The sequence below is a fragment of the Desulfobaculum xiamenense genome (assembly GCF_011927665.1).
Taxonomy (GTDB): domain Bacteria; phylum Desulfobacterota; class Desulfovibrionia; order Desulfovibrionales; family Desulfovibrionaceae; genus Desulfobaculum; species Desulfobaculum xiamenense.
Genome location: NZ_JAATJA010000001.1, coordinates 1,137,584 through 1,194,124, shown reverse-complemented (window position 1 = coordinate 1,194,124; position 56,541 = coordinate 1,137,584). Strand labels below are relative to the sequence as shown.

The window sequence follows — 56,541 nt, the reverse complement described above, 5'->3', positions numbered from 1 at the left end:
AGCGGTCCGCTGTTCGAATCGCTCTCCCTGTCGCTGCCGGGCGGGGCCGCGCTTGTCGTCCATGGTCCCAACGGTTCGGGCAAGACGACACTGGCTCGTCTCTTGGCCGGGCAGGTGGAGCCGACGCGGGGCGAGATTCTCGTGGACGGCATCAACATGCGCCAGCTCGCGCCGCAGTGGTGGCGGCAGCAGCTCGTTTTCGTGCCGCAGGAACCGACATTTCTGAATACGACCTTGCGCGACAACCTCGTTTCCGCCAATCCGGATCTTCCGCAGGAGCGCCTTGACCAGTTCGTGGAGCAGAGCGGACTGGGGCGTTTCGTTGCGGCCCTGCCGGACGGGTTGGAGACGCAGATCGTCGATTCTGGACGCAGATTTCCGCTCGGCATGCGGCGGCGCATGGCCCTTGTCCGGGCGTTGGCAACCGACGGGCGACTGGTCGTCATGGACGAGCCTTTCGAGGGGCTGGACGGCGACGGGGCGAAGGCCGCCGTGGCGGTCATCACCGCGCTGGCGGCGCAGGGGCGTACGCTGGTGGTTCTTTCGAGCGATCCGAACATCATTAGGGACCCTGCCTTCCGGCTGGACCTCGGCGTGAAGCCCGTGCCCGCCATTACGGCGGTGGGCGACGCTACGCGGCAGGGAACCCGAAGCGGGGTGCAGGCGCATGGGTGAGGGACGAGCGACAGGCAGGCCCGGCGAGAGCGGCGGGGCGGGGAATTCCCGGAACGCCGCGGCCCGTGGGGGCGCGGTTCTCGGACGGTTGACCGATGCCATGCGGGCTGGAAATGGCGGCCCGGGCGATGAGGCCAATCTTGCGGCGCGGATGTTTCTATGGCTGTGCGCGGCGGGGTGTGCGGCTTTCCTCGTGTGGGCCGCGCTGTTTCGCCTCGATATCGTGAGTATGGCGCAGGGCGAGGTGATTCCGAGCACCAAGCTCAAGAGCGTCCAGCATCTCGAAGGCGGCATCGTGCGCGAGATTTTGGTGCGCGAGGGCGACGCTGTGACCCCCGGTCAGTCGCTGGTCATCCTTGAGGAGACGAGCACCGGCGCGAGCGTCGAGGAATTGGCCGTGCGCACCACCTCGCTGACGGCGGAGGTTGCCCGGCTCGACGCGCAGGCCCGTATGCTCAACGCGCCAGAATTTCCCGAGGGCTTCGCTAAGGAGCACCCGGACCTTGCCGAGCAGGCGCAAAGGCTTTTCGCGGCCAGCCGCAGCCTTTTGGAAAGCGAGCTTGCCGAACAGCGCGAGAACGTGGTCCAGCGCGAGCAGGACATCAAGGAAATCCACGCCCGCAACAGGAACAACGCCGAGAGTCTGCGGCTGGTGCGCGAGCAGATTGCCCTGTCCGACGAACTCCTGCGCGACAACCTGACCACCCGCTACAAGCATCTGGCTTTTCTGCGCGAGCAGTCGCAGCTTGTGAGCAAGATCGAGCAGGACCGCGCGGCATTGCCGCGTGCGGAGTCCGCCCTTGCCGAGGCCCGCGAGAAGCTCGCCCGCATCGAACGCTCCTACCGCGAAGACGCCGCGCAGGAACTGCGCAAGGCGCGGCAGGAGCTGGAGGAATTCACCCAGCGCCTTTTGCGTTACAAGGACAGCCTGCGCAGGACGGTCATCCGTTCCCCCGTGGAAGGGGTGGTGAAGACCCTGCACATTGTGACCATCGGCGGTGTGGTCAAGCCGGGCATGACCATTGTGGACATCGTGCCGTCGAGTGACCGGCTCGTGGTGGAGGCGCATCTGCCTATTTCCGACATCGGCTACGTGCAGGAGGGGCAGTCGGCCATCGTACGGCTGGCCTCGCAGGACGCCGCGCGGTTCGGCAAGCTGCCGGGGCGGGTGGTGCAGGTCAGCCCGGACACCTTTACCACGCCAGAGGGGCAGACTTTCTATTCCGTACGTATAGAGACTGATGGCGATTCGTTCCGCCACGGGGAGTTCGAGTACAAGCTCATTCCCGGCATGCTGGTGCTGGCCTACATCCACACCGGCCAACGGACGGTTCTCGAATACCTCACCGATCCGTTCCTCGGGTCGATGGGGCAGGCCATGCAGGAACGCTGACATGCGCGTGTTGCTCATCCATCCGAATTTCCCGGCCCAGTTGCGGCACGTGGCGCGGGCGTTGGGTGCCGGGAAGGACAACGTGGTGGTGTTCGCCACGCGCAATCCGCGCCACGAGTGGGCCATCCCCGGTGTGAGTAAGGCCCTCTACGTGACGGATGACGGGGAGTTCAAGGTCCATCGCCTCGCCGAACCCGTGCAGGACGCCGTGTTGCAGGGCGAGGCCATGTACCGCCTTGGGCATCGGCTGCGGTCCGCCGGGTTCACGCCGGATGTCATCTATGCCAATTCGGGCTGGGGCAGTACGCTCTACCTCAAGGACGTCTGGCCCGATGTGCCGCTCATGTGCTACTTCGAGTGGTTCTACGATCCGCAGGGCAGCGATGCGCTCTACGACGTTCCGCCCGTCGCGGGGGACGCCGCGCCGCCGCCCAAGCTCCTGCGCACACGCAACGCCGCCATCTTCAACGACCTGTGGAACTGCGAGCAGGGGCTCTCGCCCACCCACTGGCAGAAGTCCCAGTTTCCGGCGGAATATCAGGGGAAGATTGCCGTGCTGCACGACGGCGTGGATACGACGTTCTTTTCCCCGGTGGAGGGCGCGCGCATGCGTCTGCCGAAGCTCGATCTCTCCGGCGTGGACGAGATCGTGACCTTCGCCGGGCGCGGCATGGAACCCTACCGGGGATTCCCGCAGTTCATGGTTGCTATCGAGAAGGTGCTGCGCGAGCGGCCGCAGGCCCACGCCGTCATCGTCGGCGCGGATCGCGTCTGTTACGGGTCGCCACACCCGAGCGGGCGCGGGTACAAGGACATCATGCTGGAGCGGCTCGATCTGCCCATGGAGCGGGTCCACTTCACGGGGGCGCTGCCCTACGGGGCCTACCGCGACATGCTGCGGGCCTCGTCGGTGCATGTGTACCTGACGCGGCCCTTCGTGCTGTCGTGGTCGTCCATCGAGTCCATGGCCTGTGGGTGTTGCATTGTGGGTTCGGACACCGAACCCGTGCGCGAGGCCATGACCAACGGCCATAGCGCGCTACTTGTGGATTTCCGCGACCCGTCGGCCATTGCCGAGGGCATCGTGCGCGTGCTCGAAGACCGCGAATTGGCGGCCCGCCTGCGCAAGGGCGCGCGAGAGGTGGCTCTTGAGCGCTACAGCCTTGAGCGGCTTCTGCCGCGCCATCTGGAGCTTATCGCCAATACCGCCCGCCGCGGCCCCGTGGTCGGGCGCTAGTCCATTCCCGCCAGCATTCGTCCGATTCCCTCGTGGGCTTGCCTTTGGTGACGCTCCCTGCAACAATTGGGTTCGATCGAAAACCGCCCGTTGGGGCAAGAGGTTGAACACAAGGTGAACAGACGAGATTTTCTGAAGAGCATTGGCGCGGGCGGCCTTGCCCTGACGCTGCCTGAAACGGCGCAGGCCGGGCAGCGGGGCGAGGAGCTTGCCACCCTCCTCGACATATCCAAGTGCATCGGTTGCGGGGCCTGCGTCGAGGCCTGCCGCGAGTCAAACGCGCACAAGTTCCCGGAGCCGACGAAACCCTTTCCGCGCATGTACCCCGAGCGGGTCAAGGCCGAGGACTGGTCCGAGCGGCGCGACGTGGATGACCGACTGACGCCCTACAACTGGCTGTTCATCCAGACCGCCACAGTGGAGCGTGGCGGCGAGTCCGTCGAACTCAACATCCCTCGGCGCTGCCTGCACTGTGTGAATCCGCCCTGCGCCAATCTGTGCCCGTGGGGAGCCGCCGCCAAGGAGTCCAACGGCATCGTGCGCATCAACGCGGACATCTGCCTCGGCGGAGCCAAGTGCCGCACCGTGTGCCCGTGGTCCATTCCCCAGCGGCAGACCGGGGTGGGGCTGTATCTCGACCTGCTGCCCTCCCTTGCCGGAAACGGCGTGATGTACAAGTGCGACCGCTGTCACGATCGCATTGCGCAGGGCGAGCTTCCGGCCTGCATCGAGGCCTGCCCGCAGGACGTGCAGCAGATCGGCCCGCGTTCGGTCATGCTGGAGCGTGCGCATGCGTTGGCCGAGGAGATGGGCGGATTCGTGTACGGCGAACGCGAGAACGGGGGCACCAATACTTTCTACGTGTTTCCAGTGCCCTTTGAGGAACTGAACGCCGCGCTCGACAAGGGGCCGGGACGCCCGCATCTGGCGGAGGTGGAGGACGTGATGGGGAACGACGAGCACCTCGCCCGCGCGGTGCTGGCCGCCCCGGTGGTTGGCGTTGCGGCGGGCGTGTTGACCTTCGTTAGCGCCATGCGCAAGGGGGGGCGGAGATGACCGCTAGATCGTGCCCCAAGGACGGATGCGGCTGGATGAGGTGGCTGTACCTCTTGGCGTGCTGGACGCTGGCCGTGAGCGGCATGGCCCAGATGCCGATCTTCAAGCGCTACTACATCGCGGATATTCCGGGCTTCGGCTGGACGGCGGATTTTGTGTTCACCCATGCCATGCACTATGCGGCGGCAGCCGTGTTCCTCGCGCTGGCCTTCCATTTCGCTACGCGTTTCGCGCTGGAGCGCGGTTGGCGGCTCACGGTGACGGGGTGGCTGCGCACGGCGAGCATTGCGCTACTCATCGGCACGGGCGTGGTGCGCGTGCTCAAGAATATGCCGGACGTGTCATTTTCGCCGATGACTGTTATGCTGATCGATTGGGGGCATCTGGCGGCGGCGGTGCTTCTGGGCGTGTTCGCGCTAGTGGCGCTCGTCGGCGGGCGGATAGCGTATCGTGCGGATGGTGAGCGAAATTTCTGAAATCCGTTAGAAATCGTAGGTGGATGCAATTCCTACTGCATTTGGGGAAAATGGTTGGAAAAATTCGGCTAAAGATGTACGTTCCCGGCAAGCAAAAGGGTGTCCGCTTGCGGACAGTCCTGTGAACCAAAGACCGATTTCTCTGCCGGGGGGCGTAGGCATGAAACTTTCCACTCGTAGCCGCTATGGAACCAGAATGTTGATTGATATCGCGCGCAATGGCAACGGCCAGCCCGTATCCGTGAGCGACATCTCCAGACGGCTTGGCGTTTCGGTCAAGTATCTGGAACAGCTCATTCGGCCGCTCAAGCGGGGTGGGTATCTCGATAGCGTGCGCGGACCCAAGGGCGGGCACATGCTCACCCGCGCGCCCGAGGAAATCACCGTGGGCGAGGTGGTCCGGCTGCTTGAAGGCGGTATCAATCTGACCGACTGCGTGGGCGATTCCGGGAAATGCAAGCGCGCCGCCACATGCAATGTGCGCGCGGTGTGGATCGAGGCGACCAACGCCATGAATTCCATCCTCGACTCCATCACGCTCTCGCAGATCAGCCACGAGGAAGACGGCACCTGCTGCCAGTAGCGGGCGGGATGCGCGTTCGCCTCGTCTGTCTCGATCAATTCTTCGGCGGGCCGGAAAACGGTTCCGTGCCCGCCGGAGTATCGGGAGATGTACAACAGGGGGTGACGCATGCATTCGTCCGTTTTGTCGCGTCGGATTGCGCTTTGGGCAGTCGCGTGGCTGACGCTGGCGGTGGCGCTGCCTGCGCTGGCCGTCGAGGAGGAGGCCCGGCCCGCGCCGGGACGCGCACTCGCCCGGCAGGCCACGCGGGAGCACACACTGTGGATCACGTCGGACCACTCCAAGCACGAGGTGCTCAAGCAGGCCTTCCAGACCCCGGAGGAGGTCACGGCCGCCTGCCTGACCTGCCACACCGAAGCCGCCGCACAGTTCCACAAGACCATCCACTGGACGTGGCTCGATCCGCTGGAGGACCCCGCCCTGAAGATCGGAAAGGGCGGCCTCGTCATCAACAATTTCTGAATGAACATTCAGAGCAACGAGGCTCGTTGCACATCATGCCACGCCGGGTACGGATGGAAGGACAAGTCCTTCGATTTCTCGAACCCCGTCAAGGTTGATTGTCTCGTCTGTCACGAGCAGACGGGAACCTACCGGAAATTTCCCACCATGGCGGGCTATCCCGTCAAGGAACCCACGAAGTTCGGCGGAAACGACATGTTCTATCCGCCGGATTACAATGCCGTCGCGCAGAGCGTGGGGCGTCCCTCGCGGCGCAACTGCGGCACCTGCCACTTCTACGGTGGCGGCGGCGACGGCGTGAAGCATGGCGATCTGGATTCCTCGCTGTTCACGCCGACGAAGAAGCTCGACGTGCATATGGGCGTGGACGGGCAGAATTTCACCTGCTCACGCTGCCACACCACGGCGCTTCACGACATAGCCGGTCGCATCTACAGCAACCCCGCCGCCACGGAGCGCAAGAGCCTGCTTGAGGACGACCTGCTGCCCAAGATCATGTGCGAGTCCTGCCATGGCGCAACTCCGCACCGGGCCGGGCACAAGGCTAACGACCACACGGACCGCGTGGCCTGTCAGGCCTGCCATATCCCCGAGTTCGCCCGCGAGAATCCCACCAAGATGTACTGGGATTGGTCCACGGCCGGGAAGAAGAAGGACGGCAAGCCCTACGCGGAGAAGGGACCTCTTGGCCTGCCGAGCTACGACAGCAAGAAGGGCAGTTTCCGCTGGGAGACCAACGTTCGCCCCGAATACTACTGGTACAACGGCGTGATCGAGTCTGTCCGCGCCTCGGACACCATCGACCCCTCCGGTGTGGTGCGGCTGTCGTGGCCCGAGGGCGAGTATGGCGATCCGCGTTCGCGCATCATGCCCTTCAAGGTCCATCGCGGAAAGACGCCCTACGACAAGGGGCGAAATACGATGGTCATCGCCCACCTGTTTGGTAAGGACGACGCCGCCTACTGGAAGACCTACGACTGGGCCGCCGCCATCCGCTCCGGCATGGCGTATGCGGGATTGGAGTATTCCGGCGAGTACGGTTTCGTGGAAACCGAGTGGGTGTTTCCGACCACGCACATGGTGGCACCGAAGGCAGACGCTCTGCGTTGCGGGCAGTGCCATTCGCGCAATGGACGGCTGGCGAATCTCGCCGGGTTCTACATGCCCGGACGTGACGGCAATCGGGCGCTGGACATGGCGGGCTGGGGCCTTGTGGCCGTCTGCCTGATCGGCGTGGGCATCCATGGCGCGATACGCATGGTCACCCGCCGCAGATGGTCCAACGAGCAGGCAAAGGAGTAGCGCCATGAAAGCCATGGAGAAGATGTATCTCTATACGCGGTTCGAGCGCTTCTGGCACTGGGCGCAGGCGGCGCTGATCTCGGTCCTCGCGCTTACGGGCTTCGAGCTGCACGGCTCCTTCACCTTGTTTGGCTTCGAGCGCGCCCACGACATTCATGAGTTTTGCGCGTGGAGTTGGGTGGTGCTGTGGGCCTTCATCGTGTTCTGGATCATTACCACAGGAGAATGGCGGCAGTACGTGCCCACCACGCGCAAGGTCATCGAGGTGGCACGCTATTACGCAATCGGCATCTTCCGGGGCGAGGCGCATCCCGTGCCCAAGACCACCCGCGCCAAGCACAATCCCTTGCAGCGGCTGACCTATCTGTCTCTTGCCGCGCTGCTTCTGCCGGTGCAGATGGGGTCTGGCCTGCTCTACATGTTCTTCAACGACTGGCCCGCGCTTGGGCTGACCGGAGTTCTGAGCCTCGACGGGTTGGCCTTCGTGCATACGGCGCTGGCCTTCGCGCTCGTGGCTTTCATCGTCATTCATGTCTACATGACGACCACCGGCCATAGCGTCTGGGCGCACATTACGGCCATGTTCACCGGCTGGGAGGAAGTGGAGGACGCCGACGCCGTGCAGGAATGGGAACGCAAGACGGAACGTTTCTGATGATGCGTGCGCCTGTGCGAGCAGTGCGGGCGAATCTTCCGGGCCGTGGCTGCGGTGCGAATGTCGTGGCCACGGCCGTCACGTTGTAGTGCCGGTTTCGAATGATCGCCGAACGCGGGAACGGATTGGCGTGGGGCCATCTTTTTTGAAAAGAAAATGGAAACGTCAATGACGGCGGACGCAATTGATAACTTTTTCTTCCACGCCGCCGCAGGGATGCAGAACTGCACCTCGGCGTAAAATGCGTGGATTGTCAGGCTTGGCGGCCCGTTGCGGGAAAATGCGCGCCATGTCTTGGTGGATGCCGTGTCGGCATGGATTTTGGACGGAGCTTGCCGCTGGCGAAAAATTGGTGTAGGGAATGCATCCCTCGCCGCAGAACGCCATCGCTAGCGGGCCACACCGGCCGTCGCTCAGACCGAATTCCCATCCAATGGACGCGCGTCCTGCTCGAGTCTCATTTCCCTAAAAAGGTAAGGTATTATGGAGTGCTTCAAGGCCCTTGGCCTTTCGGATGGTATTTGCGACGCTCTGGCGCGCAAAGGTTTCAGTGAGCCGACCCCCATTCAGGCGGCGGTGATTCCCAGATTGCTCGGCGGCGAGCGCGACATCGTCGGTCAGGCTGCGACCGGCACCGGCAAGACCGCGGCGTTCGGTCTGCCCATTCTCGAGAAGATTGCTGGCGGCAGCGGGCATGTGCAGGCTCTTGTTCTGGCCCCCACCCGCGAGCTGGCCATTCAGGTGGCAGAGGAACTCGAATCCCTCAAGGGCGCCCAGCGCCTGAACGTGCTGCCCATCTACGGCGGACAGGCTTTCGGCCCCCAGTTCCGGGGTCTGCGGCAGGGCGCCGACATCGTCGTCGGAACCCCCGGCCGCGTGCTCGATCACATCGAGCGCGGTAGCCTCGATCTGTCCCAGATTTCCTTCCTGGTCCTCGACGAGGCCGATGAGATGCTCAACATGGGCTTCATCGAAGACATCGAGGCCGTCATGGCGGCTGCGTCCCCCGAGCGACGCACGCTGCTCTTCTCCGCGACCATGCCGCAGGACATCCTGCGCATTGCCAAGCGCTACATGGGCGACTTCGAGCATGTGAGCGTGGCCCGCGAAAAGAGCGAGGAGCCGCTGACCGAGCAGGTCTTCCACGAAGTGGCCGAAAGTGACCGCTTCGAGGCCCTGTGCCGCGTGATCGACGCGAGTGAGAACTTCTACGGTCTCGTCTTCTGCCGCACCCGTGCCGACGTGGATCACGTGGCCGTGCGTCTGCAGGAGCGCGGATACGCCGCCGAAGGTCTGCATGGCGATGCCTCGCAGGCCCAGCGCGAGAAGGTCCTCGGCTCGTTCCGCCGCAAGCTCGTCACCGTGCTCGTGGCCACCGACGTGGCCGCCCGCGGCATCGACGTGCAGGAGCTGACCCATGTGGTCAACTTCGCCCTCCCGCAGGACCCCGAGACCTATGTCCACCGCATTGGCCGTACCGGCCGCGCCGGTTGCACCGGCCGCGCGGTGACCATCATCACGCCCAACGAATTCCGCAAGCTCACCTACATCGTGCGCAATGCCTCCGGCCGCATCGAGAAGGAAAAGCTGCCTTGCGTGGAAGAAGTCATCACCGCCCGCAAGACCCGCCTGCGCGAAGGCCTGAATGCCGCGCTGGAGCAGGGTGGCCTTGAGCCGTTCGAAGCCTTCGCTCGCGAGCTGATGGCCGAGAACAGCCCCGAGGAAGCCCTGGCCGCAGTGCTCAAGATGGCCTACCGGGACGATCTCGATCCCTCCCGCTACCGCACCATCGACGATGCGCCGCAGCGCGGCTTCAGCGCCGGCAACGGCCGCACCGAGATGTTCTTTGCGGCCGGTCGTGCGGATGGCGTGTCCCCGCGCGATCTGGTGGACCGCGTGGCCCGCGAGTCGCACATCAATCCTCGCCTCATTCAGGGCGTGAAGATTCTGGCTCGCCATTCCATCTTCACCGTTCCGGACAGCGAGGCCGAGCTGATCGAGCGGACCTTCCGTAAGCTGTCCGCCGGTGCTCCGCCGCTGGTGCGCCGTTCGCGCCAGAATGGCGGCAGCAAGCCCCGCAACTTCTCCTCCCGTGGCGGTTTCGGCAATCGTCGTGGCGAGGGTGCGTCCCGCCCCGAGGGCGGCAGGCGCTACTCCGACCGTGGCGAATCCCGCGGCCGGTCCTACGAGCAGCGTGGCTAGTCCGCACCGCTTCTGATGCCAAATGAAAGGGCGCTCCCCATGGGGAGCGCCCTTTTTTCATGTCGAGAGTGCGCGGGGTGCGGGTCAGTCCGCGGCCGCTGCCGCGCGGCGCTCTGCGCGGCGGAGCGCGCGGGTGTGGGCGTCCTCCACGAGGGAGCACAGCACCGGCACGACCACCAGAGTGAGCAGCGTGGCGAAGAGCAGGCCGAAGATGACGGCCACGGCCATCGGTCCCCACCACTGCGCGGATTCGCTGCCGACCTCCCAGCGGAAGTTTAGGAAGTCGAAGCTCACGCCCGTGGCCATGGGGATGAGACCGAGAATGGTGGTGATGGCCGTGAGCAGCACCGGGCGGAAGCGTGTGCGCCCCGTCTCCATGAGTGCCTCGCGCGCGGCCATACCCCGGGCCTTGAGTTGCTGGAAGTAGTCGATGAGCACGATGGCGTTGTTGACCACCACGCCCGCCAGCGAAATCACGCCGACGCCGGTCATGATCACGCCGAATGGCATGCGAGTGACCAGAAGCCCCACGAAGACGCCGACGAGGGACAGCACCACCGAGGTCAGGATGACCAGCGGCATGGCCAGCGAGTCGAACTGCGTGACCAGTACGAGGAAGATGATGAACAGCGCGGCTACAAAGGCCTTGCCCAGAAAGGCCGAAGCCTTGGCCTGCTCTTCCTGCTCGCCGGTGAAGGCGTGGCTGTAGCCGCGCGGCCACTGGTAGTCCTTCAGCCGGGCGGAGATGTCGGCGATGATGTCGTTGGCCAGCCGTCCTGAGACGTCGGCGGAGATGGTCACCACGCGTTGCTGGTCGATGTGCTGTATGCCGCCGAGACCGCTGGCGAGGCGCACGCTGGCCACGCTGGTCAGCGGGATGGGCTTGCCGTCCGGGCCGGACACGGTGAGGCGGCGGATGCTCTCCACGCTGGTGCGATCCTTTTCTGGGAGCTTGGCAACGATGTCGTATTCGTCCTTGCCCTCGCGGTAGCTGCCGGCTTTCACGCCGCCGATGGCCGCCTTGACGGTATTGGCGATGACGGCGGTGGAAAGGCCCATGATGGCGGCCTTTTCCTTGTCCACGTCCACGCGGATCTCCGGCTTGCCCTCCACGAAGTTGTCCTTCAGGTCCACCAGACCCGGAACGGTGCGGATGCGCTCGCGGATGTCGGTCACGATGCGGCCCAGCTCGTGGATGTCGCGGCCCGTGATTTCGAGGTTGATGGGCGCTCCGGTGGGCGGGCCGTCCTGCTCCTTTTCCGCCCGGATTTCCGCGCCGGTGATGGCGGCGAGGAGCTTGCCGCGCACTTCGTCCACAATGCCCGCCGAGGTGCGCGAGCGTTCGTGGAAGTCCTTGAATTCCATGGTTACCGTGCTGACGTGCGTGCCCGAGCCATCGGACGAGAACGGATCGCCGCCCTCGGAGCCGACCTGCTCGATGGTGTGGACCACGTCCGGATAGGCGGAGACGACCTGCTCCACCTGCGTGACGATGGCGTCCGAGGCGTCGAGGTTGGTCCCCACCGGGGCCTTGATGTTGACGAAGGCGCGTCTGGGGTCCGCGTCCGGGAAGAACTCGACGCCCTTGCCGAACATGCCGAAGGCCATGGCCGAGGTGACGAGTGAGGCCAGTGCCACACCGAGGACGACGAGGCGATGGTCGAGGCTCCAGTCCAGTAGCCGTGCGTAGGTGTTCTGCACGTGGTCCAGTGCCCGCTGGGCCATGGGGCGGCGCTTGCCGTTCTCCTTGCGGATGGTCTGGAAGCGGGCCGAGAGCACGGGGTTGATCACCAGCGCCACGAACAGCGAGCCGGACAGGGCCATGATGACCGTCAGCGGCAGGTAGCTCATGAATTCGCCCATGATGCCGGGCCAGAAGAGCATGGGTGCGAATGCGCCGACGGTGGTCAGCGTGGAGGCGATGACCGGCCACGCCACCTCGTCGGTGGCGGCCAGCGCGGCCTGTTGCCGAGTCGAGCCGTTCTGCATGTGGCGGTAGATGTTCTCCACGACGACGATGCCGTTGTCCACCAGCATGCCGAGCGCGAGGATGAGCGAGAAGAGCACCACCATGTTGAGCGTGACGCCCGAGGCCTGAAGCAGGATGAAGGTGATGAGCATGGACAGCGGAATGGCCAGCGAGACGAACAGCGCCGAGCGGCCGCCGATGAATACGAACACCACCGCCAGCACGAGTACGAGGCCGGAGATGATGTTGTTCTGGAGGTCCGCCACCATGAGCCGGATGTCCTTGGACTGGTCGGAGGTGATGTCGATGCGCAGGGCGGGCGGCATTTCCGTTTCCATCTCGCGCACGATGCGCTTCACCTCGTCGGCGATGTCGATGATGTTTTCGCCGCTACGTTTCTTGATGGCGATGGTCACGCTCTTTTCGCCGTCGAAGCGGCTACGTGAGAGCGGATCGCGCGAGGCATCGGCGATGACGGCGACGTCGCGCAGGTACACGGGCTTGCCCCCGCGCACGAAGGCCACCACGGAATCGATCTCCGATGGGTGGTGGAAGTCTTCCGGCACGCGCACGAGGTACTTGGACGTGCCGATGTCCATGGAGCCGCCGGGGACGTTGACGTTGGCGCTTTCCACCGAGGTCACCAGTTCCGAGAACGGCATGCGGTAGAAGGCCACGCGGTCCAGATCGAAAAGCACGTGGATTTCGCGCTCCAGTCCGCCGATGAGTTCGGCGTCCAGCACGCCGGGGATGGACTCGAAGCGGTCCTCCATGTCGTCGGCGAAGCTCTTGAGGCGCTTGAGCGAGAACGGCCCGGAGAGCACCACGTTGATGATGGGCATGTCCGAGAAGTTCATCTCGATGATGACGGGATCGTCCGGCAGGTCGGGCGGCAGGTCCGGCTTGGCCTGATCGACCTTGTCGCGCACCTTCTGGAGTGCGTCGTCGATGTCCACGCGGGGCAGGAACTTGATGGAGATGACGGACGAGCCATCGACCGACGTGGACTTGATCTCCTCCACATCCTTGAGGCCGCGTAGCTTGCGCTCGATGGGGATGGTGATCAGCTTCTCCATGTCCTCCGGCGCAACGCCCTCGTACTCCGTGGAGACGAAGATGTAGGGGATGGTGATGTCCGGATTGGATTCCAGCGGCAGGGCCTCGTAGGCCGAAAGCCCCGCCGTGACGATGAACGCCAGCAGCACCAGCACGGTGGACTGTCGCTTGAGTGCGGAACGGTTGACGATCATTGCACGTTCACCCGCGTTCCTTCTTCGACCATGGCCTGACCGCTGACGATGAGTCTGTCGCCCGCGTCAAGGCCTTCGAGAATCTGGACCGTTCCGCCGTCGAGCACGCCGGGGGTGATGATGCGGGCGTGCGCCACGCCGTCCTTCTCGACGTAGAGGATGCGCTCGCCGTTGCGGTCCAGAAGCACGGAGAGCGGCGCGGTGATGGCGTCTGGAATCTCGCGGCGGACCATGGAGACGCGGGCCATCATGCCGGGGCGGATGGCGGCGTCGGCATTGGCCACCACCACGCGCACGCGGAAGGTGCGGGTGTCGGCGTCGGCCTTGCTGGCGATGAAGTCGATGCGGCCGTCCCACGTGCGGTCCGGCCATGCGTCCACGCGCACGCGGGCGCTGTCGCCGCTGTGCAGGAAGCGCACGTCCAGTTCCGGCACGTCCACGATGATGCGGATGACGGAGACGTCCACGATGTCGGCCACGGGTTCGCCCTCGTTGACGTATTCGCCCGCATCCACGTGCAGCTCGTCGATGACGCCGGAAATGGGCGCGGAGACTTCTCCCTTGGCGTATTCGGCCTCGGCCTCGCGCAGGGTGGCGCGGGCGAGGGTCAGTTCGGTCTGGGCGTTGTCGAGTTCCTCGCGGGCGAGGACCTTGCTCTCGAAGAGTTCCCGCCGCCGTTCGGCCTTGGCGGTGGCGAGGCGCAGGTCCGCACGGGCGCGGTCACGCGCGGCGGCAAGTGTTGTCGCGTCGATGCGGGCCAGCGGCTGGCCCTTGGTCACGGCGTCGCCGCGTTCCACGCCCATCCATTCCACCGCGCCCGCCCGCTCGGCGGCCACGCGTACGTCGGCCACGGGTTCCGTCTGGCCGGGCAGGGTCAGGATGTCGAGGAGCGGTTGCGGCTCCACGGTGATCACTCGGACGTTGACCGCCTGCGGGGTCTCGGGCGTGTCGGTGGGCTGTTCGTTGCCGTTGTCGCCGCATGCGACGAGGGAGAGAAGCGCCATGCAGAGAAGCGCGTATGTCGTCAGTCTGTTCATGAAGGGATTGTCCTCGAAGCGTCGATGCCGCAGCGCGCGTGGGGCACGGCATGCGGCTGTTGGTCTTGATTTCGGTATTCGTCGGCTGCGTCATCCGTTCTCGTGCTGGTGGTGACGAAAAAAAATGACGCCGTGGAATCGTTGCACGAACATGGTGGGCGAAGTCAATGACCGTTTTTGCTTTTTCTACACCATGTCGGCGGCGTGACGATGCAAAGGGGGCGCGTTTCCCTGTGGGGAACGAGCCTGCGCCGTCTGGATGGTGTGGCGCTGCGGGCCGCTAGCGTCAACTGAGGGCGCGGCTGCACGCCGAGCCGATGCCCGCGGTGCACGCAAAGCAGTGCGGCCCCGTGACGATGGAACGCCCTCGGAGGAGTTCCGCGTCGAACTGGCTGATGTGGCAGGGTGCTCCGTGGTTCGTGGGCAGGCCGAGGGCCTGATTGAAGTCACAATCGTAGAGGGTGCCGTCCCAACCCACGTTCACCTGATGGCGGCACATGAGCCCCGGCAGATTCGTCGCGTTGAAGGACGATTCCGCGAGCTGCATGTATTCGTCCTCCATGTCGTGGACGCGAAGCAGTTCGAGATAGCGGTTCAGGGGAACGTTGGTGATGGTGAACAGCCTGTTCACCGTGATGCCGAAGCGTTCGTCGAGTTCGCGTTTGCAGGCCTCGGCCAGAGCGCGCTGGCCTGGCTGGTGGTAGGGGCCGAGGGGATGGTTGAACACGATGTCCAGCCCGAGGGCTTCGTCGTGCCCGTAGCCGAGCTGGTTGAGGCGCTTGAGCACGTCGATGCTGCTTCTGTACAGGCCGTTGCCGTGTTCGCGCACGGCGGCCTCGTCGAGCGAGCAGGGCAGCGAGGCTACGAGGCGGACCTTGTGCAGCGCGAAGAAGTCCGGGAGGTCGTCGAGCCCGTCGATGGTCATGCCCATGAGGTTCGTGCGGACCTGTACGGGGTGCGTGCCGCGCAGGATGCGGATGAAGCGCTTGATGTTTGGGTTGAGCTCCGGTGCGCCGCCGGTGATGTCCACCAGCGCCGGGCGCAGTGCGTCCGCCGCGGCGATGACGCTTTCGAGCACGCTCCAGCCCATGATCTCCCTGCGCCCCGGTGAGCATTCGAGATGGCAGGTGTGGCAGGCGAGGTTGCAGCGAAGGCCCATGTTGACTTGCAGGACTTCGATGTCCTGTGCCGTGAGACGCTGGTCGAGGTGCCTGGCGAACGGTGTCATCTGGTCCTCCGATGGCCCGCACGCGCCGCGTGCGGGCCTGTGGGTGACTAAACCTGTCGAGACGTGGCCACTGCGATGACGGCCTTCATGAAGGCGGGAAGGTCACCGGGCTTGCGGCTCGATATCTGGTTGCGGTCCACAACCACTTCCTCATCGACCCACGTTGCCCCGGCGTTGACGAGGTCGTCCTTGATGCCGGGGGTGGACGTGCAGGTGAAGCCCTTCATGATGCCTGCGGAGATGGGAATCCAGCCGCCGTGGCAGATGTGGGCCACCGGCTTGCCCGCTTCGTGGATTTCGCGGGTCAGGCGCTTGACGCTGTCGAGGCGGCGCAGCTTGTCCGGGGCGAAGCCGCCGGGAATGACCAGCATGTCGAAGTCCTCTGCGCGCACTTCGTCGAGGGACGCGGTGGCCGTGCAGGGGTAGCCGTGCTTGGAGACGTAGGTCTTGCCCTTGTGCGGTCCTGCCACGACGACGCGAGCGCCTTCTTCCTCAAGCCTGTATCTGGGGTACCAAAGTTCCTGATCCTCGTAGACGTCCTCAACGAACATGAGGACGGTCTTTCCTTGCAAAACGCCCATATCGAACCTCCGTGGCGTGATTGTGCTGCGTGAAGGATTGTCGCGGTGCGGCAAACACACAGTTTACGCAAGCGGCGTGGTTGCGGCAAGGGGGGTGCGCAAAACGACGCGGTGATGCAGTGCATGCGCTTGTGGTTGCCTAAAGCAACGATGTGAAATAATGATTGAATCAGATGATGGAATCGCCGGCCGGAGTGCGGCGCGGATGGAGAGGCATCCCAACAGTGCAAGGAGTGGACATATGCTGATGCGCAAGCGTGCCTGGGACATACTGCGGGATGATTTCACCCGCGTCGAGGAAGGGGCGAGCCTTTTCGAGGTCATGCGCCTTATGCGCGAAGCGGTGAAGAAGGACTCGGACAATCACGTCGCGCTGGTTTTCGCGAAGGATGGGTCTTTTCTGGGCGTCATCACCATGTGGGACATCCTGAAGAGCCTTGAGGGCTGCGTGTTCCGGCAGGACGATCTGGCCCGCTTCGACGAGGCCGACTGGGATCAGGCCTTCGGGCGGGCCTGCCGTAGTTGCTGCGACCTGAACATCGACGCCATCGTGCAGAAGAAGGACGACATGCCCGAGGTGCAGCCCAACGACCCCATGATCATCGTGCTTGAGGCGTTCATGGACCATCGCAGGGGCTGGGCCGTGGTACGCGAGGGCGGCAAGGTGCTCGGCGTCATCTTTAAGGGCGACGTGTTCCGCGAGATCAGCCGCGACGTGCTCGACCACGCGCATTAGGCATTATTTTCGACGCGCAGTCCGTGGAGGCCGCCCGCTCGCGGGTGGCCTTTCTTGTGGACTTCGGCTTGCCGGGGGCGTTCGCGGGGCCGGGGCGTGGGGTTTTCAGTGTGGCACCGGCATGGTACAAGGCCGACCCAACAGGAGAAGACGCCCCATGCGAACCCTTGTGAACGTGTTGATATTTCCCATAGCCTGTCTTGTTGGCACGGCCGTGGTGGTGGCGATGCATCCGCCGCTCCCGTCCGGCGTGCTCGCCGTTGCTCCATACGTGCTGGCGGGCATTGGCGCTCTGCTGTGTGGGCGTTTCAAGCGCAGCCGTGGCGTGTTTGCCCTCGCTTTTCTCGTTTGCGGATTCGCGATGATGCAGGCGTTCTTTGCGGCGGGCATAGGGGCAGGGGCACTCGGCCAGATCGCCTATCCCGCCTACGCCATATCCTTTCCGCTCATGCTCGTGCTGCTGGGGGTGCTTGGCGACCGGGGTGTATTCACGGCGTGGGGCGCGGTGGTGCTTGCCATGGTGAGCATCGTCGGTACGGTCACGTGTTTCGCCGTCGATGGCGGATTCGGCATCCCCTCGGCCGAGGGTGCGCAGGCCATGCGCGTGGCCGTGGCTGAGACGCTGCATGCGCGGCTTTTGCCGCAATGGGCGGATGCGTGGACGTGGCTGCCGCAGCCTGCGCTGCTGGCGGTGGCCGTGGCGGCGGCGTTCTTCATCGTGCGCGGCGTTGTGCGCGACGAGCCGCTGGATGCGGGATTCGCTGGGTGCGTCGTCGGCGTCGCGGCGGGGATGCATGTCGCGGGACGCCCGGACTTCGTGGCGCTCTTCTTCTGCGCGGCGGCGGGGTGCATCGTCGTTCCGCTGTTTCAGGATTCCTACCGCATGGCCTTTCTCGACGAACTGACGGGGTTGCCGTCGCGCCGGGCGTTGGTGGCGGACTTCCGCAAGCTTGGCGGGCGCTACGCCGTGGCCATGGGAGACGTGGACCATTTCAAGAAGTTCAACGACACCTACGGGCATGACGTTGGCGACGAAGTGCTACGCATGGTCGCCAGCCGCCTTGCCCGCGTGACCGGGGGCGGTGCGGCCTACCGCTACGGCGGCGAGGAGTTTACTATCCTTTTCCCGCGCGGCAACGCGCAGGAGGCCCTGCCGCATCTGGACGCCGTGCGCGCGGCCATCGAGGGCTCGCCCTTTGCCGTGCGCTCCAAGGATCGCCCCGCGAAGAAGCCTAAGGATGCCGATGCCAAGGGGAAACCATCCCGTGGCAAGGGCGCTGGCGCGTCGGCGGGTAAGACGGTGTCCGTGACGATTTCCATAGGTCTCGCCGAACGGACCGATGCCCGCCAGAATCCGGAGGACGTGCTCAAGGAGGCGGACAAGGCACTGTACAAGGCCAAGAAGAAGGGACGCAATCAGGTCTGCGCCGGGTAGCGCTGGGCTGGTGGAGACCACAGGAGCGAAAGGCCCCGGATGCGTGTGCATTCGGGGCCTTTCGCGTGGGAATTCGTTTCGTGGGCGTTATTTGTGCCCGATGAGCACGTGCACGGCGTCGTCAGTGGCGCGGACGTCGAAGTGCGCCAGACCTTCCGCCGTGGTTTCGATGACGGTGCGCACCACGCCGCGCGCGGGGTGGAAGCCCGTGCGGATGCGGTTGGCCCGCGCACAGTCCACCAGCAGCTCTTGTTGCGCGTCGGGCAGGGCACTCTGGGCGAAGACGTCCACAACGATGCGCGGCGGCGAATCGAGGGGGAATGCCGTGAAGCGCGGTATCCCGCCGTCCGTGCGGATGGTCACGTCGAGGACGTCCTCTGCGGCCGCGTAGTGTACGCCGGTCACGGTGGGTGCCGTGGCGGGCGAGGCCTTTACGGTCGTAAGCGTCTGGCCCTGCGTCGGAGCCGGGGCGGGTGCCTCGTCTGTCGCTTTGCCGGATTCCGCCTGTGCGGCGGGAGCCGGAAGCTGCGCCGGAATCGCGACCTGTGCGGGCGCCTTGCCGGGTGCGAGCGTCGAGTCAGGCGCAAGCACGTCGTGGGACACGGGGCGGCGGACCTCCCAGCAGGGAGTCTCGCTCGCGGTGAGCGGCATCCGCCATAGCGCAAGGGCCACCAGCGCAAGCGGTGCGATCAGTACGAATGTGTTCCGGATGGCGTCACGCATGGCGTCTCCGCTGGCCGCTGCCCATGGGCGTGGGCCGGTTTCAGATGGCGATGCCCGTGGGGGCGTCGGTTGCCGGGGTCACGTCAGCGCCGTCGCCCGGTGCGGCGGGCGTCGAATCTGCGGGGGCCGTGCCGTTGGTGGCGTCTTGCGCCGGAGCCGCTTCGGGCTGCAGTGCCTCGGGAGCTGTGGCGTCCGGGTCAATGGCGCCCGGTGCGGCAGTTCCCGGAGCGGCGGCTTCAGGAGTGGTGACTTCAGGGCCGACAGGGGTCGCTCCGGATTCCTGTATCGTCTCGGGCAGGATGGGCTGATCCATGTCCGGCTCGTCCACATCGCCACGGGTCACGTCCGAAAGCCACTGCATGGTTTTCATGAACAGGCCGGTGCCCTCGTTCTGCTCGTGCACGTCGCCCTTGGGGGCCGTCCACGAGGTCCAGAAGTCCGCCAGCGCGGCGGTCAGCGAATGCCATGCGTCGGCTGCGAATCCGCCGAGGGCGTCGAGAATCTTCGAGAAGAGGCCCGGTTCGGCGGGCGCGGCAGGTGCGGCGTCCGCCGCAGGGGCGACGGCTTCCGGCTGTGCTGCGGGAGTCGGGATCGGGGCGATAGGAGCGGTCTCCATGACGGGCGCGGGGACCGGGGTTGGAGCCGCTTCCGGCACGACGGGAGCCGGGACCGTTTCAGGCATCACGGGTAGCGCGGGAACGACCGGTGCGGGCGTCGCGGCGGGTACCTCGGGCGCGGCTGTCGGCGCGGGTGCTTCTGCCGCTTCTCCGACGGGAAGCGCAGGTGCTGTAACGGTCACATCGGCCGCGACAGGCGCGTCGCCGGGGGTGTTGACCGCGAGCACGTAGGGGCGGTCCGCGATCCATTGCTCGTGGATGACGTGCAGGTTTTCCGGGCGGTTTTCCCACGAATCCCAGTAGCGCTTCTGCATGCCGAGGACGAGGCGTTCGCCGCCGGTTGCCATGCCAGTGATGAGGTTGAGATCCTGCGTTTCGAGGACGTTCGCGCCGCAGTAGTAGGTGTAGACGCCGGAGTAGATTTTGTATGCGGCGGGCGTGTAGCCTGCCTCGATGAATTCGCCCATCACCTCGGCCTGCTCGCGCGGGCTCATGACGGAGTCGAGCTCCGGCACGGCCACGAGAGCCAGCGGCTGCACCCACAGGGTGACCAGCGCGGCCAGCGTGATGAGCGCGGCGCGGATGTCGAAGCGGGTGGCGTAGCGCCACAGAACGAGGGCGACCACGCCGCAGGCGACGGCCAGAAGCCACAGGCCGCTGAGGTATTCGGGCCACTGCGTGAAGATGTTGACCAGTGGCGTGGCCACGGCCAGAAGCGCGAACAGCCCGGCTACGGCCAGCATCAGCCTGCGGGTGCGCACGGCGTCGAAGGCCAGCACGGCCTGCGCAGTGAGCAGAACCAGCGGCGGGAAGAGCGGCAGCAGATAGACGACGATCTTGGTGCTCAGGCAGGTCAGCAGGACGAAGCCTGAGACGAGGGCGCACCACAGGTAGCTTTTGCCGGAGCCTTCGCTGTCCACGTCGGCGTGACGGGCGTACCACAGGGATTTCCAGAATTCGCCCTTCACGAGCTTGCCGAAGGGCAGCAGGAACGCGACGAAGGTCCACGGCAGGAAGGCCGCCGGGAACGTGGCGAAGTAGTGCCAGAAAGGCTGCTCGTGGTGCGAGGCGTTCACCGCGCGGCGGTAGATCTGCTTGTAAAAGATGTTGTTGACCAGATCATGCTCGCCGCCGATCCACGCCGCGCCGATCCACGCGAGGAGGATGCCGAGCGCCGCGCCGATGCCCACGGCCACGTCGCGCCGGAACAGGCGGTAGAGGCGTCCGCTCCATGCGAGATAGACCACCGAGGCCAGAAGCGGAAACACGAGGCCGAGCGGGCCTTTGGTCAGCGTGGCCACTGCGGCGAGCACGAAGCCCGCCACGGTCAGTCCCATGGCCTTTTCGCGCTGCCATGCGCCAAACAGGCAGACGTGCGCGGCGGTGATGATGGCCGCGAAGAGCAGGTCCATGCGCGAGTAGTGGGTCAGCGCCACGAAGTAGAAGCAGGTGAGCAGGATGATGCCGGCGGCGAGTCCCGTTTCGCGTCCGCCGCGCAGCACAAGGCGGTTCATGGTCAGCATGGCGGCGATGAACAGGAGCGCGCTGGCCGCCGCTCCGGCGAAGAACAGCGTGGGGTTCGACGAGCCGAAGAAGGGAATGAACGCCGTGAGGAACCAGAAGTAGACCGGAGGCTTGTCCGGGTAGGGCACACCGTTTAAGTACATCACCAGCCACTTCTTGGCATGAACGACATGCTCGAAGACGTTGGCGTAGCGGATTTCGTCCGAGAACCACAGGGCCCGGCTGTCGAGGGCGGGCAGCGTCTGCGCCGCGAGCACGAGGCCAAGAACCACGAGCGGCAGAAGCGCCGCCACGGTCCACAGTCGCGAAAGGAACTTATTCATGGGCTGGGGTGTCCTTTTTGAGTCCGAAGGTGAAGATGGCCCATGCGGAGACGGCTCCGTAGGCCCAGCCGAAGAAGACATCCGAGGGATAGTGCTGCAACAGGTAGATCCGCGTGAAGCCCATGAGCGCCAAAAGGACGCCGAGGGAGATTGTCAGCCCCATGTTGCGCCGCCACAGGGCCAGCGCCAGCGCGGAACCCGTGGCGTCGGCGGTGTGGCCGGACGGCAGCGAGTGGAAGTGCGGGTCGAGCGTCAGCAGGTGGTACACGGTTTCGCCGGTCAGCGGGCGCGGACGGCCAAGCGCCATCTTGGTCAGATTGACGAGGCAGAGGCAGATGGCCAACTGGCAGGCGGCGTAGGTCAGCGCGAATTTCGTGAGGTTTTCATTTTTCGTGCGCACCCCGTGAACGAGGATGCCCAGAAATGTCAGGTAGAATGCGGGGTTGCCCCAGTCCGTGAAGAAGAAGGCTATTTCACGGAGCAGGTCGTGCGCGTTCTTGTGTTGGCGCATGGCCTCGGCGAGGGCGAATTCTCCGCCGAAGGCCAGCGGAAGCACCGCGACCAGCGCGATGAGCGGCAACGATCCCAGCACGAAGTGCAGGGCAGGATTTTCAGTACGCATGCGGCGCTTATAGGGCATGGCGTGTTCCGTGGCAAGGCCGCAGGGAGGGGGCAGGTGCAGTCCTGATTCGCGGAAGTAGGGTTTGCGCAATTTGTTGATGCAATGATGTGACGCTTTACTTATAGTGAGCTTCAATCATGGCCCGAGTTGAGGGTTCATCGTTCCAATGCCTTGGAATGATGGAGCATGTCAGATTTTCTGGAGTTCAGGATGTACAGGATATTTTCATTTCTTGCAATCGTGGCGCTGTCCGTGGCGCTGTTCGTGGAGCATTGGCAGCTCGTTGCGCTGTCGGAAAGACTCGATGATGGGCTGGACCGGATAGAATCCATGGAAATGACCATGGCTCGGGACAGCGACGCGACGGGGCTGTTCTATCGGTTTATCGTCAATAATCACCGGAGCATTCAGGAGCTTCGGCGTTCGCGCGTGCTGACGGTGACCGCCTACAGCCCGCGCGAGGCCGAAACCGACGACTCGCCTTTCCACACGGCTTCCAACCGGCCTGTGCGGCAGGGAATCGTCGCCGTGTCGCGCGATCTGTTCGATGCGGGGTGGGTGTTCGGCAAGAAGGTCTACATCAAGAACTACGGCGTGTTCACCATCGACGACCTCATGGCCGTGGACAAGCGCAATCAGATGGACATCTTCATGTTCGACACGCGGGCTGCCCTCGATTTCGGCCGCAAGCAGCTTGAAGTGCACCTCATCGATCTTTGACGCCAAGAGCTTGGCGCAGCGTGCGGAAATACTCGCGCTCCTTGATGCGCTCGCCGATCCACACGCCAAGGACGACGCCTGCCGTGTTGGCCGCCATGTCCGCCCAGGAGGTGAAGCGGCCCGGCACGAAATGCTGGGCGATCTCGATGCCTGCGCCGAGGAAGACCATGGAGCCTGCGGCCACGATGGCCGCCTGCCGGGTGCGGAAGGCCCGCATGGGAAGAAGCGCCAGCCATGTGTAGGCCAGCAGGTGCTCCACGAGGTCGATGTGCTTGATGTCCACTGGCTGGGGCATATTGGGCGTGAGCGACAGCCAGCAGACGACGAGGATGGACGCCCCCCATAGGGCGATGAGGGGCGTGGAATGCTTCTGGGGCATGGTATTTCGTTCCGGTCAGGGTTGAAGATGCGCTTCGGGTATACCCTCGGGACAGCCGGTGCGCAACTCCGGGTGAGCTTCGCAGATTGCGTCAGGCGGCCTGCGTGCCTTCCGCTGCGGCGAGCGCCGCGTCCATCTCCTTCACCTTCGCCAGTGCGCGGGCGATGACGTCCCTGTAGCGGCGCATGTCCGCTGGGACCGGGTTCTGCGTGAACCGCGCCAATCCGGCGAGATCCATACTCTCATTATACAGGTAGGGCAGGTACAGCGGGTCCTGCCGCAGGAAGAACAGGGTCTGTTCCATGAGCCTGCGGATTTCCGCGCGGTTGCGTACGGGCTTGCGGAACAGCTTTTCCATGCGCTTCGTCGCCGCGCGAAGCGACTGGGTCCATGTGGCGGCGCGGGCCTCGAAGACGGGGCGCGGGCGCGACTGGCGGGCCGAGGCGAGGATAGCGAGGAAGCGGTCCACGCGGTCTTGGCCGCTGGCGAGCGCGTCTGCCGCCTCGCCCATGCCGATGGCCTTCGTCCCCGCGATGTCCAGACCGCCGCCGTAGAGATTCAGGACGTCGAGGGATAGCCCTTCGATGTCGTGCTCCATGTCTCGCTTGGCGGTGACGTAGGCGAGGGTGGAATACACGGTTTCGCCGCGCATGTTTTCGAGCTTCATGTGCCGCGCGGGATCGTAGGTTCGCGTCGGGCGTGCGGCGTGGTGTCCGGCTGCATGGCTGCGCTCTGCGCTCCACGAGAAATCCTGCCCGGCAAGCAGCAGCTTCTTCACTCCGCACCACGATAGGAAGCGCAGAATGGTCACGTTGACGTTGCCGCCCGCGTCGAACACGGGTTCGGTCTTGTTGAGCACGAAGGTCGCCAGACCGCCCACGGTCCACAGCGGCAGGGTGGGGCCGGGGTAGCGCGAGACGACGTCCGGCGAGACCTTGGTGGAGTAGATAAGCGGGATGTCGGCGGCCCATTCGGCATCGAGGCGATTGAAGACCTTTTTCATGCCGTCGCTGTAGTCGATGGCCATGCACAGGTGCGGCTTGATGCCTGCGGCCTGGAGGGCTGGGAGCGTCTGGAGCGAGGTGATGACCAGCGCGTTGCCCTGCATGGTCGCCAGTTCGGGGCCGAAGTCGTTGAGTGATGGGCCTGCGCCCACGATGAGCGCGGTCAGTCCCTGTCCTGCTCCGGCAAGCGGCGTGAGGGAACCGTCGCGAAAGGCGCGGACGTAGTTGCCAAGCTCGTTGCCGACCATCACGTTTTGGCTCAGCCTCAGTGTGTTGAGTTCCACGGTGATGCCTTCGAGCATGTTGCGCACCACGCGAATCCAGCGGGCATATTCCGGCCCAAGTTGCTGACTCGGGAAGTCGGCGAGGAGCTTGACGCGCCCGTGCAGGAACTGGAGGTCCAGCCGGATGGCCGCGTTGTAGACCTCGGATTCGACCGGGGAGAGGAAGGCGAGTTGCCCGGATTCGATGAATGGCGTGTAGTCGCTCAGCCCGAGGCATGCCGTAAGCATCTCCGGGCGCGGCTCCACGACGAGAATGCGGTGTGTGGCCGGGGCGTTTTGCAGAACCTGCACGAGGCCGTAGCCCAGATTCAGGCCCACGATGATGGAGGCGTTGCGGTGGGCCTCTTCGCCCGGAGTCCATGACTGATAGTAGTGCTGGGGCGGGAAGGCCTCGAACAGGGAGCCGCCGTGATCGAGCGGAACGTCCATGAGGCCGAAGCGGTTCACGATCAGTTGCTTTTCGAGAGCAATGGGGTCAGAATCCACCCCTTCGAGCCAGGACGCAACCGGAGCGTTCTGCCGTTTCAGGGCCTTCAGGTTCTTTTCGAGAAACCTATAGAGTTCCATGCCGTCTCCCTGCCTTGGTCTGGTGTCTATGCGTCGGACATGTGTTCGCGCGGTGAATCATGGACCAGTTTGCAAGGACCCTGCCATGCCAAGGCGTTTTCCTCGGCATTCAGGATTGCGGTAGCGACCATCCGGACATACCAGACACTTCCATGCACTACGACAACATCCTCGAATGCGCCGGCAACACGCCGCTGGTCCGGATCAGGCGACTCAACCCCCACAAGGGTGTCAATATTTTGGCCAAGGTCGAGTACTTCAACCCCGGCGGCTCCATCAAGGACCGCGTGGCGCTAGCCATGCTCGAAGCCGCCGAGCGTTCGGGAGAACTCGTGCCGGGGCGGACGGTCATCGAGCCGACCTCCGGCAACACGGGCATCGGGCTGGCCATGGCCTGCGCGGTCAAGGGCTACCGTCTGCGTCTCATTATGGCCGACAACGTCTCCGAGGAGCGAAAGCGCATCCTGCGGGCCTACGGCGCGGAGATCGAGCTGACCGAAGGTCGGCTGGGCACCGATGGAGCCATTGAATTGGCCTATCGCATGGCGCGCGAGCACCCCGACGAGTACGTGCTCATGGACCAGTACAACAACCCCGCCAGCATTCAGGCCCATTTTGAGGGCACTGCCCGCGAGATTTGGGAGCAGACCGACGGGCGGGTGACCCACGTGGTGGCCGCGCTTGGCACCTCCGGCACGGCCATGGGACTGGTCAAGCGGCTCAAGCGCGAGAATCCCGACATCTGCGTGGCCGCCGTGGAACCTTACGCCCGCCATCATATTCAGGGCCTCAAGAACATGCAGGAGTCCTATCCTCCGGGCATTTTCAACAAGCACTTGCTCGATCGCATCATCCGCGTCGAGGACGAGGAGGCCTTCGAATACTGCCGTCGCCTCGCGCGTGAGGAAGGCCTGCTGGTGGGGATGAGCTCCGGCGCGGCGCTTGCCGGTGCGGTGCACCTTGCCGCCGAACTGGAGCAGGGCACCGTGGTGGTCATCTTTCCGGACAGCGGCGAGCGCTACCTGTCCACTTCGCTTTTCGCCACGCCCGACGAACAGGGCGTGCACCTCGCCAGCGCGACCGGTGACGACGTGGTACTGCCCTGTACCGGGAGCGTCCGCCTGTATACCGTCGGTCCCAGCCTCGACCGCTGGGACGACCCAGATTTCTGGCGACGGCTCGCCTTCCTCGACGTCATGCGGCGTTACCTCGGCCTGCGCGGCGCTGATGCCACGCTCGCCGCAGGACTGCCGGACATGGACGACCGCGCCATGGCTGCCTCGCGCGATGCGCACCTTTCCCGTTCGGACTTCGCCCGCGAAGTGCGGGACATGGTGGCCGCGCGCGCGGCGCAGCTCGACATGGGCGACGTGGCGCTTTCCCTCGCCGGGGACGGGCGCGAGGACATCCTCGCCCTGTGTGGTGGTCTGCTCGGCAGCGGGCTGGCCTACGAGAAGCTGCGGTCCGTCTATTTCGACGTGAGCCGCGACGGCGACTACGGCAGGCTCGGGCAGGCCGATCTGGACAAGCTGTCCCTCGGCAAGACCGTGGACCTCGCCGACTACGTGAAGGGCAATCCGCAGGATTTCACGCTGCTCAAGCGCGCCTCGCTACGTGACCTCAAGGACGGCGAGTGCTGGCAAACCTGCTGGGGCAACGTGCGGCCGAGTTGGTTCGTGCAGATGGCCGCTGCGGCCCGCGCCGCGGGCGGCGTGCCCACCGTGTTCATGGGCGGCGAGTCCCACCGCTTCCCGCATCTGGAGAATCTGCGCTCCATCTGGACAGCTTCGGACGGGGCGAGCCCGCGCGCGTGGCTTCTGGCCTCGCCCGTGGTTGCCGCGGATCGGGATTCGCACTCCCGCATGAGCGTCGGCGCGCTTCTCGACGAAGGCTTTTGCCCGCAGACGCTACGCATGTGGCTGCTCTCCGCCGCCTACCGCAAGACGCTCGATTTCTCCACGCAGACCTTGTCCATGTGGGACTCCAACCGTCGCCGCGTGCAGGAGCTTGCCGCCGCGCTGTCGGCCCGTGCGGGGCGCGAGGGCGCGGCCGAGGGCGGCGTGGCCGAGATGAAGGTCAATCTTCGTGCAGCCTTCCGCGAGGCCATTGAGCGCGATCTGGCGCTGTATTCCTTCTGGCCGGAGCTGTTCGGCTTTTGCCGGGGCATTCGGCGGCATGCGCTGGATGGCGCGCTGGCTCCGGGCGAGGCTCGGGCCTGCCTCGACCAGCTTATGGCCGTGGATGATGTGCTGCGGATTCTGGACCGCGAGGCGTTGCCCGTGCCGCCATGCGAGTGGCCAGCCGAGGTCGCTTCGTTGGTGGAGGCGCGTAGCGCCGCCCGTGCCGCACGGGATTTTGCCCGTGCCGACGCCCTGCGCGACGAGATGCATGCCGCAGGATACGTCGTGGAGGACGACCGCGAGGGCGCGCGGCTCCTGCGGGTGCGGCGCGATTGAGCGTCGTGTGCTGGATGTGATGATTATGTGGGCGGAGCCGGGAGGTTCCGCCCTTTTTCATGGTTGGCGAGGACGGAATTTCTAAGGCAGGTGGCGCGCGGTGAGGGTGGATTCGCGGTGTGCGCCGTGCGCAGTGGCCACGGGGCTGGTTCTGCGAAAGGCTTGCTCCCGGTCGTTGTGCTCCTGTGCCATGCCAAAGGTGCCGATGGCACCGGAGACGCCGAGGCCGATGAACGCGCCGAGGGCGAGCGGACTGCCGAGGGCCGCCGTGCCGTATGCGCAGGCCGTGGCCGCGATGAAATAGGCGATGCCGAGGGGCGCGTGGCCGACGTAGAAATGCCCGCTCCCAGGAATGATGAGCGAGAGGAGCGCTGCCGCGTGGGGGCTTTTCTGCGATGCGAAGGACTGGGAGGCCCAGCCTGCCAGCCGTTCGCGATCGGCAGTTTCGCCGTCCGTAGTGTCTGGCGTGTCACAGGCCGGATTGGGGCCGAACATGGTGCAGGCGAACATGTCGAGGCCGTCGGCTTCCGGGTTGCCCATGAACATGGCGGGGGAACTGGCGGGCTGTTCCCAGTCCGCGTTGCCGGTGACGATGACCCGTCGCGTCGGGCGCTGCGGCGGGCATGGCGCTTCGGCATATGTCTGCGCTTGAGGCTCCTCCCGCGCAGTGTCGCGCATCGCGAAGGGATCGAGCGTTGGGAGTCCTGGTTCCTCCTCAAGGGCGAAGTCCTCTTCGGGTTCATCGTCCGCGAGGGGCGCGGCGGGAAATTCGGAGGTCGCAGGCTGCAACTGTGCCTGTTGTTCCTGCGTCGCGACGGTCGGTGCAGGATGGGCGATGTCCGCCGCGCGCTGCGCTGGGGCATCCTGTGGGATGATCTGCGCGTCGGCGATGACGTGTGCCACCACCCGCATGAATTCCCCCAACTCGCCTGCGAGGTCCGCGCCGGAAAGCTCGCCGGACGCGAGGCGCTCTTCGAGCCGTTTTGCGGCGTCCGTCAGGCCGTAGGGGTTGGGACGTGGCAGCATGCGGTGCTCCTCGCGTCTGCGGATGGTCACGGATGGGACGCGACCACTTTAGCACGCTTTGCGCAGGCGTGTGAATGCATGCCCGCAGCGGGGACGCGCAAAAGGAAAAGGCTCCCGCCGAAGCGGAAGCCTTTCGCATGGAATTCCCGAACCGGAGGCTGCTAGCGCTTGCGCGAGCGGCCCACGGCGAATTTCTTGGGGTCCAGCCGGTACTTCTTCACCTTGTAATTGATGATGCGGTAGCTGGCCTTGAGGTCCCGTGCGGCCTGAAGCATGTTGCCGCGCGCTTTTTTCAGCGCATCCACCAGAAGTTCCTGCTCGAAGCGCGACACGGCCTCGCCGAAGGAGAGGCTGGTGTCCGTGGCCGAGGATTCGGCCGTCTGCAGGCTCGGCGGCAGATGGTAGGTGCGGATGACCTCCTCGTCGCAGATGAGCACGGCGCGTTCCATGCAGTTGGCCAGTTCGCGCACGTTTCCGGGCCAGTGGTACTGCTGGAGCAGATCAATGGCCGGGGTGGAGATGCGTTTGACGTTCTTGCCGTACTCCTCGGCGTAGCGCTGCATGAAGTGTTCGGACAGCGGCAGGATGTCGAGCCTGCGTTCGCGCAGCGGCGGAATGAAGATGGGAAAGACGTTGATGCGGTAGAAGAGGTCCTCGCGCAGGGTGCCTTCCTCCAGCATCTTTTCCAGCGGGCGGTTGGTCGCCGTGATGAGCCTGGCGTCCACGCGGATGGTCTGTTCGCTGCCGATGCGCTGGATTTCGCGCTCCTGAATGGCGCGCAGCACCTTGGCCTGCGCTTCGAGGGACAGCTCGCCGATCTCGTCGAGGAACAGCGTGCCGCCGTCGGCGAGTTCGAAGAGGCCCTTCTTGTTGGCCACCGCGCCGGTGAATGCGCCCTTGGTGTGGCCGAAGAGTTCGGATTCAACAAGTTCGGCGGGCAGGGCCGCGCAGTTGAGCTTAATCAGCGGCTTGGTCTTGCGCGGGCTGACGCTGTGCAGCGCCTCGGCCAGCAATTCCTTGCCGGTGCCGGATTCGCCGCGCAGAAGCACCGTCGCGCGGCTGGGGCCGACCTGCGACACCTGCTGGAGCACCATGCGCATGGGCTTGGACGCAGCCACGATGTTCGGATGCGCGTAGCCCTCGGTTCCGGCCTGCACGGGCGGAAGGCCCTGCGCCATCAGGTGGCGCTGCATGGCCAGTTCCTCCTGCAACGTCGCCACCTGACGGGCGACGAGGGAGGCTACCACCTGCAGAAACATGCAATCGGTCTCAAGCTCGGACGGGTCGGCGGCGGGCACGTCCACGGACAGGGTGCCGAGGATTTCCGCGGCCTCGCCGGGGTCGGCGTAGCGCACGGGCACGCAAATGAAGCCCAGATGCGCCATCTCCTCCTTGGTCCGGCCGAAGGCGAGGTTCAGGAAGGACGGGTGGTCCTTCTGAACCGGCACGATGACCGGCTTGCCGGAGTTCATGACCTCGCCAGTCACGCCTTGTCCCGGTTGGTAGGAAACCTCCGCATACCGCTGGGAACCGACGGTCACGCTGAGTTTGAGGGTATTTGTTTCGGGGTCGAAGATGGTCAGCAGGGCGCGCTTGTACCCGTGCTCGTCGCACAGGGTGCGCAGGATGGTCTTCAGGCCAGACTGCATGGCACCATGCGGACCGATTTCCTCAACGATCCGTATCAGCGTATCGAAGTACGCGGACTGTCGTTCCGGCGAGATGGCTTGGCGTGGCATCGCTTTGTTGGGTTGTGCGGGGAGCCGTGGCTCCCCGCGTGTGAGTCGTAATCAGGAAACCGCGGCAACCCCAAGGTCGATGGCCTTGAGGTTCATGTCCACGACCTTGGGCTTCAGACGTGCCTTCACGGCGGCGATGAGATCGTCGGGCGTGAGGGGCAGCGCGCCGGTGGCGCAGGCCGCGCCCAGAAGGGCGAGGTTGCCGCACTGCAATGCGCCCACCTCGGCGCCGATGCTCTGGCAGGGCAGGAAGACCACGCGGCTGGCGCAGGCTTCGGCCCTTTTGCGGATGTCATCGAGGCTGGGGTAGGTTTCGCGGCCCATGGTCACGCCAAGCGGCATGATCGGCTCGGCGTTGGAGACGATGGTGCCGCCTTCGGCCACGAGGTAGGGCAGGGCGCGCAGGGTTTCGAGCGGCTCGAAGCCGAGTAGCACATGCGCTTCGCCGTGGCTGATGCGGGGGCTGCGGTAGCCGCCGAGCAGCAGGGTGGATTCCACCACGCCGCCGCGCTGGGCCATGCCGTGCACTTCGCCGGCGGTGACGTCGATGCCCTTGTCCATGGCTGCCTGGCCGAGAATGATGGTGGCGGTGAGAGTGCCCTGTCCGCCTACGCCGGTGAGGAATACGCGAGTTCCGGTCATGACTGGCTCCTCTTTCGCGCCTTGATGTCGGGGCAGATCTGCATGCAGAACATGCAGCCCGCACACTGGTGCTCGCTGATGGCGACCTCGTCCCCGTCCTTGCGGAAGGCCGGGCAGGCGAGTTCGGTCAGGCAGCGGGTCACGGCCTCGGTCTGTTCGGCCACGTAGGCCACGTTGGGACGTGCCTTGCGCAGGGTGCGGCGGGCGAACAGGACGCATGGTTCCTCGGCGATGAGGACGCGCACGCCGGGCAGGGCTTTCAGCTCTTCCACGGCGGCCATGGTCTTCTTGAAGTTGTAGGGCGATACGCGACGGATGTGCTCCACGCCGCAGCCGCGCACGATGGTCTCGATGTCCACCTTGCTCGGGTTCTCGCCGTGGATGGTCGTGTCCACGCCGGGATTGGGCTGATGGCCGGTCATTGCCGTGGTGCGGTTGTCGAGGATCACCAGCAGGATGTCGTGGCGGTTGTACACGGCATTGACCAGCCCGGTGATGCCGGAGTGGAAGAAGGTCGAGTCGCCGATGAAGCCGACCACGGGCTTGTCCTGTGCCTTGGCGAAGCCGCAACCAGCGCTGACGGAGGAACCCATGCACAGCAGGAAATCCGCAGCGGAGAGCGGGGGCAGCAGGCCGAGGGTGTAGCAGCCGATGTCCGAGGAGTACACGGCGTTGTCGCCGTATGCCTGACGGATGGTGTAGTACAGGGCGCGGTGCGAACAGCCGGCGCAGAGGTTCGGCGGACGCATGGGCAGCTTCTCGGGGGCGGGGCAGGACGCCGTGGCGTCCGTCTCACCCACGAAATCGGCCACGGCAAGGCGGACCTGCCGCGTGCAGTATTCGCCGAGGCGGGTCAGGTGCTTGCCCTTGCCCACGATCTCGACGTCGATGCCCCTTTCCTGCGCGATGGCGCGAAGGGCCTGCTCCACGAGCGGTTCGCCTTCCTCGACCACGAGCACGCGGCGGACCTCACGCAGGAAGTTCGCGAGCTTTTCCTCGGGCAGGGGATAGGTCAGACCCAGGTTCAGCACGCGGAAGCGGCCGCTGAAGCGTTCCTCGTCGAGGACGTCGGCCACGTAGGCCCGGGCCATGCCCGAAGCGACCACGCCCACCTCGCCGTTGCCGGAGACGGTGTTCCACGGGGAGGACTCGACGGCTTCGCGGATCTTGGTCAGATTCTCCAGCAGCGCGATGTGGCGTGCGCGGGAGACGGCCGGAACCGGTACGAAGCGCCCGGGATTCTTGGTGAAGTCTGGGCCATGCAGTGCGCCGGGGCGCGGACCGAAGTCCACGGGACCGCGCAGATGCGCCACGCGGGTGGTGGTGCGCAGCATGACGGGTTGCTCGAAACGGCGCGACAGCTCGAAGGCGTCGCGCGTCATGTCCTTGGCTTCCTGCGCGGAGGACGGCTCGAACACGGGCATTCCGGCGATACGGGCGTAGTAGCGGTTGTCCTGCTCGTTCTGGCTGGAATGGCAGCCCGGGTCGTCGGCGGAAAGAAGCACCAGACCGCCCGGCGTGCCAATGTAGGCCAGCGTCATGAGCGGGTCCGCGGCGACGTTGACGCCGACGTGCTTCATGGTGACGAGGGTGGGGGCACCGGCAAGGGCCGCGCCGCCGCCCACTTCAAGAGCGACCTTCTCGTTGACGGAATACTCGAAGGTGTAGTCCCCATCGGGGGACAGCCGGAAGAAGGTGTCCGGCACCTCGGAGGACGGTGTGCCGGGGTAGCAGCTGACAAAGGCCACGCCAGCTTCAAGGGCGCCGCGCACGATGGCTTCGTTGCCCAGAAGCAGATGGCGTTCCCCGCCGTCCTTGTTGAGAAGCGGATGAGACATGATGCAGATTCTCCCTATGCATTGCGTATCGGAAAACCCGGGGACGGCGCCCTAGGAGTTCTTGGCGATCTGAGCCTCCAGGCGGGCGATCTTGTCTTCGATGTAGCCCTTGTTGCCTGCGGTGGCCGCTTCGAGCAGCTTCTCGTAGGCGGCGCGGGCGCGGGCGAGGTCGCCGGTGGCCTCTGCGAGGACGGCGGTCTGGCGGGCGAAGACGGGCGCGAAGGCGGCGGGGGCATTGGCGGATGCGGATTCGAGAACGGCGAGGGCTTCGGCGTTCTTGCCAGCGCGGGACAGCTCGGCTGCCTGACCAAGCGCGGCCATGGGGCCTACGGCGTTGCCGGAGGCGACGATCTTGCCGAGTTCGGCGGCGGCGCGGTCATGGTCGCCAGCCTCGGACAGGGCGCCAGCCAGCTCAAGGGCAATGGCGGCGCGAAGTTCCTCGGGGGCGGAGGCTGCAAGCGCGTCGAGCGCCGCGACACGTTCGGCCGGAGCCTTGGCGAGGGCTTCACCAATCTCGGTGCGGGCTTTTTCCACGGCGGAGGCCTGGACGTGCTTGTACACGGCGCTGGCGCCTACGGCGATGACAAGCAGCGCGATGCCTGCCAGAATGAAACGAATGTTGTCGACGATGGCCTGCAGCACGGGGTGCAGCTTCGACGGTACGTTTTCCAGAAGTTCTTCCACGGGGGCTCCCTGATTCGGAGCGGAAGCGGTGTCGGTCATCTCGGTCTGTCCTCCATAAGGTGCATATTGACTTGCTGGCGGGATTTGGCACAAAAAAGGCAGCCCGCAATGCGGGGTCAGTATTTTTATCGCTGCTTTACAGAAATGTCAAAAGAACTCTTGTAGGATTTTTTCCATTTCTGTTGTAATCGTTTTTCGTAGGATTTCAAGGACTTTTCCCGGTATTCCGAATGCAATTCGTCCTTTCGCGCGGGCCGGGCGCGTGCAACGCGATGCAGGGCGTGTCGGATCGCCGTGCGAGGAGGAATGATGAATATTCAGGAAATGATGCGGGACATGGGGCGCAAGGCCCGCGCCGCATCCCGGCGGATGGCGGTTGCCTCCGCGACGGTGAAGGTCGATGTGCTGAACAGGCTGGCGCAGCTTCTGGAGGCCGAGGGCGACGCCATCGCCGAAGCCAACGCTCTGGATATCGCCGCCGCCACCGAAGCCGGAATGGATAGCGCGCGGCTGGATCGCCTGCGCCTGACGCCCGCCGTGGTCGACGCCATGGCAGAGGCCTGCCGCGTGGTGGCCGCCCAGAGCGACCCCGTGGGCGAGATTTCCACCATGTGGAAGCGCCCCAACGGTCTGCTGGTGGGGCGGATGCGCATCCCTCTCGGCGTTATCGCCATGATCTACGAGTCGCGCCCCAACGTTACGGTGGATTCGGCCATTTTGTGTCTTAAGGCGGGCAATGCCGTCATCCTGCGCGGCGGTAGGGAAGCCTTCCACTCCAATCGCTTCCTCGCGTCTCTCATCCATCGCGTCCTCGCCGAGGCCGGGCTACCCGAGGACGCCGTGCAGGTGGTGCCCACCACCGACCGCGCCGCCGTGCCCGCCCTGTGCAAGCTCGACGAATTCATCGACGTCATCATTCCCCGTGGCGGTGAGAACCTCATCCGCGCCGTCGTCGCCGACGCGACCATGCCCGTGCTCAAGCACTACAAGGGCGTGTGTCATGCCTACATCGACCGCGCGGCGGACCTCGACCGCGCCGTGGAGATCGTCCACAATGGCAAGGTGCAGCGCCCCGGCGTGTGTAACGCGTTGGAGTGCCTGCTGGTGCATTCCGCCGTGGCCGAGCGTTTCCTGCCCATGGTTGCCGAGCGCCTCGGGCGTGACGGCGTGGAGCTTCGCGCCTGCGAACGCTCGCTGCCGCTGCTTGGCAGTGCGGCCGTTCCCGCTTGCGCCGAGGACTGGGGTATGGAGTTCCATGCGCTTGTCCTGGCCGTGAAGGTCGTGGATTCCGAGACCGAGGCCCTCGATCACATCGCCGCGCACGGGTCCAATCATACCGAGATCATCGTCACGCAGGATCACGACCGCGCCATGCGCTTCCTGCGCGAGGCCGACGCGTCCATGGTGGCCATCAACGCTTCCTCGCGCTTCAACGACGGCGGCGAGCTTGGCCTTGGCGCGGAAATCGGCATTAGCACGTCCAAGCTGCACGCCTACGGTCCCATGGGGGTCACCGAACTCACCAGCTCGAAGTTCGTGGTCTTCGGCGAAGGACAGGTGCGCGGCTAGTGGCACGCATCGGACTTCTCGGGGGCTGTTTCAACCCCGTGCACAATGGTCACGTCCGTCTGGCCGTCGAGACGCTTGAACAGCTCGCGCTCGACTGGGTGGAGCTTATTCCCGCCGCCGTGCCGCCGCACAAGGCCGGTCCGGACATGCTGGATTTCGAACTGCGCGCGGCCATGGTCGATGCCGCCGTGGACGGCGTTGCCGGATTGCGCGTGAACCGCGTCGAGGCCGAGCGCAGCGGCCCGTCCTACACGGTGGATACGCTGACCCTCTTGCGCGAAACCCGGCCGGGCGACGAGTTCTGGTTCATCATGGGCGCGTGCGATCTGCATGCCCTGCCGCATTGGAACCGGGGCATGCGCATTCCGGAGATGGTTAATCTCGCCGTGGCCAACCGTATCGACGAAGACCTCGACCGTGTGACGGCCTTCGTGGCCGAAACGTGGCCGGACGCCGTGTGTGAGGGCGAAGGCGCGTGGCGCTTCGGCGGCGGCACGCGGCTGGATTTCGTCTGTGTGCCACGCATCGACGTCAGTTCGTCTTTCGTGCGCGAGCGCTGGTGCGCGGGGCGGCGGCTTCGTGGCCTCGTGCCCGGGGGTGTGGAGCGGTGTCTCGATGCCGAGCGCGAGCGCGTGGCGCGACAGTGGGTGGCCAGCTGATCCGATTCGTCTGAATGAAAATACCTTACGATCTCGAAGGCCTGCGACGTGTGTCGCAGGCCTTTTGCTTTCATGGCGGGAGCGGTCGGGAACGCGGGGATGGTGCTGCAATGGGATTTCCATGCATCACGGCCTGAACCTTGAATGTTTCGTCAGGATGTGCAATGCAGAAGAATGGTGCATGACATGTTTCGCCATTCCGGAAGACCACGGCGGGGAGGGGAATGATGTTCGATACGCCGGACAAGCGGGTACGGGAGGACTTCGCGCGGGCCAAGTCCGCGTTGCTTAAGGGGGAAGTCGCCAAGGCGCTCCATCATGCGGAGGATGCGCTTCGTCAGATGCTGACGGGAAAGATATTCGGCCGCGCGCGTTTCGAAGTTGAGGTGCATTTGCAGGAATTCCTCAAGGACTTCAATCGGCATCCGGACGTGAAGTCGTTTATGGCGGCGAGGAATGTGCACACCACGCCCTACGTGGCGTTCAAGCGCGGGGGTGAGCGGGAGGTGCTGGATTTCATCGAACATACGCTGGAAGGCCTTGAAGGGGCGCAGAAGGCCGCCGAGGAAAACGCCGAGGCCGAGCGCCTTGCCCGCAAGGAGGACTTGCTGGCCCGCGCGCAGGAGGCGCTTGACGCCAAGGACTTCCCGAAGGGCAAGAGCATCCTGCGCCATGTGGTGGAGGAATTCGGCGGTGAGGATGGAATTCTGCGCGACGTGGGCGCACGCATGCTTAAGGCCGGGTTGTTCTTCGAGGCGGGCGAGGTGCTCGAACAGGCCCTCGATCATGATCCGCGCGACAGCAAGGCCCTCGCTTTTGCCGTGCAGGCCTATAAGAACGCTCGCGAGTATCCGAAGATGGAAAAGATGTACAAGTTCGCCATCCGTACCTTCGGCACGCATCCGAAGACGCTTCTGCATATGGCCGAGATGTATCTCGAATGGCGTAAGTACGACGAGGCCTACAACCACGCCAAGCAGGCCTACGACGCCGACACGTCCCTCGACAGAGCCAAGGAGATCATGGACGTTACCGGCAAGCGCATTTTTGGCGGCTGAACAGCTCCTTTCCCTCTTTTGAAAAAAGCGACGGCCGCCCATGGACGAGGCGGCCGTTTTTGCGTGCGATGCGATGGGCGACGGGTGGGTCAGCCGATGACGGCTTGAGCCACGGTCTCGGGGCTGATGTCGCGCATGCAGCGTGTGTCGAGGCGGCATCCCTTGCCACCGTGCAGCGAGCAGGGGCGGCAGGGCAGGTCCGTCTGGAGCACGATGTCGTGCTCGCCGCTGGGGAAGAAGCCCCAGTGCTCCGTGGTGGGGCCGAAGAGCGCCACGGTTCGCGTGTCCACGGCGGTGCCGAGGTGCATGGGGCCGGAATCGCCGGTGACGAGGACGTCCGCGCGGGCGAGGAGTGCGCATGTCTGGCGGATGGTGGTTTTGCCCGTGAAGTCGATGACGCCTTCAGGCGCGTCATCCCCGAAGAGCGGCTGCGGGTCGCGGCCTAGCACGATACAGCGCCAGCCAGCCTCGCGCAGGAGCTGCGTCAGCCGTAGCCAGTGCGCTTTAGGCCACTGTTTGCCCGCGTGGGTGGCGTAGGGGTGCAGCGCCGCCACGGGGGCATTTAGGCCGTGGCGGATGAAAATGTCGTCCGCGAAGGTGCGTTCGTCGTGTGAGAGGTGGATGCGCGGGCGGACGTCCATGCGAGCGGGCGCGGTGTCGTCCACGGCGAGTGCGTAGCGCTGTGGCACGTTGAGGGCCGCGAGGCGATCGCCGAACATGGCCAAGCGGGTGCGGCCGAACAGGCGGCGACTCAGCGAAAATTTCGGATAGCGGCGCACCGGGCCGTTCCAGCGGGCGGCGAGCATCATGGACCGAAGCGTGCCGTGCAGGTCCAGAAGCCCCCATCCCGAATATTGCGAGGCCAGCGTGCGCGTTGCGCGAATCCAGCCCGGACCGTGCAGGCTTTCCTCGTCGGGCATGATGATTTTGTCCACGGCGGGGTGTCCGGTGAGGGCGGGGGCGAAGGCCTTTCGCGTGAGTACGTGGAAGCGCCAGCCGCGTGTCTCGTGCAGATGCGCGAGGACGCCGGTGGTCAGGACCACGTCGCCCAGCGCGGAAAGTCTGATGACGAGCCAGTTGTCGGGTAGCGCTTTAGCCACGGTGGGCCTCCAGCTTGGGTGCGATGGCGGCCCATGCAGTTTCGGGCGTGATGTCGCGCATGCAGCGGTGGTGCCCCTGCGGGCACTCGCGCGGACCGTGTAGCGAGCAGGGGCGGCAGGGTAGGTCCGCTTCGAGCACCGTGGAATGCGGGCCGCGCGGGAAGAAGCCGAGCCTGCGCACTGTGGGGCCGAAGACGGCGACCAGCGGGGTGTCCTGCACCCATGCCAGATGCATGGGGCCGGAGTCGCCGCTTAAGTAGCAGCCCACGCGCCCGATGTGGGCCGCGAGGTCCGGCAGGGAGAGCGCGCCCGCGAGGTTCGTGACCCGTTCGGCTAGCGGGCCGAGGTCCGCCTGCGCAATGACCTGCGCGGCAAGAGGTGCTTCCGACGGCCCGGCGAATACGATGACGCGAGCGCCGTTTTCCGCCGCGAGCTTCACCGTCCGGGCGAAATATTCGACGGGCCACTGCTTGGTGGGCCATGTGGAGCCGGGATGCACGCCGAGGATGGGTGCGTCGTCGCCAAGCGTCGCGAAGAATGCGTCGGCGCGGGTGTGGGAGTCTTCCGGCAGGACGAGGTGCGGCTGTGCGATGGGCTGCGCGTCCAGCGGTTCGAGGAGCCGAAGCAGGCGTTCGATCTCGTCGAAGCGGTCGAAGGCGCGGTCCACGGTGTGGGTGTAGAGCCAGTTATTGAACCACGGGCGCGAATAGCCGATGCGCCGGGCCGCGCTGGTCCAGCGAGCGATGAGTCCGCTGCGCAGGCTGGTGTGGGCGCTTATCCACAGGTCGAAGCGTTCGTTGGCGAGGGCGCGGCCAAGGCCGTACGCGCCGCCGAAGCCGCTCTGCGCTCCTCGCTTGGCGAAGCCGCGCACCGAGGCCAGCTCGGGCTGGGCGGCGAAGAGGCTCTCCAGTCCCTTGCGCACGAAGAAATGCAGCTCGGCCTCGGGGTAGGCCCGGGCCAGCGAGTGGATGAGCGGCAGCGTGAGTACGGCGTCGCCCAGAAATGCGGTGTTCCAGATTCCTATTTTGGTCATGTGGTGCGTGTGCCGGATGATGCGTTATAATGAAGAATGCAGTCGCAGGCCGCGCCAAGGTCCCGCGCCACGTAGTGGGGCAGGCCCGGCCGCAGTGGAGCCGTTTCGCTCCATGGCCCTTCCGGCTGCGAGAGTCCGTATTTTTCGAGCTGTCCGGCTCCCTTTCCCGTCAGCACCAAAATGGACGCAGCAAGGCCCGCGTCGATGCCGAAGCGCACGTCGGCGGCCTTGTCGCCGATCATGACGGTGCGTTGCGGGTTCAGGGCGTGGGTGGCGGCGAGGGCCTTCCACATGCCGATGTCCGGCTTGCGGCAGTCGCACGCGGTGTCCGGGGCGTGAGGGCAGAAGGCCGTGCCGGTGATGGGTGCACCAGCCGAGGCCAGAAGGCCGTTCATGCGGCGTTCCACGGCGAGATAGTCGGCCTGAGTGAAGTAGCCCCGTCCGATGCCGGACTGGTTGGTGGCCACGAACAGCCGAATACCTGCGGCGTGCAGGCGGGCAAGCCCGTCCGTTGCGCCGGGGATGAATTCGATCTGCGCGGGGTCGTGGAGATAGTGCTTGTCCACGATGATGGTTCCGTCGCGATCGAGGATGACGTTTTCGATGATTTGCATGCGGTGTGTCTTGGGTAATGGCTGGTCGCCGTTCGGGTTCTTTGTGCGGCAAGAGCGGCGAGCCGTCAAGGGCGGCGCAATGTGCAGCTATTGTCACTTGCGCGCGGCGGCCCCGCTCTGGTAGAGAGCCAGTTCAACAGAGGTACATGTGAAACCCCACCAATTCATAAATAGTGTCGTAGTCTGGCCGCTTGGCCCCCTCGGAGCTCGCCGTGCTTGAGCTCATCCTTTCCGTCGGTCTTGCCGTTGGCATTTCGATGTTCTGCTCGGTAAGCGAGGCCGCGCTGTATTCCGTTCCGTGGAGCCGCATCGAGCAGCTTCGCAAGTCCGGGCGCAAGGTCGGTCGCCTTCTTTTCAATCTTCGGTCGAACATCGAGAAGCCCATCGCGGCCATCCTGACCCTCAACACCGTGGCCAACACGGCTGGCGCGGCCATCGCCGGCGCTGCCGCCGCCAAGGTGTTCGGGCAGGAGAACCTTGCGTATTTCACGGTCGCCTTCACGGTGGTCATTCTCATCTTTTCCGAGATACTGCCCAAGACCGTGGGCGTGATGTATACCCGCACCCTTGCGCCATTTCTGGCCAAGCCGGTGCAGTTCCTCGTGTGGGCGCTCGGGCCGGTGATCTGGCTCTTGGGCTTCGTGTCGCGGCTTCTCCAGCGCAAGGCCAAGGGGCCGACCGCGACGGAAGAGGACATCACCGCGCTGGCGGCGCTGTCGCGCCGGGCCGGTGTGCTCAAGCCCTACGAGGAGGAGTCCATCCGCAACATCCTTCAGCTCGACGTGCGGGTGGTGCGCTCCATCATGACGCCGCGCACGGTGGTGTCCTCGCTACCCGCGTCCATGACCGTGGAAGTGGCCCGCGAGGATAAGCACTGCTGGACGCACAGCCGCGTGCCCGTGTTTGAGGGCGACGAGCCGGAGGACATCGTGGGCATCGTCTACCGGCGCGACGTGCTGGAGGCGGCGGCGGAGGATTTGGAGGACAAGCGCCTGTCGGATCTCATGAAACCCGTGCACTTCGTGCTCGACACTCTGACCCTCGACAGACTGCTTATCAAATTTCTCGAAGCCCGCATGCATCTGTTCGTGGTGCTTGACGAGTACGGCGGACTCTCCGGCGTGGTGACGCTGGAGGATGTGCTTGAGGAGATTCTCGGCAAGGAGATCGTGGACGAGACCGACGAGGTCGCGGACATGCGTGAACTCGCCCGCCAGCGTCGCGCCGAATTGGCGCAGGCGGGCAAAAAAGCCTGATGGAACGCACATGGCGAAAAAATCGAACAAGAACGTCTACATCGTGGCCCTGCTCCTGCTGCTTGGCGGACTCGGCTACCTTCTGTTCTCGGGCCTGTCCCAGAATAGCGTCTATTTCCTCAACGTCTCCGAGGCGCTGGCCATGCCCGCCGACGAGCTGTCCAACATCCGCCTGTTCGGCACCGTCGCCGATTCAGGGATTGAGGGCGGCCCCGGCCAGATGGGCGTGAGCTTCCACCTGCTGGACAAGAACGGTGGCGAGCGCTTCATCCCCGTGCGCTATACGGGCGTGGTGCCGGACACCTTCAAGCCCGGCGTCGAGGTCATCGTCGAGGGCGGGCTGGAGCCTGCCAGCGGCGTGTTCGGCGCGCGCACCCTCATGACCAAGTGTCCCTCCAAGTATCAGAAGCAGCGTGACGAGGAACGGGCAGCGCAGGGCTGATCGTCCGGCTGACCGTTTCCTTCGCAGCATACGAGTCCGGCAGGTCCGGGCCTTCCCCCACGAGGTGATTGATGCATCTGTTTGCCCATTTCTGCCTGCTCGCCGCCTTCACCGTCTCCATCGCGCTTGCCGGACTGTCGCTGTATATGGCGTGGACCGGGCGGCGGACCGCCTCCGCGTGGTCCGAACGCGGCCAACTGGCCGTCTTCGCGCTGATTGTGGCGGCCTCGGCGGTGCTGACCCGCGCGCTGGTGGCGCGTGACTTTTCCTTCCAGTACGTGGCCCAGTACACGGACACCTTCCTCCCCATGTTCTACACGCTCACAGCGTTCTGGGCGGGGCAGGCCGGTTCCTTCCTGTTCTGGGCGCTCTCCATTGCCGCCTGCGGCGTGTTTTACGCATCCACCGACCACTACCGGCGGCTTTCGCCCGAGACCCGCGTGTGGTTCTGGCTGTTCCATTCGGGCGTGCAGGCCTTCTTCCTGTACATCCTGACTGGGCCGTCCAATCCGTTCCTCGAACTGTCCCCCGCCCCGGCGCAGGGCAACGGTCTCAATCCGCTGCTCCAGAACCCCGGCATGATCTTCCATCCGCCGCTCCTGTTCATCGGCTACGCCGCGTTCACCGTGCCGTGCTGTCTGGCGCTGGCCTCGTGGCTTAATGGCGAACGTGAGGAGTGGCTGCCCTGCGGTCGCCGCTGGGTGCTTTTCGCGTGGATGTTCCTGACTGCGGGCATCATCCTCGGCGCGTGGTGGTCGTACATGGAGCTTGGCTGGGGCGGCTACTGGGCGTGGGACCCGGTGGAGAACTCCTCGCTCATTCCGTGGCTGTCCGCCACGGCCTTCGTGCACACGGCCATCATCCAGTCGCGCAGGAACTCCCTGCACCGGATCAACGTGTTCTTCATCGCGCTGACCTTCCTGCTGTGCATCTTCGCCACCTACGTGGTGCGAAGCGGCGTCATCGACTCCCTGCATGCCTTCGGGCGCAGCGAGCTTGGCGCGCCGCTCATGTTCTTCATGCTCGCTGGCCTGTTCGTGGCGCTGGTGGTGACCTTTTCCAACCGCGCGGCAGATGCCCGGCCGCTGGATGAATTGACCTCTCGCCCGGGGCTGCTGTTCATGGCCGCATGGCTGTTCCTCGCGCTGGCGCTGGTGGTCTTCCTCGGCACCATGTGGCCGGTGATCTCCAGCATGTGGAGCGCCAAGCCCGTTGGACTCGAACCCGCCTTCTACAACCGCGTGTGCCTGCCGCTGTTTGCGCTCATCGCCGTGTTTCTCGTGTTCTGTCCGTGGCTCGGCTGGAAGGGCGGCCTGCGCGACAAGCGGATGTTCATCGCCGTGTGCGCGTGCCTCGTGCCTGCGGCGGCCTTCCTCTGGTTCTTCGGAGTGAAGCATCCCGTGGCGCTGGTGGGTGCCGTGTCCGCCGTGGTGGGCATTGCGGGTATCGTGGGTCTGTTTGCGACCCAGAAGGGCATGGTGGGCAACGGTTCCATGTGGGCTGCCTATGGCGTGCACGTGGGCCTTTTGCTTATGACCCTTGGCGTGGCCTTCTCCGGCCCGTACAAGGTCGAGGCCGAGGCCGTGTTGAATCCCGGACAGTCCATGCGCATCGGCGCGTACGACGTGCGCTATCTGGACAACCGCGAAATCACCACTCCGGCCATGGCCTGCTACGAGGTGCGCCTCGCCGTGACGCGCGACGGCAAGCCCGTGGGCGAGCTGACGCCGCAGCGCCGCGCCTACCGCAATAACGACAACGTGTTCGCCGAGGTTTCGGTCATTCCCGGCCTTGGTGACGAGATATACGCCACGCTGGTGGGGTCCACCCGCGAGGGGCAGGCTTCGCTCAAGCTGAGCATCAATCCGCTGGTGAACTGGATATGGATTGGCGGCACGCTCATGACGCTGTTCCCCCTGCTGGCCTTCGTGAGAAGAAAAGCGTAAGGGAACCGGCATGATGCTTCGTCTTTCCAATGTCGCCAAGTTCTATGGCTCCAAGCTCGTATTCCGCAACGTGAGTCTGGAGCTTGCGCGTGGGCGCGTGCTGCTTCTCGTTGGCGAGAACGGCGCGGGCAAGTCCACGCTACTCAAGATCATGTCCGGGCTGTCCCGCCCTTCGGCGGGGAGCGTGCAGTGCGACGCCCCGCAGGAGCGCATCGCCTACATCGGTCATCAGACCTTCATCTATCCCCGCCTTTCGGCCGTGGAGAACCTCGCCTTCTGGGCGCGGCTGTACGGGCTGGATGGCGGGGAGACTCGCCTTATGGCTGCTCTAGACCGGGTGGGGCTCAAGGCTGCGGCCCACGAGGAGGCTGGTTCCTTTTCGCGCGGCATGGCGCAGCGCCTGTCGCTGGCGCGGGTGTTCATGATCGAGCCGGAGCTTCTGTTCCTCGACGAGCCGGGTACCGGACTCGATGTGCGCTCGCAGGAGATCATGCACCGCGAGATCGCCGCCGCGCGCGGGCGCGGAGCCACCATCGTCTGGGTTAGCCACGACGTCGCGGGCGACCTGCACCGCGCGGACACCGTGCTCGCCATCGAGCGGCACTGCGTCGGCTATTTCGGCGATGCCGAGGACTACGTCCCCACCGGGGCCGTGGCTGCGGGGGGTGCGGCATGATCGCGCAGTCCATGACCATCGCCCGCAAGGATCTGCGGCTGGTGCTCGCGGGCGGCGTGGGGCTGGCCCAGCCGGTGCTGCTTGGGCTTCTGCTCATCTTCGTCTTCAGCACCTCGCGCCCGCCCGGGGAACTCGTGCCCGCGCAGGCCGCTGCCGGTATTTTCTGGCTGGCGTCGTGCTTCTCGCAGGTGCTCATCTTCAACACTCTCTATGGGCTTGAAGAGGTCAACGGCGCGCGCATGGCGCTTCTGCTGTCGCCCATCTCCGTGCACGCCGTGTGGCTTGGCAAGGCCGTGGCCGGGTTCCTGCTCCTTCTGGCCTCGCAGCTGGTGTTTCTGCCTGCGGCGGTGGTCTTTCTGGGGCAGGATCTGCATGCCGGATTCGCCATGCCGCTTGCGACGCTTTTCGCCGTGGACTGGGGCGTGGTGGTGCTCGGGGCGCTACTCGGCGCGTTGGCGCAGGGGCAGGCGGCCCGGGAGTCGCTTCTGACGCTCATTCTCTTTCCGCTGCTCATCCCGCTGTTGTTGGCCGGGGTGACCATTGGCGGAGCGTATTTTTCGGCTGCGCCCACGGGCGGGCTGACCGGCTGGCTGGGGCTGGCCGCCGGATTCGACGCGCTGTTCACCGGCGCCGCGCTGTTCCTCTTCCCCCACGTGTACGGGATGGAGGAGTAGGGCGTTTGCGTGGCAGGGCCTGCGTGTCACGGCGCAAAGCGTGCCCGGTCCGCAGGAACCGATACCTGTTCGAATGGAGAGCAATTTCGTGAATACCCGTGTGAACTGGCTTCCTTTCGCCGCCGTCGCCGCGGCGCTGGCGCTGTGCGTCAGCCAGTGGTTCATCTGGATCTATGCGCCCGTCGAGGAGACCCTCGGCCCGGTGCAGAAGATTTTCTATTTCCATCTTGGCCTCGCATGGTGGGCGCTGGTCAGCTTTTTTGTGGTCTTCGTGGCGGGCCTCGGCTTCCTGCTGCGGCGTACGCCCGGCTATGATCATCTGGGTGGTGCCGCCGCCGAGGTGGGCGTGCTGTTTTCCGGGTTGGCCCTCGTCACCGGCTCCATCTGGGGCCGCGCCTCGTGGGGCGTGTGGTGGACGTGGGACCCCCGCCTGACCACTACGCTCATCATGTGGTTCGTGTACTGCGCCTATCTCGTGCTGCGCGCGAGCGGCATCGGGGCTGAGCGCCGTGCCACGGTGTGCGCCGTGGTGGGCGTTGTCGCCTTCCTCGACGTCCCGTTGGTGTTCTACTCGGCGCGCATGTGGCGCAGCATCCATCCGGCCGTCTTCGCCCGCGAGGGGGGCGGTCTGGAGCCGGAGATGCTGACCACGCTTTTCGTGTCCCTCGCGGCCTTCGGGCTTCTGTGGCTGTGCGTCACCGCGCTTCGCGCACGCCAGCTCGCGATGGGAGAAAAACTCGACGCCCTCGCCAAGGGCGGTTTGCACTAACGACAGACGCGCGGCCTCCGGCGAAACGGGGGCAGGGAGTACGTCATGGATTACACCGCATATCTTCTTGTCGCCAACGTGGCCGTCTGGCTCGGCGTGGGCGGATACATGATGTTCATCGGCGCACGCCAGCGCCGTTTCGAATTGCGCCTCGCGCAGATGGAGCAGCTTCGCGATGACGTCTAAATCGGCAAAGAAGGCGGCAGGGCAGCAGGCGCAGGGCGTCGGCGGGCCCGGCGCGCGGCAGATTCTGCTGATGGTCATGGCCGTTGGCATCGTGACCATGGTCGCGGCGTCCTTCATCTACAGGATGTCGCATCCGTCCATGACCGTGCAGGCCGGGCAGAGGCAGCACACCGCGGCGGACCACGAGGAAGGCGGCGAAGAGTCGCCCATGGTGATGATCCGTTCCCTCATGGCCGAACTGGAGAAGAACCCCAACGATGTGCACGTGCTGCACACGCTGGGCGAGCAGTTCATGCGCATGCGTGCGTGGGACCGCGCCAAGGCGCTCTTCGATCGCGCTCTGGCAGTGGAGCCGTCGAACCTGCAGGTGCTGCGCATGTACGGCATCGTGGAGTTCAATCTCCAGAAGTACCCTGAGGCCGCCGAGAAGTTCGAGATGGTCATCGCCGTGGAGCCGCACGACTACATGTCGCACTACAACCTCGGCGTGCTTTATGGCCACTTCATGAACGATACGGCCAAGGCCAAGGAGCATCTGAAGATCGTCGCCGAGGCCGAGGACGCTCCGGAGCAGACGCGCATCGAGGCCAGAAGCGAAATGGAGCGTCTGGACGCGAAGTAGCCGCGAACTCGTAGCTCTCGAATCATTGTTTCAGCATCAAGGGAGAACCCGTCGGGTTCTCCCTTTTTCGTTGCGCGGTCGGCGGTGCGGGGTGTGAACTGTCATGAATGGTGTTGTATGTGGTCAGTGGTGGAGGATGATTCGCAGCATTTGTGAGCGAATGAACGAATGTGATGCTGTTTGACAGTTGCACCGGCATGTGGCAACAGACCATAAGGTGAAGTATTCGCCGGAGAAGTGTATGCGCACGGCCATGCGAATGAAGGAAGGAGGCGATGTGCGCGTGTGGTGAACGGGGTGAAACCATTTCCAAGCTCCACTGGAGGATGTGTCATGAAGCGTAAAGGATGGTTGGTTGCCTGTATTGCTGTTGCCGCACTTGCCTTTTCGGGGAGCCACGCATTCGCCGATGTCATCAGGATCGGCTGTGCGTCGCCGTTCACCGGCGCGCTCGCCCCCTATGGCGACAACGTCAAGGCCGGAGTGAGCATGATGGTCGAGGAAGTGAACGCCAAGGGCGGCATCAACGGGTCGATGATCGAGGTCGTCTACATGGACGAACTGTGCGACCCCAAGGAAGCCGCAACCGTTTCGGCCAGCATCGCGCGTGACGACACCATCGTCGGTGTGGTGGGGCACCTGTGCTCCTCCGCGCATCTTGCCGCGCTGCCTACCTACGTGCGCCACGGCATTCCCGTCATCTCTCCCACGGCCACCAGCGTTACCATCAGTGACCAGAATCGCGACCGTAAGGGCCTCGTCTGGGCCTTCCGGGACGTGTATCGCGATGATTTCCAGGGCATGTTCCTTGCCCGCTACGCCGTGGAGAAGCTTGGACTCAAGCGCATCGCCGTGTTCTACGAGAACAACGACTACGGCATCGGCCTGAAGGACGCCTTCGAGAAGAAGGCCAAGGAACTTGGGGTGGAGATCGTGGGCGAGGAAGCCTACGTGAAGGGCACCCCGGACTTCACTCCGCAGTTGACGAAGCTCAAGGCCGCCGGTCCCGATGGCCTGTTCATTTCCGGCTACTACAACGAGGGCGCGCTCATTGCCGATCAGGCTCGCAAGGTCGGGCTCGACGTGCTCAAGTTCGGCGCGGACGGCTTCGATAATGAGGACTACCTGAAGCTGGCCAAGGACGCCGCCGAAGGCACGTACCTGACGGTTCCTTTCCTTGCTTCCGAGGCCGGACCGGCAGCGCAGGAGTTCATGACGAAGTATCGCGAGCGCTTCGGCCGCGAGGTCGATTACATGAGCGCCAACGCCTACGACGCCGCGGGCATCCTGCTGCGAGCCATCGAGCAGGCCGGGCCGGATCGCGCGAAGATCCGCGAGTACATGGCATCCATGGATACCCCCGAGAAGGGCTACGCGGGCGTGTCCGGGCTGACCTACTTCGACGCCAATGGCGACGCGCAGAAGCCCGCCTTCGTGAAGATGGTGAAGGGCGGGAAGTTCGTTCCCGCCGAGCAGTTGAAGTGATCATGATTCCCGCATGAATCGGAAGGGGACCGGGCGGCGCGTCCGGCCGGTCCCCATTCGTGCCGCTGCCTGCCGTTTTCGCTGGCGCGGGCAGCGCCCTCCAACACCCGGAGCCGTCTTGCTCGAACAATTCCTTGCCCAGCTCGTCAACGGCCTGACCCTCGGGGTCATCTATGCCCTCATCGCCGTGGGCTACACCATGGTCTACGGCGTCATCGAACTCATCAACTTCGCCCACGGCGAAATCTACATGCTTGGCGCGTTTTTGTGCGTCACGTTCATCAGCGCGCTCGGCATTCCGTTCTACCCGGCCATCGCGCTGGCCATGCTGTGCTGTGCGGCGTTTGGCATCCTGCTCGACATCGTTGCCTATCGTCCGCTGCGCAAGGCCCCGAGGCTCGCCGCGCTCATCACGGCCATCGGCATGTCCATCTTTCTCCAGAATCTGGCCATGGTCATCTGGGGCAGCCGCCCCAAGCCCTTCGCTCAGGAGGCTGTGCCCGCCTACCTCAAGCTGACGGCTGTCGATGTGGCGGGGGTGCACCTCACGTGGTTGCAGGTGTTCATCTTCGCCGTGACCATCGGCATGATGGGCGGGCTGTACCTGACCATCACCCGCACCCGCATCGGCACGGCCATGCGTGCGCTGGCCCAGAACAAGACGGCCGCCGCGCTTATGGGCATCAACGTCAATTTCGTCATCTCGTTCACCTTCGCCCTTGGTTCGGCCATGGGCGCTGTGGCTGGGGTGCTGGTGTCCGTCTACTACAACACGCTTTCGCCCACCATGGGCTACGTGGCGGGCGTGAAGGCCTTCGCGGCGGCGGTGCTGGGCGGCATAGGCTCCGTGCCGGGGGCCATGCTCGGCGGGGTGGTGCTTGGCGTGGCCGAAGCACTCGGTGCGGGCTATGTGTCGTCGCTGTATCGCGACGGCGTGGCCTATGCAGTGCTCATCGCGGTCATCCTGTTCCGTCCGTCCGGCCTGTTGGGCCGGGCCGTGATCGACAAGGCGTAGGAGGGCGCATGAAGGCGAAACTCTCCACACGTGCGCTGTTCGTGGCGCTGGCCGCGCTCATGGCCTATCCGTTCATGCCCTTCGCCAGCGAGTACGTGTTGCACGTCATGATTCTCATGATGGTGTACATGGTGCTCGCCATGGGGCTGAACATCGTGCCGGGCTTCTGCGGATTGCTGGACCTCGGCTTCGTGGGGTTCTACGGCATCGGGGCCTACACGTCGGGACTCCTCACCATTCACTACGGCGTGCCGTTCTGGTTCATCGTGCCGCTGGCTGCGCTCAATGGCGCGCTGTGGGGCGTTTTGCTTGGCGCGCCGACGCTTCGCCTCACGGGCGACTACTTCGCCATCGTGACCTTCGGCTTCAGCGAATTGGTGGTGCTGTTCCTCACCAACGAGATATGGCTCACGCGGGGACCGCTGGGGCTGCCGGGCATCGACCCTGTGAGCATCGACCTCACGTGGCTCAATGAGGATTGGTTCTGGGAATTTCTCGGTGAGAAGCCGTATTTCCATCTGGCCGCACTCATGGTCGGTGGTGTATGGTTCGTGGTGCGCAGGCTGGAGGATTCACGACTCGGGCGGGCGTGGTTCGCCATCCGCGCGGACTCGCTGGCCGCCGCGAGCTGCGGGGTGAACATCCTCAACTACAAGGTCATCGCCTTCGCCATTTCGGCGTCGATAGGCGCGCTGGGTGGGGCCTTCTTCGCCCGCTGGACGCTGTTTCTCTCGCCGGACATGTTCAAGTTCTGGGAGTCGTTCCTCGTGCTGTGCATGATCGTCCTCGGCGGGCTCGGCAACGTGTACGGCGCGCTGGTCGGCGCGGCGGTGCTGACCGCGCTTGGCGAGGTGCTACGCGAGGTGCTGCCCGTGCTCGGCATGCCGCCGGAGGTGCGTTTTCTGGCCTATGGCCTGATCATGGTGCTCATCATGCGCTTCAAGCCTGGCGGATTCTTCCCGGCCATCGCCACCAGCGGGCGATCGAATCCGGCGCTGGCGGACGTTCAACGCCGCATGGCCGCGCACGGCGCGACAGGGGAGGGTGGCGGTGGAACCGCTTCTTAGCGTCACGGGCGTGAGCAAGCGCTTCGGCGGGTTGCTGGCCCTCTCGGATGTGGACTTCGACGTCATGCCCGGAGAGATTCTCGGACTCATCGGTCCCAACGGCGCGGGCAAGACGACCATGTTCAACTGCATCGCCGGAGTGTACAAGCCCACGCGGGGCGAAATAACCCTGCGCGATGGCGGGCGGACGGTGCGTATGAACGGATTCAAGCCGGAGCGCGTGACCACGCTTGGCGTGGTGCGGACCTTCCAGAACATCCGGCTGTTCAGCGAGTTGACGGTGCTGGACAATGTGCGCATCGGGTGCCACTGTCGGTCGCACAGTACGTTTTTCGGCGCAGTGCTGCGTACGCGCGCCCAGCGCGCGGAGGAGCGCGGCATCGTGGAGCGCTCCATGCACTGGCTTGATTTCGTGGGGCTTGCGGGCAAGGCGCTGGACGATGCCGCTAGCCTGGCCTACGGCGACCAGCGGCGGTTGGAGATCGCGCGGGCGCTGGCCACGGAGCCGAAGCTCATTCTGCTCGACGAGCCAGCCGCGGGTATGAATCCGCAGGAAACGCGTATGCTGGTGGACCTCATCCATCGCATCCTCGGGGTCGGCGTCACCGTGGTGCTCATCGAGCACGATATGAAGCTCGTCATGACCATCTGCGAGCGGTTGGTGGTGCTGGATCACGGCCTCAAGCTGGCCGAGGGCGAGCCGGAGGCCATACGTGCCGACCCACGCGTGGTGGAGGCCTATCTTGGACGGGGGGCCGCACATGCTCAGGGTTGAGGGCATCCATACCTATTACGGCAGCATCCACGCGCTCAAGGGCGTGTCGCTGCGCATCACCGAGGGCGAGATCGTGACCCTCATCGGTGCCAACGGTGCGGGCAAGACGACCACCCTCATGAGCATCTGCAACGTGACGCCCGTGCGCGAGGGTAAGGTGAGCTTTCGCGGGGGCGACATTACGCGCCTGTCGTCGGACCGGATCGTGGCGCAGGGCATTACGCAGGTCCCCGAGGGGCGGATGATCTTTCCGGTGCTCACCGTAGAGGAAAATTTGCTCATGGGGGCGTATCTTCGTCGCGACCGCGAGGGAATTCGGCGGGACACCGAAAAAGTCTTTGATTTGTTCCCCGTGCTGCGCGAAAGAAGGCGCCAGCATGGCGGAACATTATCGGGAGGCGAGCAGCAAATGCTTGCCATAGGGCGTGCCCTTATGGCACAGCCACGTCTCCTGCTGTTGGACGAGCCATCGTTGGGACTCGCGCCCATCGTTGTGGAAAATATCTTCGAGGTCATCCGGCAGATCAATCTCGCAGGCACCACGGTGCTCCTTGTGGAGCAAAACGCCCAGATGGCGCTGTCCATAGCGCACAGGGGGTACGTGCTCGCCACCGGCGAGGTGATCATGGAAGGGACTTCCGAGGAACTCCTGAACGATCCAAAGGTCCGGGCCGCCTATCTCGGCGAGGACTGATCAACCGGTCCGCGCCGCCTTTGGCCGCCCGTCCCTGGGACCCCACCTTCAAGGACGCATGGAGTAACGAAGTCATGGAAAAAGTTGTCATGAAAGCGCTGACTTTCGATGATGTCCTGCTGCTGCCCGCATATTCCGAGGTGCTGCCGGACGAGGTCGACGTGAGCACGAATCTCACGCCCGATCTGAAGCTCAACATCCCGCTGGTCAGCGCGGCCATGGACACGGTCACCGAGTCCGAAATGGCCATCTCCCTCGCACGCAACGGCGGCGCGGGCGTCATCCACAAGAATCTCACCATCAGGCATCAGGCCCTTGAGGTCGAGAAGGTCAAGAAGTCCGAATCGGGCATGATCATCGATCCCGTGACCATTCCCCCGGACATCACCGTCGGCCACGCTCTGGGCGTCATGTCCGAGTACCGCGTGTCCGGCCTGCCCGTCGTGCGCGAAGGGCAGTTGGTGGGCATTCTCACCAACCGCGACGTGCGCTTCGTGTCCAATCTGGACATGATGGTCAGCGAGGTGATGACCAAGGAAAATCTGGTCACCGTGCCCGTGGGCACCACCCTCGAAGAGGCCAAGGCCCACCTGCACGCGGCGCGCATCGAGAAGCTGTTGGTCGTTGACGACCACAACAACCTGCGCGGCCTTATCACCATCAAGGACATCGAGAAGATCCGCAAGTATCCTCTGTCCTGCAAGGATGAGCACGGCCGTCTGCGCGTTGGCGCCGCCATCGGCGTCGGCAAGGACCGCGACGAGCGCGCCGATGCGCTGCTCAAGGCCGGTGCCGACTTCCTCGTGCTCGATTCCGCCCACGGGCATTCCGCCAACATCCTGCGTTCCGTCAAGGCGCTGCGTAGCCAGTATCCCGATGTCCGCCTCATCGCGGGCAACGTGGCCACCTACGCTGGTGCCAAGGCGCTGTTCGAGGCTGGCGCGGATACCGTCAAGGTCGGCATCGGCCCCGGCTCCATCTGCACCACCCGCGTCGTTGCCGGCGTGGGCGTGCCGCAGATCACGGCCGTCATGGAAGCCGTACGCGCCGCGCGCGAGTTCGACCGCTGCATCATCGCCGACGGCGGCATCAAGTTCTCCGGCGACGTCGTCAAGGCGCTGGCCGCGGGCGCGGATGCCTGCATGATGGGCTCCCTCTTCGCCGGTACCGAGGAAAGCCCGGGCGAGACCATTCTCTATCAGGGCCGCACCTACAAGATCTACCGCGGCATGGGTTCCATCGACGCCATGCGCGAGGGCAGCTCCGACCGCTACTTCCAGGAGAAGCAGGCACAGGCCGAGAAGCAGGAAGCCTGCGCCACCGGCGGCAAGCTGTCCGAGGAATCCAAGAAGCTCGTCCCCGAGGGCATTGTGGGCCGCGTGCCCTACAAGGGTGCCGTGACGGACAGCATCTACCAGCTGCTTGGCGGTCTTCGCGCGGGCATGGGCTACACCGGCTGCGCCACCATCGCCGAGCTGAAGGAAAAGGCACAGTTCACGCAGATCTCCACCGCGGGCCTGCGCGAATCCCACGTGCACGACGTCATTATCACCAAGGAAGCCCCCAACTACCGGGTGGATTCCTACTAACCCGTCAAACGAAAGGGCGGATTTTACAATGAAACATGCGGATTCAGTCGTCATCCTCGACTACGGGTCCCAGTATACCCAGCTCATCGCGCGTCGTGTGCGCGAGGCTGGCGTGTATTCCGAGATCCTGACGTGCGAGGCGACCCCTGAAGAAATCAAGGCCCGCGAGCCCCAGGCCATCATTCTGTCCGGCGGTCCGGCCAGCGTGACGGCCGAGGACGCGCCCGGCCTGTACCGGGAGATCCTTGATTGGGGCCTGCCGGTGCTGGGTATCTGCTACGGAATGCAGCTGCTTGCCCACAACCTCGGCGGCCGAGTGACCGCCAGCGAGGACCGCGAGTACGGCCGCGCCGACCTCGACCTGACCGGCCAGTGCGCGCTGTGGGATGGTCTCGAAGGCAAGGCCAATCACGTGGTGTGGATGTCTCACGGCGACCACGTCGAGGAGATTCCCGAGGGCTTCAGCGTCGTTGCCTGCACCCCCAGCGTGCCCGTGGCGGCCATGGCCGATCCCGAGCGCCGCATCTACTGCCTCCAGTTCCACCCTGAAGTGGCACACACCGACGACGGCAGCCTTATCCTGTCCAACTTCCTGTTCAAGGTCGCCGGACTCAAGCCCTCCTGGACCATGAGCTCCTTTGTGGAGTCCACGGTGCTCGAAATGCGCGAGTCCATCGGCGAGGACGAGCAGGTGGTCTGCGGTCTTTCCGGCGGCATCGACTCCACAGTGGTCGCCCTGCTGCTGCACAAGGCCATCGGCAAGCGCCTCACCTGCATCTTCGTGGACAACGGTCTGCTGCGCTTGAACGAGGGCGAGGAAGTCATCGGCTACCTGCGCGAGCACTTCGACCTCAATCTCGTGTGGGTGCAGGCCCAGGACGAATTCCTCGACAAGCTCAAGGGCGTCGACGATCCCGAGAAGAAGCGCAAGATCATCGGCCACACCTTCATCGAGGTCTTCGACCGCGAGGCCGCCAAGATCAAGAACGTGAAGTATCTGGCGCAGGGTACCCTGTACCCCGACGTCATCGAGTCCATCTCGTTCAAGGGCGGCCCCAGCGTGGTCATCAAGAGCCACCACAACGTGGGTGGCCTGCCCGAGAAGATGAACCTTTCGCTGGTGGAACCGCTGCGCGAACTGTTCAAGGACGAAGTGCGCCGCGTGGCCATGGAACTCGGCCTGCCCGATTCCATCATCTGGCGCCATCCCTTCCCCGGCCCCGGTCTGGCAATCCGCGTCATCGGCGAGATTACCGCGGAGCGCCTCGACATCCTGCGCAAGGCCGACAAGATCGTGCAGAACGAACTCCACGCTGCGGACTGGTATCGCAAAGTGTGGCAGGGTTTTGCCGTCCTCTTGCCCTTGAAGACAGTCGGGGTTATGGGAGATGGTCGGACGTACGAACACGTGATCGCTCTGCGCGTGGTCGACTCCATCGACGCCATGACCGCGGACTGGACCCGCCTGCCTTCCGAACTGCTGGCACGCATGTCCAACCGCATCATCAATGAGGTCAAGGGCGTGAACCGGGTGGTCTTCGATATTTCCTCGAAGCCTCCGGGAACCATCGAATGGGAATAGCAACCGCTTTGGCGGCATGACGGGGCGGCGGCGCATTCATGGCGTCGCCGCCTTCAACTCTCAAACCAAGGTCGGATCATGTTTGGAATCGGCAGCACCGAACTTCTTCTGATACTGGGCATAGCTCTGCTTGTCATCGGCCCCAAGAAGCTCCCGCAGATGGCCCGCAGCCTCGGCAAGGCCATGGGCGAATTCAAGCGTGTCTCCAGCGATGTGAAGCGCACCATCGACGCCGAAGTCGATCGCGTGGAGCGTCAGGAACGTCAGGACCGAGCGAAGGCCGAACTCAAGCCCGAGGACGCCTCCCCCCGCACCGAAACCGCAGCCTCCACGCAGGCCGCCGCGGCCAAGCCCGCCGACGCGCCCGCAGACTCCAAGAACGCCTAGGCGGGATTCCATCACATGAGCCAGAACGATCGCAGACCCGAGGAACTGGAAGAAGAGGTTCTCGACGGGGGCGTTGCCGAGGTGGCCGCCTCCGCGAACGAAGAGGAACGGGACGCGAATCCCGAGCCCGAATCCGAACCCGAAAAGGATGCTCCCAAGGACGCCCCCGAGGACGAGCTTGAGGAAATGGGGCTTCTCGATCATCTCGAGGAGTTGCGCGGACGGCTGACCAAGTGTGTCATCGCCATCATTGTGGGCCTGTTCGCCTGCTACGGCTTTGCCGAGCAGATGTTCGACTTCCTCATGATGCCGCTCAAGCCCATTCTCCCCGAAGGCTCCACGCTCATCTTCACCGGCCTGCCCGAAGGCTTTTTCACCTACATTAAGCTTTCCGCCTTCGCGGGCCTTTTCCTGACGAGTCCGTACATCTTCTATCAGATCTGGGCATTCATCGCGCCTGGGCTGTACAAGGAGGAGCGGCGCTGGGGCATTCCCATCGCGTTCTTCTCCGCGCTGTTCTTCGTGTCCGGAGCGTGCTTCGGATATTTCGTTGTCTTCCCCATCGCCTTCAAGTTCTTTATGGGCTTCCAGACGGAACTCATCCGGCCCATGCCGAGCCTCAAGGAATACCTGTCATTCACGCTGAAGCTGCTTATGGCCTTCGGCATCGCCTTCGAGCTGCCGCTGTTCATATTCTTCCTCGCGCGGCTGGGAATGGTCAGCTCCGTGTGGCTCAAGAAGCAACGCAAGTACTTCGTGCTGGTGGCGTTCGTCGTTGGCGCACTGCTGACCCCGCCGGACGTGGTGTCGCAGTGCTTCATGGCGGGACCGCTGATCCTGCTCTACGAGCTTGGCATCATCGTCGCGTGGTTGTTCGGCAAGGCCGAACCCCGAAAGCAGAAGAAGGCCGACTGATCGATCCGACTTCAAAAAGGCGTCCGCATAGCGCGGACGCCTTTTTTTATGCTCCATTCTCCGTCTTGCGCAGTGGACGAGCCGTCGATTGCCCCATGGTTCCGATGCCCCGTCGGCCACGGCCGATGCGGAGGCGATGCGGGCGGAGCGTGGTCTCATCCTTTGACCTCGAACCGGAAAACAGGCATGCTTGAGGATGCAGTTCGCACTGCGCAACCATCTCGAACGACAACGGAAACGGAGCTGAACATGGAAGGCCGCACCGCGCGCATCGCACGCACCACCGGCGAGACCGACATCACCCTCGAACTGGACCTTGACGGTTCCGGCAGCATCTCCATCGAAACCGGATACGGCTTTGCGGACCACATGCTGACCCTCATCGCGCACTGGGCGGGCTGGGACCTGCACGTGCGCTGCAAGGGTGATACGCATGTTGACGCGCACCATAGCATCGAGGACGTCGGCTTGTGCCTCGGCGAGGCCCTTACCCATGCCCTTGGCGACAAGAAGGGCATCGCCCGCGTGGGCAACGCCCGCGTGCCCATGGACGAGGCTCTGACCACCGTGGATATCGACATTTCCGGCCGCGCCTACCTTGTCTATGCCGATGAGCCCGTCCCGGCCATCGTGGCGGGCGAGGAAAAGGACCTCTGGCGCGAATTCTTCAAGTCCGTGGCCTTCCGGGCCGGACTCAACCTGCACGTGAATTTCCTGTATGGCCGCAACGGGCATCATCTGCTCGAATCCGCATGCAAGGGCTTCGGTCTGGCGTTTCGTCAGGCCGCCTCGCACGGGCGCGACGGGGTGCTCAGCACCAAGGGGAGGCTCGATTGATGAGACGTTCCATTTTTGTGCGTCTGGCTCTGGCAATGGCCTGTCTGGCCTTTCTCGGTGCGGGCTGCCGCGCGGCAAAGGCTCCTGTGGAAGGCCCGCACGGCTCGCTGGCCGTGGCACCCTTCACGCAGCCGCTCATGGATTCGGAGCTTTTGGCCGGGTTCAT

Annotated in this window: 52 protein-coding genes (2 of these 52 only partly in view); 35 read left to right on the top strand and 17 right to left on the bottom strand. The window is 64.7% G+C overall.

The genetic code is table 11. The annotated features are described in order from the left end of the window. The 9 genes from GGQ74_RS05435 to GGQ74_RS05395 all read left to right on the top strand — a co-directional run. Positions 1-675: the 3' end of an ATP-binding cassette domain-containing protein gene (locus tag GGQ74_RS05435; protein WP_167940493.1), read on the top strand. It extends 1,020 nt beyond the left edge of the window; the window shows 675 of its 1,695 coding nt (coding positions 1,021-1,695); its start codon lies off the left edge, out of view; it ends in the stop codon at positions 673-675. A gap of 100 nt (positions 676-775) precedes the next feature. After that, positions 776-2,068: an HlyD family type I secretion periplasmic adaptor subunit gene (locus GGQ74_RS05430; protein ID WP_167940492.1), complete on the top strand. Its 1,293-nt coding sequence runs from the start codon at positions 776-778 to the stop codon at positions 2,066-2,068. Position 2,069: 1 nt separating this feature from the next. Next, positions 2,070-3,305, top strand: coding sequence for a glycosyltransferase (locus GGQ74_RS05425; RefSeq protein ID WP_167940491.1), 1,236 nt, complete (start codon positions 2,070-2,072; stop codon positions 3,303-3,305). A 114-nt stretch (positions 3,306-3,419) separates the two neighbouring features. Then, a complete protein-coding gene (locus GGQ74_RS05420) occupies positions 3,420-4,361 on the top strand; it encodes a 4Fe-4S dicluster domain-containing protein (protein WP_342448579.1) in 942 nt (313 codons plus the stop codon). Beyond that, positions 4,358-4,837 (top strand): FeS-binding protein, encoded by a 480-nt coding sequence (locus GGQ74_RS05415; RefSeq protein WP_245168127.1) that lies wholly within the window; start codon positions 4,358-4,360, stop codon positions 4,835-4,837. Before GGQ74_RS05420 ends, GGQ74_RS05415 begins: the two co-directional genes overlap by 4 nt. Before the next feature lie 160 nt (positions 4,838-4,997). Beyond that, positions 4,998-5,420, top strand: coding sequence for an RrF2 family transcriptional regulator (locus GGQ74_RS05410; protein ID WP_167940489.1), 423 nt, complete (start codon positions 4,998-5,000; stop codon positions 5,418-5,420). A gap of 108 nt (positions 5,421-5,528) precedes the next feature. Then, positions 5,529-7,184: a tetrathionate reductase family octaheme c-type cytochrome gene (locus GGQ74_RS05405; RefSeq protein ID WP_167940488.1), complete on the top strand. Its 1,656-nt coding sequence runs from the start codon at positions 5,529-5,531 to the stop codon at positions 7,182-7,184. 4 nt (positions 7,185-7,188) lie between these two features. Continuing rightward, a complete protein-coding gene (locus GGQ74_RS05400; RefSeq protein ID WP_167940487.1) occupies positions 7,189-7,839 on the top strand; it encodes a cytochrome b/b6 domain-containing protein in 651 nt (216 codons plus the stop codon). Positions 7,840-8,322: 483 nt separating this feature from the next. Further along, positions 8,323-10,041, top strand: a complete 1,719-nt coding sequence (locus GGQ74_RS05395) for a DEAD/DEAH box helicase (protein WP_167940486.1) — start codon at positions 8,323-8,325, stop codon at positions 10,039-10,041. An 84-nt stretch (positions 10,042-10,125) separates the two neighbouring features. Here GGQ74_RS05395 and GGQ74_RS05390 read toward each other — a convergent pair whose 3' ends face one another. The 4 genes from GGQ74_RS05390 to GGQ74_RS05375 form a co-directional block, all read right to left on the bottom strand. After that, positions 10,126-13,260 (bottom strand): efflux RND transporter permease subunit, encoded by a 3,135-nt coding sequence (locus GGQ74_RS05390; protein ID WP_167940485.1) that lies wholly within the window; start codon positions 13,258-13,260, stop codon positions 10,126-10,128. Next, positions 13,257-14,297: an efflux RND transporter periplasmic adaptor subunit gene (locus GGQ74_RS05385; RefSeq protein WP_167940484.1), complete on the bottom strand. Its 1,041-nt coding sequence runs from the start codon at positions 14,295-14,297 to the stop codon at positions 13,257-13,259. The genes GGQ74_RS05390 and GGQ74_RS05385 overlap by 4 nt, the downstream gene beginning before the upstream one ends. A 286-nt stretch (positions 14,298-14,583) precedes the next feature. Beyond that, entirely contained in the window at positions 14,584-15,525 is a 942-nt protein-coding gene (arsS, locus tag GGQ74_RS05380; RefSeq protein ID WP_167940483.1) for an arsenosugar biosynthesis radical SAM (seleno)protein ArsS, read from the bottom strand. 47 nt (positions 15,526-15,572) lie between these two features. Next, positions 15,573-16,106, bottom strand: a complete 534-nt coding sequence (locus tag GGQ74_RS05375) for a type 1 glutamine amidotransferase domain-containing protein (protein ID WP_167940482.1) — start codon at positions 16,104-16,106, stop codon at positions 15,573-15,575. A gap of 241 nt (positions 16,107-16,347) precedes the next feature. Here GGQ74_RS05375 and GGQ74_RS05370 point away from each other — a divergent pair, with 241 nt between their 5' ends. Next, positions 16,348-16,842, top strand: coding sequence for a CBS domain-containing protein (locus GGQ74_RS05370; protein ID WP_167940481.1), 495 nt, complete (start codon positions 16,348-16,350; stop codon positions 16,840-16,842). A 157-nt stretch (positions 16,843-16,999) separates the two neighbouring features. Continuing rightward, on the top strand, positions 17,000-18,277 hold the full coding sequence (locus GGQ74_RS05365; RefSeq protein ID WP_209280071.1) for a GGDEF domain-containing protein: 1,278 nt from the start codon (positions 17,000-17,002) through the stop codon (positions 18,275-18,277). An 87-nt stretch (positions 18,278-18,364) separates the two neighbouring features. Here GGQ74_RS05365 and GGQ74_RS05360 read toward each other — a convergent pair whose 3' ends face one another. Genes GGQ74_RS05360 through GGQ74_RS05350 form a run of 3 tightly spaced genes read right to left on the bottom strand, consistent with a single transcriptional unit; the run spans position 18,365 to position 22,104 of the window. Then, positions 18,365-19,000: an AMIN domain-containing protein gene (locus GGQ74_RS05360; protein ID WP_167940480.1), complete on the bottom strand. Its 636-nt coding sequence runs from the start codon at positions 18,998-19,000 to the stop codon at positions 18,365-18,367. A 40-nt stretch (positions 19,001-19,040) separates the two neighbouring features. Continuing rightward, positions 19,041-21,464 (bottom strand): glycosyltransferase family 39 protein, encoded by a 2,424-nt coding sequence (locus GGQ74_RS05355; protein ID WP_167940479.1) that lies wholly within the window; start codon positions 21,462-21,464, stop codon positions 19,041-19,043. Continuing rightward, positions 21,457-22,104, bottom strand: a complete 648-nt coding sequence (locus tag GGQ74_RS05350; RefSeq protein WP_167940478.1) for a phosphatase PAP2 family protein — start codon at positions 22,102-22,104, stop codon at positions 21,457-21,459. The genes GGQ74_RS05355 and GGQ74_RS05350 overlap by 8 nt, the downstream gene beginning before the upstream one ends. A 168-nt stretch (positions 22,105-22,272) precedes the next feature. On the opposite strand from GGQ74_RS05350, the gene GGQ74_RS05345 reads away from it, so the two are divergent. Next, complete coding sequence (locus tag GGQ74_RS05345) at positions 22,273-22,806, top strand: 3D domain-containing protein (RefSeq protein ID WP_167940477.1); 534 nt, start codon at positions 22,273-22,275, stop codon at positions 22,804-22,806. Here the strand turns inward: GGQ74_RS05345 and GGQ74_RS05340 are convergent. Both GGQ74_RS05340 and GGQ74_RS05335 read right to left on the bottom strand, forming a co-directional pair. Continuing rightward, positions 22,793-23,185, bottom strand: a complete 393-nt coding sequence (locus tag GGQ74_RS05340) for a VanZ family protein (RefSeq protein WP_167940476.1) — start codon at positions 23,183-23,185, stop codon at positions 22,793-22,795. The genes GGQ74_RS05345 and GGQ74_RS05340 overlap by 14 nt on opposite strands. Positions 23,186-23,276: 91 nt before the next feature. Then, positions 23,277-25,040: a motility associated factor glycosyltransferase family protein gene (locus GGQ74_RS05335; RefSeq protein ID WP_167940475.1), complete on the bottom strand. Its 1,764-nt coding sequence runs from the start codon at positions 25,038-25,040 to the stop codon at positions 23,277-23,279. A gap of 152 nt (positions 25,041-25,192) precedes the next feature. Here GGQ74_RS05335 and GGQ74_RS05330 point away from each other — a divergent pair, with 152 nt between their 5' ends. After that, positions 25,193-27,496, top strand: coding sequence for a cysteine synthase (locus GGQ74_RS05330; protein WP_167940474.1), 2,304 nt, complete (start codon positions 25,193-25,195; stop codon positions 27,494-27,496). Between the two features lie 81 nt (positions 27,497-27,577). On the opposite strand, the gene GGQ74_RS05325 is transcribed toward GGQ74_RS05330, so the two are convergent. The 5 genes from GGQ74_RS05325 to GGQ74_RS05305 form a co-directional block, all read right to left on the bottom strand. Further along, a complete protein-coding gene (locus GGQ74_RS05325) occupies positions 27,578-28,522 on the bottom strand; it encodes a hypothetical protein (RefSeq protein WP_167940473.1) in 945 nt (314 codons plus the stop codon). 161 nt (positions 28,523-28,683) lie between these two features. Further along, a complete protein-coding gene (locus GGQ74_RS05320; protein WP_167940472.1) occupies positions 28,684-30,261 on the bottom strand; it encodes a sigma-54-dependent Fis family transcriptional regulator in 1,578 nt (525 codons plus the stop codon). Between the two features lie 51 nt (positions 30,262-30,312). Further along, a complete protein-coding gene (locus GGQ74_RS05315) occupies positions 30,313-30,903 on the bottom strand; it encodes an indolepyruvate oxidoreductase subunit beta (protein ID WP_167940471.1) in 591 nt (196 codons plus the stop codon). Next, entirely contained in the window at positions 30,900-32,741 is a 1,842-nt protein-coding gene (gene iorA / locus GGQ74_RS05310) for an indolepyruvate ferredoxin oxidoreductase subunit alpha (protein ID WP_167940470.1), read from the bottom strand. The genes GGQ74_RS05315 and iorA overlap by 4 nt, the downstream gene beginning before the upstream one ends. A 51-nt stretch (positions 32,742-32,792) precedes the next feature. Beyond that, the gene (locus GGQ74_RS05305; RefSeq protein ID WP_167940469.1) at positions 32,793-33,464 is read right to left on the bottom strand and encodes a tetratricopeptide repeat protein; all 672 of its coding nucleotides are present in this window, start codon (positions 33,462-33,464) and stop codon (positions 32,793-32,795) included. 270 nt (positions 33,465-33,734) lie between these two features. Here GGQ74_RS05305 and GGQ74_RS05300 point away from each other — a divergent pair, with 270 nt between their 5' ends. The 3 genes from GGQ74_RS05300 to GGQ74_RS05290 all read left to right on the top strand — a co-directional run bounded on the left by GGQ74_RS05300 (position 33,735) and on the right by GGQ74_RS05290 (position 36,711). Continuing rightward, entirely contained in the window at positions 33,735-34,994 is a 1,260-nt protein-coding gene (locus tag GGQ74_RS05300) for a glutamate-5-semialdehyde dehydrogenase (RefSeq protein WP_167940468.1), read from the top strand. Then, positions 34,994-35,653, top strand: coding sequence for a nicotinate (nicotinamide) nucleotide adenylyltransferase (gene nadD / locus GGQ74_RS05295; RefSeq protein WP_167940467.1), 660 nt, complete (start codon positions 34,994-34,996; stop codon positions 35,651-35,653). Before GGQ74_RS05300 ends, nadD begins: the two co-directional genes overlap by 1 nt. 224 nt (positions 35,654-35,877) lie before the next feature. After that, complete coding sequence (locus tag GGQ74_RS05290; protein ID WP_167940466.1) at positions 35,878-36,711, top strand: tetratricopeptide repeat protein; 834 nt, start codon at positions 35,878-35,880, stop codon at positions 36,709-36,711. A gap of 89 nt (positions 36,712-36,800) precedes the next feature. On the opposite strand, the gene GGQ74_RS05285 is transcribed toward GGQ74_RS05290, so the two are convergent. The 3 genes from GGQ74_RS05285 to GGQ74_RS05275 are packed head-to-tail and all read right to left on the bottom strand — an operon-like array spanning position 36,801 to position 39,458. Further along, positions 36,801-37,811: a glycosyltransferase family 9 protein gene (locus GGQ74_RS05285; RefSeq protein ID WP_167940465.1), complete on the bottom strand. Its 1,011-nt coding sequence runs from the start codon at positions 37,809-37,811 to the stop codon at positions 36,801-36,803. Then, a complete protein-coding gene (locus tag GGQ74_RS05280) occupies positions 37,804-38,844 on the bottom strand; it encodes a glycosyltransferase family 9 protein (RefSeq protein WP_167940464.1) in 1,041 nt (346 codons plus the stop codon). The genes GGQ74_RS05285 and GGQ74_RS05280 overlap by 8 nt, the downstream gene beginning before the upstream one ends. Then, positions 38,841-39,458 carry a D-glycero-alpha-D-manno-heptose-1,7-bisphosphate 7-phosphatase gene (locus GGQ74_RS05275; RefSeq protein WP_167940463.1) on the bottom strand — a complete coding sequence of 206 codons (618 nt, stop codon included), beginning with the start codon at positions 39,456-39,458 and terminating at the stop codon, positions 38,841-38,843. Before GGQ74_RS05275 ends, GGQ74_RS05280 begins: the two co-directional genes overlap by 4 nt. A gap of 212 nt (positions 39,459-39,670) precedes the next feature. On the opposite strand from GGQ74_RS05275, the gene GGQ74_RS05270 reads away from it, so the two are divergent. From GGQ74_RS05270 to GGQ74_RS05180, 19 genes are all read left to right on the top strand, one after another. Beyond that, the gene (locus tag GGQ74_RS05270; protein WP_167940462.1) at positions 39,671-40,714 is read left to right on the top strand and encodes a CNNM domain-containing protein; all 1,044 of its coding nucleotides are present in this window, start codon (positions 39,671-39,673) and stop codon (positions 40,712-40,714) included. Positions 40,715-40,724: 10 nt separating this feature from the next. Continuing rightward, a complete protein-coding gene (locus GGQ74_RS05265; protein WP_167940461.1) occupies positions 40,725-41,156 on the top strand; it encodes a cytochrome c maturation protein CcmE in 432 nt (143 codons plus the stop codon). Positions 41,157-41,227: 71 nt separating this feature from the next. Beyond that, positions 41,228-43,102, top strand: a complete 1,875-nt coding sequence (locus GGQ74_RS05260; protein ID WP_167940460.1) for a heme lyase CcmF/NrfE family subunit — start codon at positions 41,228-41,230, stop codon at positions 43,100-43,102. Positions 43,103-43,112: 10 nt separating this feature from the next. Next, complete coding sequence (gene ccmA / locus GGQ74_RS05255) at positions 43,113-43,778, top strand: heme ABC exporter ATP-binding protein CcmA (protein ID WP_167940459.1); 666 nt, start codon at positions 43,113-43,115, stop codon at positions 43,776-43,778. Beyond that, positions 43,775-44,452, top strand: a complete 678-nt coding sequence (locus GGQ74_RS05250; protein ID WP_167940458.1) for a heme exporter protein CcmB — start codon at positions 43,775-43,777, stop codon at positions 44,450-44,452. Before ccmA ends, GGQ74_RS05250 begins: the two co-directional genes overlap by 4 nt. 88 nt (positions 44,453-44,540) lie before the next feature. Further along, positions 44,541-45,221, top strand: a complete 681-nt coding sequence (ccsA, locus tag GGQ74_RS05245) for a cytochrome c biogenesis protein CcsA (RefSeq protein WP_425338080.1) — start codon at positions 44,541-44,543, stop codon at positions 45,219-45,221. 45 nt (positions 45,222-45,266) lie between these two features. Then, on the top strand, positions 45,267-45,407 hold the full coding sequence (locus tag GGQ74_RS05240; protein ID WP_167940456.1) for a CcmD family protein: 141 nt from the start codon (positions 45,267-45,269) through the stop codon (positions 45,405-45,407). Then, positions 45,397-46,029, top strand: coding sequence for a tetratricopeptide repeat protein (locus tag GGQ74_RS05235; protein ID WP_167940455.1), 633 nt, complete (start codon positions 45,397-45,399; stop codon positions 46,027-46,029). Before GGQ74_RS05240 ends, GGQ74_RS05235 begins: the two co-directional genes overlap by 11 nt. A 333-nt stretch (positions 46,030-46,362) precedes the next feature. Beyond that, on the top strand, positions 46,363-47,514 hold the full coding sequence (locus GGQ74_RS05230) for an ABC transporter substrate-binding protein (RefSeq protein WP_167940454.1): 1,152 nt from the start codon (positions 46,363-46,365) through the stop codon (positions 47,512-47,514). Between the two features lie 118 nt (positions 47,515-47,632). Then, a complete protein-coding gene (locus tag GGQ74_RS05225; protein ID WP_245168125.1) occupies positions 47,633-48,529 on the top strand; it encodes a branched-chain amino acid ABC transporter permease in 897 nt (298 codons plus the stop codon). Between the two features lie 8 nt (positions 48,530-48,537). Next, positions 48,538-49,596: a branched-chain amino acid ABC transporter permease gene (locus GGQ74_RS05220; RefSeq protein ID WP_167940452.1), complete on the top strand. Its 1,059-nt coding sequence runs from the start codon at positions 48,538-48,540 to the stop codon at positions 49,594-49,596. After that, complete coding sequence (locus GGQ74_RS05215) at positions 49,580-50,371, top strand: ATP-binding cassette domain-containing protein (protein ID WP_167940451.1); 792 nt, start codon at positions 49,580-49,582, stop codon at positions 50,369-50,371. The genes GGQ74_RS05220 and GGQ74_RS05215 overlap by 17 nt, the downstream gene beginning before the upstream one ends. Continuing rightward, entirely contained in the window at positions 50,358-51,065 is a 708-nt protein-coding gene (locus tag GGQ74_RS05210; protein WP_167940450.1) for an ABC transporter ATP-binding protein, read from the top strand. Before GGQ74_RS05215 ends, GGQ74_RS05210 begins: the two co-directional genes overlap by 14 nt. A 74-nt stretch (positions 51,066-51,139) precedes the next feature. Further along, positions 51,140-52,654 carry an IMP dehydrogenase gene (gene guaB / locus GGQ74_RS05205; protein ID WP_167940449.1) on the top strand — a complete coding sequence of 505 codons (1,515 nt, stop codon included), beginning with the start codon at positions 51,140-51,142 and terminating at the stop codon, positions 52,652-52,654. A 28-nt stretch (positions 52,655-52,682) separates the two neighbouring features. Continuing rightward, positions 52,683-54,236 carry a glutamine-hydrolyzing GMP synthase gene (gene guaA, locus GGQ74_RS05200; RefSeq protein WP_167940448.1) on the top strand — a complete coding sequence of 518 codons (1,554 nt, stop codon included), beginning with the start codon at positions 52,683-52,685 and terminating at the stop codon, positions 54,234-54,236. A 78-nt stretch (positions 54,237-54,314) separates the two neighbouring features. Further along, positions 54,315-54,623: a Sec-independent protein translocase protein TatB gene (tatB, locus tag GGQ74_RS05195; protein WP_167940447.1), complete on the top strand. Its 309-nt coding sequence runs from the start codon at positions 54,315-54,317 to the stop codon at positions 54,621-54,623. A 186-nt stretch (positions 54,624-54,809) separates the two neighbouring features. After that, positions 54,810-55,538 (top strand): twin-arginine translocase subunit TatC, encoded by a 729-nt coding sequence (gene tatC / locus GGQ74_RS05190; RefSeq protein WP_167941013.1) that lies wholly within the window; start codon positions 54,810-54,812, stop codon positions 55,536-55,538. Positions 55,539-55,787: 249 nt separating this feature from the next. Beyond that, the gene (gene hisB, locus GGQ74_RS05185; protein WP_167940446.1) at positions 55,788-56,375 is read left to right on the top strand and encodes an imidazoleglycerol-phosphate dehydratase HisB; all 588 of its coding nucleotides are present in this window, start codon (positions 55,788-55,790) and stop codon (positions 56,373-56,375) included. Then, positions 56,375-56,541, top strand: the start of a protein-coding gene (locus GGQ74_RS05180; protein ID WP_167940445.1) for a hypothetical protein. Its footprint extends 481 nt past the window's final position; only the first 167 of its 648 coding nucleotides appear in the window; it begins with the start codon at positions 56,375-56,377; the stop codon falls past the right edge of the window. The genes hisB and GGQ74_RS05180 overlap by 1 nt, the downstream gene beginning before the upstream one ends.

Bases quoted from the DNA above. Each gene is read 5' to 3' on its own strand.
- GGQ74_RS05415 (WP_245168127.1), top strand. From the start codon at position 4,358: ATGACCGCTAGATCGTGCCCCAAGGACGGATGCGGCTGGATGAGGTGG.
- GGQ74_RS05360 (WP_167940480.1), bottom strand. From the start codon at position 19,000: ATGCGTGACGCCATCCGGAACACATTCGTACTGATCGCACCGCTTGCG.
- GGQ74_RS05350 (WP_167940478.1), bottom strand. From the start codon at position 22,104: ATGCCCTATAAGCGCCGCATGCGTACTGAAAATCCTGCCCTGCACTTC.
- GGQ74_RS05240 (WP_167940456.1), top strand. From the start codon at position 45,267: ATGGATTACACCGCATATCTTCTTGTCGCCAACGTGGCCGTCTGGCTC.
- GGQ74_RS05280 (WP_167940464.1), bottom strand. From the start codon at position 38,844: ATGACCAAAATAGGAATCTGGAACACCGCATTTCTGGGCGACGCCGTA.
- GGQ74_RS05375 (WP_167940482.1), bottom strand. From the start codon at position 16,106: ATGGGCGTTTTGCAAGGAAAGACCGTCCTCATGTTCGTTGAGGACGTC.
- GGQ74_RS05365 (WP_209280071.1), top strand. From the start codon at position 17,000: ATGCGAACCCTTGTGAACGTGTTGATATTTCCCATAGCCTGTCTTGTT.
- GGQ74_RS05325 (WP_167940473.1), bottom strand. From the start codon at position 28,522: ATGCTGCCACGTCCCAACCCCTACGGCCTGACGGACGCCGCAAAACGG.
- GGQ74_RS05410 (WP_167940489.1), top strand. From the start codon at position 4,998: ATGAAACTTTCCACTCGTAGCCGCTATGGAACCAGAATGTTGATTGAT.
- GGQ74_RS05315 (WP_167940471.1), bottom strand. From the start codon at position 30,903: ATGACCGGAACTCGCGTATTCCTCACCGGCGTAGGCGGACAGGGCACT.
- GGQ74_RS05425 (WP_167940491.1), top strand. From the start codon at position 2,070: ATGCGCGTGTTGCTCATCCATCCGAATTTCCCGGCCCAGTTGCGGCAC.
- GGQ74_RS05345 (WP_167940477.1), top strand. From the start codon at position 22,273: ATGTCAGATTTTCTGGAGTTCAGGATGTACAGGATATTTTCATTTCTT.
- GGQ74_RS05230 (WP_167940454.1), top strand. From the start codon at position 46,363: ATGAAGCGTAAAGGATGGTTGGTTGCCTGTATTGCTGTTGCCGCACTT.
- hisB (WP_167940446.1), top strand. From the start codon at position 55,788: ATGGAAGGCCGCACCGCGCGCATCGCACGCACCACCGGCGAGACCGAC.
- GGQ74_RS05335 (WP_167940475.1), bottom strand. From the start codon at position 25,040: ATGGAACTCTATAGGTTTCTCGAAAAGAACCTGAAGGCCCTGAAACGG.
- GGQ74_RS05305 (WP_167940469.1), bottom strand. From the start codon at position 33,464: ATGACCGACACCGCTTCCGCTCCGAATCAGGGAGCCCCCGTGGAAGAA.
- guaB (WP_167940449.1), top strand. From the start codon at position 51,140: ATGGAAAAAGTTGTCATGAAAGCGCTGACTTTCGATGATGTCCTGCTG.
- GGQ74_RS05385 (WP_167940484.1), bottom strand. From the start codon at position 14,297: ATGAACAGACTGACGACATACGCGCTTCTCTGCATGGCGCTTCTCTCC.
- ccmA (WP_167940459.1), top strand. From the start codon at position 43,113: ATGATGCTTCGTCTTTCCAATGTCGCCAAGTTCTATGGCTCCAAGCTC.
- iorA (WP_167940470.1), bottom strand. From the start codon at position 32,741: ATGTCTCATCCGCTTCTCAACAAGGACGGCGGGGAACGCCATCTGCTT.
- GGQ74_RS05265 (WP_167940461.1), top strand. From the start codon at position 40,725: ATGGCGAAAAAATCGAACAAGAACGTCTACATCGTGGCCCTGCTCCTG.
- GGQ74_RS05210 (WP_167940450.1), top strand. From the start codon at position 50,358: ATGCTCAGGGTTGAGGGCATCCATACCTATTACGGCAGCATCCACGCG.
- GGQ74_RS05330 (WP_167940474.1), top strand. From the start codon at position 25,193: ATGCACTACGACAACATCCTCGAATGCGCCGGCAACACGCCGCTGGTC.
- GGQ74_RS05275 (WP_167940463.1), bottom strand. From the start codon at position 39,458: ATGCAAATCATCGAAAACGTCATCCTCGATCGCGACGGAACCATCATC.
- GGQ74_RS05250 (WP_167940458.1), top strand. From the start codon at position 43,775: ATGATCGCGCAGTCCATGACCATCGCCCGCAAGGATCTGCGGCTGGTG.
- GGQ74_RS05320 (WP_167940472.1), bottom strand. From the start codon at position 30,261: ATGCCACGCCAAGCCATCTCGCCGGAACGACAGTCCGCGTACTTCGAT.
- GGQ74_RS05300 (WP_167940468.1), top strand. From the start codon at position 33,735: ATGAATATTCAGGAAATGATGCGGGACATGGGGCGCAAGGCCCGCGCC.
- GGQ74_RS05400 (WP_167940487.1), top strand. From the start codon at position 7,189: ATGAAAGCCATGGAGAAGATGTATCTCTATACGCGGTTCGAGCGCTTC.
- GGQ74_RS05340 (WP_167940476.1), bottom strand. From the start codon at position 23,185: ATGCCCCAGAAGCATTCCACGCCCCTCATCGCCCTATGGGGGGCGTCC.
- GGQ74_RS05395 (WP_167940486.1), top strand. From the start codon at position 8,323: ATGGAGTGCTTCAAGGCCCTTGGCCTTTCGGATGGTATTTGCGACGCT.
- GGQ74_RS05220 (WP_167940452.1), top strand. From the start codon at position 48,538: ATGAAGGCGAAACTCTCCACACGTGCGCTGTTCGTGGCGCTGGCCGCG.
- GGQ74_RS05260 (WP_167940460.1), top strand. From the start codon at position 41,228: ATGCATCTGTTTGCCCATTTCTGCCTGCTCGCCGCCTTCACCGTCTCC.
- tatC (WP_167941013.1), top strand. From the start codon at position 54,810: ATGGGGCTTCTCGATCATCTCGAGGAGTTGCGCGGACGGCTGACCAAG.
- tatB (WP_167940447.1), top strand. From the start codon at position 54,315: ATGTTTGGAATCGGCAGCACCGAACTTCTTCTGATACTGGGCATAGCT.
- arsS (WP_167940483.1), bottom strand. From the start codon at position 15,525: ATGACACCGTTCGCCAGGCACCTCGACCAGCGTCTCACGGCACAGGAC.
- GGQ74_RS05355 (WP_167940479.1), bottom strand. From the start codon at position 21,464: ATGAATAAGTTCCTTTCGCGACTGTGGACCGTGGCGGCGCTTCTGCCG.
- GGQ74_RS05390 (WP_167940485.1), bottom strand. From the start codon at position 13,260: ATGATCGTCAACCGTTCCGCACTCAAGCGACAGTCCACCGTGCTGGTG.
- GGQ74_RS05235 (WP_167940455.1), top strand. From the start codon at position 45,397: ATGACGTCTAAATCGGCAAAGAAGGCGGCAGGGCAGCAGGCGCAGGGC.
- GGQ74_RS05430 (WP_167940492.1), top strand. From the start codon at position 776: ATGCGGGCTGGAAATGGCGGCCCGGGCGATGAGGCCAATCTTGCGGCG.
- guaA (WP_167940448.1), top strand. From the start codon at position 52,683: ATGAAACATGCGGATTCAGTCGTCATCCTCGACTACGGGTCCCAGTAT.
- GGQ74_RS05290 (WP_167940466.1), top strand. From the start codon at position 35,878: ATGATGTTCGATACGCCGGACAAGCGGGTACGGGAGGACTTCGCGCGG.
- GGQ74_RS05370 (WP_167940481.1), top strand. From the start codon at position 16,348: ATGCTGATGCGCAAGCGTGCCTGGGACATACTGCGGGATGATTTCACC.